Origin of the sequence: Massilia sp. Mn16-1_5 (assembly GCF_004798585.1) — a bacterium.
In the GTDB taxonomy this organism is placed as follows: Bacteria; Pseudomonadota; Gammaproteobacteria; order Burkholderiales; family Burkholderiaceae_D; genus Telluria.
Window position 1 is genome coordinate 57,672 of sequence record NZ_PPXQ01000017.1, and the last position, 57,671, is coordinate 115,342.

The 57,671-nt window shown below is 64.7% G+C and carries 46 protein-coding genes (2 of these 46 cut by a window edge); 24 read left to right on the forward strand and 22 right to left on the reverse strand.

Features of this window, described 5'->3' with window-relative positions:
- The 4 genes from C2862_RS19525 to C2862_RS19540 form a co-directional block, all read left to right on the forward strand.
- Positions 1 to 3,151 carry the 3' portion of an NAD-glutamate dehydrogenase domain-containing protein gene (locus tag C2862_RS19525; RefSeq protein WP_136221813.1) on the forward strand. It extends 1,562 nt beyond the left edge of the window, so only the last 3,151 of its 4,713 coding nucleotides appear in the window; the start codon falls outside the window, past its left edge; it ends in the stop codon at positions 3,149 to 3,151.
- A 3-nt stretch (positions 3,152 to 3,154) separates the two neighbouring features.
- A complete protein-coding gene (locus C2862_RS19530) occupies positions 3,155 to 4,150 on the forward strand; it encodes a succinylglutamate desuccinylase (protein ID WP_136221814.1) in 996 nt (331 codons plus the stop codon).
- A 205-nt stretch (positions 4,151 to 4,355) separates the two neighbouring features.
- Positions 4,356 to 5,468 (forward strand): NADH:flavin oxidoreductase/NADH oxidase, encoded by a 1,113-nt coding sequence (locus C2862_RS19535; protein WP_136221815.1) that lies wholly within the window; start codon positions 4,356 to 4,358, stop codon positions 5,466 to 5,468.
- Between the two features lie 122 nt (positions 5,469 to 5,590).
- The gene (locus C2862_RS19540; RefSeq protein WP_136221816.1) at positions 5,591 to 6,454 is read left to right on the forward strand and encodes a head GIN domain-containing protein; all 864 of its coding nucleotides are present in this window, start codon (positions 5,591 to 5,593) and stop codon (positions 6,452 to 6,454) included.
- Positions 6,455 to 6,507: 53 nt separating this feature from the next.
- Here the strand turns inward: C2862_RS19540 and C2862_RS19545 are convergent, their stop codons facing one another.
- Positions 6,508 to 7,704, reverse strand: a complete 1,197-nt coding sequence (locus tag C2862_RS19545; protein WP_136221817.1) for a globin domain-containing protein — start codon at positions 7,702 to 7,704, stop codon at positions 6,508 to 6,510.
- Positions 7,705 to 7,787: 83 nt separating this feature from the next.
- The gene (locus C2862_RS19550; protein ID WP_136221818.1) at positions 7,788 to 8,252 is read right to left on the reverse strand and encodes an Rrf2 family transcriptional regulator; all 465 of its coding nucleotides are present in this window, start codon (positions 8,250 to 8,252) and stop codon (positions 7,788 to 7,790) included.
- 168 nt (positions 8,253 to 8,420) lie between these two features.
- Here C2862_RS19550 and C2862_RS19555 point away from each other — a divergent pair, with 168 nt between their 5' ends.
- Positions 8,421 to 9,890 (forward strand): APC family permease, encoded by a 1,470-nt coding sequence (locus C2862_RS19555; protein WP_136221819.1) that lies wholly within the window; start codon positions 8,421 to 8,423, stop codon positions 9,888 to 9,890.
- A 96-nt stretch (positions 9,891 to 9,986) separates the two neighbouring features.
- On the opposite strand, the gene C2862_RS25805 is transcribed toward C2862_RS19555, so the two are convergent.
- From C2862_RS25805 to C2862_RS19575, 4 genes are all read right to left on the reverse strand, one after another.
- Complete coding sequence (locus C2862_RS25805) at positions 9,987 to 10,826, reverse strand: PEP-CTERM sorting domain-containing protein (RefSeq protein ID WP_229467517.1); 840 nt, start codon at positions 10,824 to 10,826, stop codon at positions 9,987 to 9,989.
- 446 nt (positions 10,827 to 11,272) lie between these two features.
- A complete protein-coding gene (locus tag C2862_RS19565; RefSeq protein ID WP_136221820.1) occupies positions 11,273 to 13,432 on the reverse strand; it encodes a S46 family peptidase in 2,160 nt (719 codons plus the stop codon).
- A 125-nt stretch (positions 13,433 to 13,557) separates the two neighbouring features.
- The gene (locus tag C2862_RS19570) at positions 13,558 to 14,835 is read right to left on the reverse strand and encodes a phosphatidylserine/phosphatidylglycerophosphate/cardiolipin synthase family protein (RefSeq protein ID WP_373888265.1); all 1,278 of its coding nucleotides are present in this window, start codon (positions 14,833 to 14,835) and stop codon (positions 13,558 to 13,560) included.
- Between the two features lie 74 nt (positions 14,836 to 14,909).
- A complete protein-coding gene (locus tag C2862_RS19575; RefSeq protein WP_056336677.1) occupies positions 14,910 to 15,179 on the reverse strand; it encodes a GlsB/YeaQ/YmgE family stress response membrane protein in 270 nt (89 codons plus the stop codon).
- 297 nt (positions 15,180 to 15,476) lie between these two features.
- Between C2862_RS19575 and C2862_RS19580 the strand changes: the two genes are divergently transcribed.
- Positions 15,477 to 16,970, forward strand: a complete 1,494-nt coding sequence (locus tag C2862_RS19580) for a hypothetical protein (protein ID WP_229467518.1) — start codon at positions 15,477 to 15,479, stop codon at positions 16,968 to 16,970.
- A gap of 79 nt (positions 16,971 to 17,049) precedes the next feature.
- Here C2862_RS19580 and C2862_RS19585 read toward each other — a convergent pair whose 3' ends face one another.
- Genes C2862_RS19585 through C2862_RS19595 form a run of 3 tightly spaced genes read right to left on the reverse strand, consistent with a single transcriptional unit; the run spans position 17,050 to position 18,743 of the window.
- Entirely contained in the window at positions 17,050 to 17,619 is a 570-nt protein-coding gene (locus C2862_RS19585; protein ID WP_136221821.1) for a YceI family protein, read from the reverse strand.
- A gap of 24 nt (positions 17,620 to 17,643) precedes the next feature.
- Positions 17,644 to 18,195 carry a YceI family protein gene (locus C2862_RS19590; RefSeq protein ID WP_136221822.1) on the reverse strand — a complete coding sequence of 184 codons (552 nt, stop codon included), beginning with the start codon at positions 18,193 to 18,195 and terminating at the stop codon, positions 17,644 to 17,646.
- Positions 18,192 to 18,743, reverse strand: a complete 552-nt coding sequence (locus tag C2862_RS19595; RefSeq protein ID WP_136221823.1) for a cytochrome b — start codon at positions 18,741 to 18,743, stop codon at positions 18,192 to 18,194. Before C2862_RS19595 ends, C2862_RS19590 begins: the two co-directional genes overlap by 4 nt.
- 180 nt (positions 18,744 to 18,923) lie before the next feature.
- Between C2862_RS19595 and C2862_RS19600 the strand changes: the two genes are divergently transcribed.
- Positions 18,924 to 20,873 (forward strand): TonB-dependent siderophore receptor, encoded by a 1,950-nt coding sequence (locus C2862_RS19600; RefSeq protein WP_136221824.1) that lies wholly within the window; start codon positions 18,924 to 18,926, stop codon positions 20,871 to 20,873.
- A gap of 243 nt (positions 20,874 to 21,116) precedes the next feature.
- Here C2862_RS19600 and purB read toward each other — a convergent pair whose 3' ends face one another.
- Positions 21,117 to 22,496 carry an adenylosuccinate lyase gene (purB, locus tag C2862_RS19605; protein WP_136221825.1) on the reverse strand — a complete coding sequence of 460 codons (1,380 nt, stop codon included), beginning with the start codon at positions 22,494 to 22,496 and terminating at the stop codon, positions 21,117 to 21,119.
- A 146-nt stretch (positions 22,497 to 22,642) separates the two neighbouring features.
- On the opposite strand from purB, the gene C2862_RS19610 reads away from it, so the two are divergent.
- Together C2862_RS19610 and C2862_RS19615 are read left to right on the forward strand one after the other, a co-directional pair.
- On the forward strand, positions 22,643 to 23,263 hold the full coding sequence (locus C2862_RS19610; RefSeq protein WP_136221826.1) for a glutathione S-transferase C-terminal domain-containing protein: 621 nt from the start codon (positions 22,643 to 22,645) through the stop codon (positions 23,261 to 23,263).
- Complete coding sequence (locus C2862_RS19615) at positions 23,260 to 24,198, forward strand: PfkB family carbohydrate kinase (RefSeq protein ID WP_136221827.1); 939 nt, start codon at positions 23,260 to 23,262, stop codon at positions 24,196 to 24,198. Before C2862_RS19610 ends, C2862_RS19615 begins: the two co-directional genes overlap by 4 nt.
- Before the next feature lie 49 nt (positions 24,199 to 24,247).
- On the opposite strand, the gene C2862_RS19620 is transcribed toward C2862_RS19615, so the two are convergent.
- The gene (locus C2862_RS19620; RefSeq protein WP_136221828.1) at positions 24,248 to 24,823 is read right to left on the reverse strand and encodes a TMEM165/GDT1 family protein; all 576 of its coding nucleotides are present in this window, start codon (positions 24,821 to 24,823) and stop codon (positions 24,248 to 24,250) included.
- A gap of 163 nt (positions 24,824 to 24,986) precedes the next feature.
- Between C2862_RS19620 and C2862_RS19625 the strand changes: the two genes are divergently transcribed.
- Entirely contained in the window at positions 24,987 to 26,843 is a 1,857-nt protein-coding gene (locus C2862_RS19625) for a M1 family metallopeptidase (protein WP_136221829.1), read from the forward strand.
- A gap of 21 nt (positions 26,844 to 26,864) precedes the next feature.
- The gene (locus C2862_RS19630) at positions 26,865 to 28,487 is read left to right on the forward strand and encodes a serine hydrolase (protein WP_136221830.1); all 1,623 of its coding nucleotides are present in this window, start codon (positions 26,865 to 26,867) and stop codon (positions 28,485 to 28,487) included.
- Positions 28,488 to 28,604: 117 nt separating this feature from the next.
- Here C2862_RS19630 and C2862_RS19635 read toward each other — a convergent pair whose 3' ends face one another.
- On the reverse strand, positions 28,605 to 29,387 hold the full coding sequence (locus C2862_RS19635) for a class I SAM-dependent methyltransferase (RefSeq protein ID WP_136221831.1): 783 nt from the start codon (positions 29,385 to 29,387) through the stop codon (positions 28,605 to 28,607).
- A gap of 348 nt (positions 29,388 to 29,735) precedes the next feature.
- Between C2862_RS19635 and C2862_RS19640 the strand changes: the two genes are divergently transcribed.
- From C2862_RS19640 to C2862_RS19685, 10 genes are all read left to right on the forward strand, one after another.
- On the forward strand, positions 29,736 to 31,373 hold the full coding sequence (locus C2862_RS19640; RefSeq protein WP_136221832.1) for a TldD/PmbA family protein: 1,638 nt from the start codon (positions 29,736 to 29,738) through the stop codon (positions 31,371 to 31,373).
- Between the two features lie 8 nt (positions 31,374 to 31,381).
- Entirely contained in the window at positions 31,382 to 32,716 is a 1,335-nt protein-coding gene (locus tag C2862_RS19645) for a TldD/PmbA family protein (RefSeq protein ID WP_136221833.1), read from the forward strand.
- An 81-nt stretch (positions 32,717 to 32,797) separates the two neighbouring features.
- Positions 32,798 to 34,435: a TldD/PmbA family protein gene (locus tag C2862_RS19650; RefSeq protein ID WP_136221834.1), complete on the forward strand. Its 1,638-nt coding sequence runs from the start codon at positions 32,798 to 32,800 to the stop codon at positions 34,433 to 34,435.
- 20 nt (positions 34,436 to 34,455) lie between these two features.
- On the forward strand, positions 34,456 to 35,793 hold the full coding sequence (locus tag C2862_RS19655) for a TldD/PmbA family protein (RefSeq protein WP_136221835.1): 1,338 nt from the start codon (positions 34,456 to 34,458) through the stop codon (positions 35,791 to 35,793).
- A 12-nt stretch (positions 35,794 to 35,805) separates the two neighbouring features.
- Positions 35,806 to 36,426, forward strand: coding sequence for a DUF4159 domain-containing protein (locus C2862_RS19660; protein WP_136221836.1), 621 nt, complete (start codon positions 35,806 to 35,808; stop codon positions 36,424 to 36,426).
- A 1-nt stretch (position 36,427) separates the two neighbouring features.
- Positions 36,428 to 37,432 carry a MoxR family ATPase gene (locus tag C2862_RS19665; RefSeq protein ID WP_229467519.1) on the forward strand — a complete coding sequence of 335 codons (1,005 nt, stop codon included), beginning with the start codon at positions 36,428 to 36,430 and terminating at the stop codon, positions 37,430 to 37,432.
- Between the two features lies 1 nt (position 37,433).
- Complete coding sequence (locus tag C2862_RS19670) at positions 37,434 to 38,321, forward strand: DUF58 domain-containing protein (RefSeq protein ID WP_136221838.1); 888 nt, start codon at positions 37,434 to 37,436, stop codon at positions 38,319 to 38,321.
- Complete coding sequence (locus tag C2862_RS19675) at positions 38,318 to 39,301, forward strand: BatA domain-containing protein (protein ID WP_136221839.1); 984 nt, start codon at positions 38,318 to 38,320, stop codon at positions 39,299 to 39,301. The genes C2862_RS19670 and C2862_RS19675 overlap by 4 nt, the downstream gene beginning before the upstream one ends.
- Positions 39,285 to 41,255 (forward strand): DUF4175 family protein, encoded by a 1,971-nt coding sequence (locus C2862_RS19680; RefSeq protein WP_136221840.1) that lies wholly within the window; start codon positions 39,285 to 39,287, stop codon positions 41,253 to 41,255. The genes C2862_RS19675 and C2862_RS19680 overlap by 17 nt, the downstream gene beginning before the upstream one ends.
- Complete coding sequence (locus C2862_RS19685) at positions 41,252 to 42,775, forward strand: hypothetical protein (protein WP_136221841.1); 1,524 nt, start codon at positions 41,252 to 41,254, stop codon at positions 42,773 to 42,775. Before C2862_RS19680 ends, C2862_RS19685 begins: the two co-directional genes overlap by 4 nt.
- 11 nt (positions 42,776 to 42,786) lie before the next feature.
- Here the strand turns inward: C2862_RS19685 and C2862_RS19690 are convergent, their stop codons facing one another.
- The 4 genes from C2862_RS19690 to C2862_RS19705 form a co-directional block, all read right to left on the reverse strand.
- Complete coding sequence (locus C2862_RS19690; protein ID WP_136221842.1) at positions 42,787 to 43,104, reverse strand: H-NS family nucleoid-associated regulatory protein; 318 nt, start codon at positions 43,102 to 43,104, stop codon at positions 42,787 to 42,789.
- A gap of 69 nt (positions 43,105 to 43,173) precedes the next feature.
- Positions 43,174 to 45,072, reverse strand: a complete 1,899-nt coding sequence (locus C2862_RS19695) for a hypothetical protein (RefSeq protein ID WP_136221843.1) — start codon at positions 45,070 to 45,072, stop codon at positions 43,174 to 43,176.
- 274 nt (positions 45,073 to 45,346) lie between these two features.
- Entirely contained in the window at positions 45,347 to 45,946 is a 600-nt protein-coding gene (locus C2862_RS19700; RefSeq protein WP_229467520.1) for an SCO family protein, read from the reverse strand.
- Positions 45,947 to 45,968: 22 nt separating this feature from the next.
- Complete coding sequence (locus C2862_RS19705; protein WP_136221844.1) at positions 45,969 to 47,684, reverse strand: multicopper oxidase family protein; 1,716 nt, start codon at positions 47,682 to 47,684, stop codon at positions 45,969 to 45,971.
- Between the two features lie 745 nt (positions 47,685 to 48,429).
- On the opposite strand from C2862_RS19705, the gene C2862_RS19710 reads away from it, so the two are divergent.
- Positions 48,430 to 49,545 (forward strand): diguanylate cyclase, encoded by a 1,116-nt coding sequence (locus tag C2862_RS19710; RefSeq protein ID WP_136221845.1) that lies wholly within the window; start codon positions 48,430 to 48,432, stop codon positions 49,543 to 49,545.
- On the opposite strand, the gene C2862_RS19715 is transcribed toward C2862_RS19710, so the two are convergent.
- The gene (locus tag C2862_RS19715) at positions 49,542 to 51,998 is read right to left on the reverse strand and encodes a TonB-dependent siderophore receptor (protein WP_136221846.1); all 2,457 of its coding nucleotides are present in this window, start codon (positions 51,996 to 51,998) and stop codon (positions 49,542 to 49,544) included. The two genes, C2862_RS19710 and C2862_RS19715, sit on opposite strands and share 4 nt — an antisense overlap.
- Before the next feature lie 200 nt (positions 51,999 to 52,198).
- On the opposite strand from C2862_RS19715, the gene C2862_RS19720 reads away from it, so the two are divergent.
- Together C2862_RS19720 and C2862_RS19725 are read left to right on the forward strand one after the other, a co-directional pair.
- On the forward strand, positions 52,199 to 53,404 hold the full coding sequence (locus C2862_RS19720) for a M48 family metallopeptidase (RefSeq protein ID WP_136221847.1): 1,206 nt from the start codon (positions 52,199 to 52,201) through the stop codon (positions 53,402 to 53,404).
- Between the two features lie 78 nt (positions 53,405 to 53,482).
- Positions 53,483 to 53,812 carry a hypothetical protein gene (locus C2862_RS19725; protein WP_136221848.1) on the forward strand — a complete coding sequence of 110 codons (330 nt, stop codon included), beginning with the start codon at positions 53,483 to 53,485 and terminating at the stop codon, positions 53,810 to 53,812.
- 18 nt (positions 53,813 to 53,830) lie between these two features.
- Here C2862_RS19725 and C2862_RS19730 read toward each other — a convergent pair whose 3' ends face one another.
- From C2862_RS19730 to C2862_RS19750, 5 genes are all read right to left on the reverse strand, one after another.
- Complete coding sequence (locus tag C2862_RS19730) at positions 53,831 to 54,031, reverse strand: hypothetical protein (protein ID WP_136221849.1); 201 nt, start codon at positions 54,029 to 54,031, stop codon at positions 53,831 to 53,833.
- 208 nt (positions 54,032 to 54,239) lie between these two features.
- Complete coding sequence (locus tag C2862_RS19735) at positions 54,240 to 55,007, reverse strand: spermidine synthase (RefSeq protein WP_136221850.1); 768 nt, start codon at positions 55,005 to 55,007, stop codon at positions 54,240 to 54,242.
- Positions 55,008 to 55,054: 47 nt separating this feature from the next.
- Positions 55,055 to 55,654 carry a glutathione S-transferase family protein gene (locus C2862_RS19740; RefSeq protein ID WP_136221851.1) on the reverse strand — a complete coding sequence of 200 codons (600 nt, stop codon included), beginning with the start codon at positions 55,652 to 55,654 and terminating at the stop codon, positions 55,055 to 55,057.
- A 10-nt stretch (positions 55,655 to 55,664) separates the two neighbouring features.
- A complete protein-coding gene (locus C2862_RS19745) occupies positions 55,665 to 56,996 on the reverse strand; it encodes a sensor histidine kinase (RefSeq protein WP_210736075.1) in 1,332 nt (443 codons plus the stop codon).
- Positions 56,996 to 57,671 carry the 3' portion of a sigma-54 dependent transcriptional regulator gene (locus C2862_RS19750; protein WP_136221853.1) on the reverse strand. 665 nt of this gene lie beyond the right edge of the window, so 676 of the gene's 1,341 nt are visible here — the last part of the coding sequence; its start codon lies beyond the right edge, outside the window — the gene reads right to left on this strand; it ends in the stop codon at positions 56,996 to 56,998. The genes C2862_RS19745 and C2862_RS19750 overlap by 1 nt, the downstream gene beginning before the upstream one ends.

The window sequence follows — 57,671 nt, forward strand, 5'->3', positions numbered from 1 at the left end:
GGCAATGCTGGGCCTCGGCCAGCAGGACCGCGTCGCCGTGCGCATCGAACCGGGCAGCGGCGAGGGTAACGCCGCACGTGACGCCTCGATCCGCCTGTACTCGGGCGAGAACGTGCCTTCGCTGTCGCGCATCCTGCCGGCGCTGCAAAATGCCGGCATCGCGGTCGACCGCGAGCAGACCTGGTCGATCACGACCACCGACGGCGTGCGCCACCATGTCACCGCGCTGGCCGTCGACGACGAGAGCGGCGCCAAGCTGGTGAAAGCCGGCATCGCACCGGTGGCCGAAGAGCTGTTCACCGCGCTGTTCAACAACGAAGCCGAAGACGGCCGCCTGAACGGCCTCACCATCGAAGGCGGCCTGTCGGTGCGCGAAGTGCAGCTGGTCCGTGGCTACATCAGCTACTGGCGCCAGCTCGGCTCGAAGTTCTCGGTGCGCTACATGGCCGAGACTCTGCGCGCACAGCCGGCCCTGGTGAAGGAATTCGTCACCGCCTTCCTGCAGCGCTTCAACCCGGCCGCATCAAACGCCGAGCGCGAAGCCGGTACCGCGAAACTGGTGTCGCTGAAGGCCGGCCTGTCGAGCGTGAACCACGCCGACACCGAGGAAATCATGGCTGCCCTGGTCGAGCTGGCGCTGGCGACCGTGCGTACCAACTACTTCCAGAACACGGGCGAGAAGATCATCTTCAAGTTCGACACCAGCAACCTGTCGCTGGCGCCGGAACCGCGTCCGTACCGCGAGATTTACGTGTTCTCGCGCCGCTTCGAAGGCGTGCACCTGCGCGGCGGCCCGGTCGCCCGCGGCGGCCTGCGCTGGTCGGACCGCATGGAAGACTACCGCACCGAAGTGCTGGGCCTGGTGAAGGCGCAGATGGTCAAGAATGCCGTCATCGTGCCGGCCGGCTCGAAGGGCGGTTTCGTGTGCAAGCAGATGCCGAAGGACGCCGTGCGCGAGACCATCGCGCAAGAAGGTGAAAGCGTCTACCGCCTGTTCATCTCCAGCCTGCTGGAAGTGACCGACAACCGCGTGCGCGGCGCCATCGTCGCGCCGGAGAACACCGTGCGCTACGACCAGGACGACCCGTACCTGGTGGTCGCCGCCGACAAGGGCACCGCGACCTTCTCCGACATCGCCAACAGCATCGCCGTCCAGCGCGGCTTCTGGCTGGGCGACGCCTTCGCATCGGGCGGCTCGAACGGCTACGACCACAAGAAGATGGGCATCACCGCGAAGGGCGCCTTCGAAGCCGTCAAGCGCCACTTCTACGAGATCGGCCACGACATGAGCACGACCCCGATCACCATGGTCGGCGTGGGCGACATGTCGGGCGACGTGTTCGGTAACGGTGTGCTGCTGTCGCGTCAGCTGAAAGTGCTGGCCGCGTTCGACCACCGCCACATCTTCCTGGATCCGACCCCGGACGTCGCCGTCTCCTTCGCCGAGCGCCAGCGCATGTTCGCGCTGCCGCGTTCGTCGTGGGAGGACTACAACAAGGACCTGATCTCGGCGGGCGGCGGCGTGTTCCCGCGCTCGGCCCGTTCGATCGAGCTGTCGCCGCAAGTGCGCGCGGCCCTCGACATCGAAGAGACCTCGCTGGCACCGGAAGAACTGATGCACCGCATCCTGCTGGCGCCGGTCGACCTGTTCTACAACGGCGGCATCGGTACCTACATCAAGTCGTCGAGCGAAACCCATGCGCAGGTGAAGGACCGCGCCAATGACCGTATCCGCGTCAACGGCAACGAACTGCGCTGCAAGGTGGTGGCCGAAGGCGGCAACCTGGGCGCGACCCAGGCCGGCCGTATCGAGTTCGCCTTGAGTGGCGGCCGCATCTTCACCGATGCGATCGACAACTCGGCCGGCGTGGATTGCTCGGACCACGAAGTCAACATCAAGATCTGGCTGGACACCGAAGTCAGCGCCGGCAAGCTGCCGGAAGCCGACCGTAACCGCATCCTGAACGAGATGACCGGCGCCGTCGAGAAGCTGGTCCTGCGCGACAACGAGCAGCAGACCCACCTGCTGACCCGCGAAGTGCAGGCACAGCAGAACGGCTCCGTGGTCGACAGCTACGCCGCCCTGATCACCAGCCTGGAAGCCGAAGGCGCCGTCTCGCGCGAGCTGGAACAGCTGCCGACGGACACCGAACTGCAGCGCCGTAAAGCGCTCGGCGTCGGCCTGACCGCACCGGAACTGGCTGTCGTCGTCGCCAACGTCAAGAACCGCTTCAAGCGCATCCTGGCCGCGCTGCCGCTGACCGAGGAACCATGGGCGGAAACGGTGCTGCGTCCGTACTTCCCGGCGCAGCTGGTCGCGACCCGCGATCCGCTGGATCACCCGCTCGCCAACGCCATCCTGGCCACCGTGCTGGCCAACGAGGCGGTCAACCGCTGCGGTCCGCTGATGATCCGCGACCTGGCTGCCGAGCACCGCGTCGACGAAGCGGAAGTCGTGAAAGCGTGGGGCCGCGCCTGGTCGGCGCTGAACCTGGCGCCGACCTTCGACGCGCTCGACGCCGATGCCCTGAGCGTGCCGCGTGACGTCTCGGTCGCCGTCGACCAGCGCACCCGTGCGCTGCTGCGCGCGGTGATCGAAGGCGTGCTGTCGCTGCCGCAGGGCGCCGACGGCATGCAGGAACTGGCTAACCTGTTCGCGAATAACGATCAGCTGCGCCAGCTGATGCCGGCCAAGTCGGAAGCCGACGGCCACGCCGGCCTGAACGCCGGTTTCGTGCAGGCCTGGAAGCTGGTCGAGACCATCGAGTCGCTGGCGACCTTCCTGTTCGCTGCGGTATCCGTGCAGCGTCCGGCGGGCATGTCGCTGGCGCAGTTCCTGCAAGTTGGCATGGCGCTGCGCGAGAAGGCCGGCATCGATACGCTGGAGCGCGGCCTGAAGCTGCCGCCGCAAAGCAAGTCGCAGGAACAGCTGCGCAACTACGCGATGCAGGCACTGCGCCGCACCCAGCAGCGCCTGCTGCTGCAGGTGATCGAGCGTGCCGGCCGCAGCGGCAACGCGCTGGCGGCAGTCGATTCCGTCACTTCGGAAATGGGCCTGACCGGCTACGCGCCGGCCACCGATCTCGAACAGGCAATGCTGGACGTCTGGTCGCTGTCGGAAGGCTCGAATCCGGAACGCCTGGCTGCCTGAGCGATGAGCGCGCCCTCGACTTCCGTGGTGCCTGAAGCGGTGCGCGCGCTGGCCGAAGCCGATTTTGGCACGGTCGCGCAGCGCTTTACCGAGGCCGGCTTCGTCGTCTCGATGCCGGCGCACGGCATCCTGACGGTCAAGGGCGTGCAGCCGGCGCCGCGTCCGGCGGTGCTGCTGTCGGTTGGTGTGCATGGCGACGAGACCGGGCCGATCGAAATGGTCGCGCACGTGATCGAAGCCCTGTCGCGCACGCCGCAGGAGCTGAAGGTGGACCTGATGCTCTGCGTCGGGAACGTCGAGGCGATCGCCGCCGGCAAGCGTTTCATCGACGCCGACTTGAACCGCATGTTCAAGCCGGACCGGGGGCTGCTTTCCGGCACCGCGGAGGCCGCGCGTGCCGACGCCATGATCGCCGCCACCGACGCCTTCTTCGCCGGTGCGGGCCCGGTGCGCTGGCACCTCGACCTGCACACGGCGATCCGCGCCTCGCACTACCCGATGTTCGCGATCGTGCCTGACCTAATCGCGGACGAGGGCAAGGCGATGCTGATCGACTGGCTGGGCCAGGCGGCGATCGGCGCCATCGTCATGAATCCGAAATCGGCCGGCACCTATAGCTATTACTCGGCCGAGCATCACCGCGCCGCAGGCAGCACCGTGGAGCTGGGCCGTGTCGGCACGCTGGGCCGGAATAACATGGACCAGTTTGCCGAGTCCTCGGCTGCATTGGACGCGCTGCTGCGCGGGTCGCAGGTAGCCGCGAAGAGCGAACCGCACGTGTTCAAGGTGGCGCAGGAGATCGTCAAGCTGTCCGACGGCTTCCAGATGGGTTTCAGCCGCGAGACGCCGAACTTTGCCGCCCTCAAGCGGGGAGAAGTCATCGCCACCGACGGGGAGACCGTGTATTCGGTGTTCCATGAGGAGGAGATGGTGGTGTTCCCGAATCCGGATGTGCGAGTCGGGTTGCGCGCCGGGTTGATGGTGGTGCGTGTGAATTGATCAAAACGCCGCGAAGTCCGCGGCGTTTTTTTGTTCCACGATCCGTAGGGGTGGGCGAGGCCAATGGCCTCGCCCACGGTTTCGCCGGGCGCCCCGTGCCCACCAACCGCATGCGTCCCGTGTGCGCATCCATGGTGGGCACGGGGCGCCCACCCTACACGGTTGCGCGGTAGACTGGCCCATTCAACAAGAATGGAGCCCTCCCATGAGCATGCTGTTCAGCCCTTATAAACTCGGGCCACTGGAACTCACCAACCGCATCGCAATCGCCCCCATGTGCCAGTACTCGGCCGACGAGGGCCTGGCCACCGACTGGCACATGATCCACCTCGGCCAGCTGGCCTTGTCCGGTGCCGCCCTCCTGATCATCGAAGCGACCGCCGTGACGGAAGAGGGCCGCATCACGCCCGGCGACCTGGGCCTGTGGTCCGACGCGCACCTGGAAGCCTTGAAACCGGTCATCGCCGCGATGCGCCGCCATGCGCCTATTAAAATCGGCATCCAGCTGGCCCATGCCGGCCGCAAGGCCTCGAGCGAGGCGCCATGGGAGGGAGGAGCGAGTATCCCTCCCGATCAGCCGCGCGGCTGGCAGACCGTCGCTCCCTCCGCCCTGCCGCATGCGGAAGGCGAGAGCGTGCCGCTGGCGCTGGACCAGCAAGGCCTGGCGCGCATCAAGCAGGGTTTCGTCGACGCCGCCCTGCGCGCGCAGCAGCTTGGCCTCGACGCCATCGAACTGCACGGCGCCCACGGCTACCTGCTGCACCAGTTCCTTTCTCCACTGGCGAACCAGCGCGAAGACGACTACGGCGGCTCGCTGGAAAACCGCATGCGTTTCCCCTTGGAGGTGTGCGCCGCCGTGCGCGCGGCGGTGCCGGACATGTGCGTCGGCATGCGCATCTCGGCCACCGACTGGGTCGAAGGCGGCTGGGATCTGGAACAAAGTGTCCGCTTCGCACAGGAACTCGAAAAGCTCGGCTGCCATTTCATTCACGTGTCGAGCGGCGGGGTATCTCCCCTGCAAAAGATCCCGGTCGGCGCCGGCTACCAGATCGCCTTCGCCGAGCGTATCAAGCGCGAAACGAATCTGCCGACCATCGGCGTCGGCCTGATCACCGAGCCGCAGCAGGCCGAACACATCCTGCAGTCCGGCCAGGCCGACATGGTGGCGCTGGCGCGCGCGATGCTGTACGACCCGCGCTGGCCCTGGCATGCGGCGGCCGAACTGGGCGCCCAGGTGGCCGCGCCGCCGCAGTACTGGCGTTCGCAGCCGCGCCAATATAAAACCCTGTTCGGGGAGACGCGCCTGGGCCAGCGCTGATCGGCACTTTTTTGCGCTTCAGGCCGTGAAATGCGCAGTTCGTCGCACCTGGCGTGACCACGAGGGGGACTCGCTCTAGAGTGAATGCATTGATAACGCAACCACTACTGGAAAGGTTCTCCATGCGCACCCTGATCGCCCTTGCCTGCGTCGCCGCCCTGAGCGGCTGCATCGTCATCGCCACCCCGTCGGACAACGGCCGCGACTACCAGGTCCACACGCCCTTCAGCGGCCAGAGCGTCGACGGCAACGGCGTCCCTGCACGCGATACGCGCGCCGTGGCGGCGCTGACCGGGCTGGACGTGGGGGGATCGATGATCGTCGATGTACGCGTCGGCGGTGCGCCCTCGCTGGTGGTGGAGGGCGACAGCAACGTCCTGCCTTATGTGAAGACCGAGACGCGCGGTTCCACCCTCCATATCGAGACCGAGCGCCGCCTGCGCAGCACGACGCCTTTGAAGGTGATCTATACGGTACCGCGCCTGACGGACCTGCACTCCGGCGGCTCGGGCCACGTGACGGTGCGCGATCTGAAAGGCGAGCCGCTGTCGGTCCGCCTGGGCGGTTCGGGTGTGGCGCGCCTCTCGGGCAACGTGGCCGAGCTGGATGCCAGGGTGTCGGGTTCGGGCAAGATCGAAGCCGGGGACCTGCGTGCGCGCAGTGCCGACGTCGTCGTCAGCGGCTCGGGCGGTGTGGTGATCGGCGAGGTGCGCGGCGATAATGCGCGCATCCAGATCAGCGGTTCGGGCACGGTCCAGACCAGCGGCGCCGTGCGCAGCCTGAACGTGCGCGTCAGCGGTTCAGGCAGCGCCGACCTGGCGAACCTCAGCAGCGAACAGGGCGACCTGTCCAGCAGCGGCTCGGGCGGCATCTCGGCCACCGTGCGCCAGTCGGTATTCGCGTCGACCAGCGGTTCCGGCCCGATCCGGGTATATGGCCAGCCAACCCAGCGCAATACCAGCGGACGCAACGTCCAGATGTTGTAATCGTATGGTGGGTGGGCGCGGGGCGCCCACCCACCATCCTGCACTAAACTGGATTACAGCAGGTGGTCCAGCAGATCCGGACCGAACACCTCGCGGTGCAGGCGCGGCGCCGGCACACCGGCGTTCAGCAGCGCCAGCCACTGCGCCTGCATGAATTTCAATGGACCGCACAGCCACACGTCGGTCGTCTCCAGGTCCCACTGCGGTAGGCGCGCGATGTCCATGCGGCCGGCCATCACGCCGTCGGCGGCATTGCCGATATGTTCATAGAAGGTCGCGACGTGCAGGCCCGGCATGACGGCCTTGGCAGCGGCAACGTCGTCCTGCAGCGGATGGTGCGCCGCATCGCGCGCGGCGTAGCCGAAGATGACGCGGCGCTGCGGATTCACGAGCGCGATGCGGTTCAGGCTTGACACCATGGGCGTGATGCCGACGCCGGCCGACAGAAGCACGATCGGCGCATCGGACTCGGTATCCGGCGTGAATTCGCCGAACGGGTGCGTCACCTGCAGCACGCTGCCTTCCTTCACGTTCGCGTGGATCCAGTTCGACACTTCGCCGGCCGGCGCTGCTTCCAGCGCATCCTCGCGCTTGACCGAGATGCGCAGGCTGTCCTTGCCCGCCGCATCCGACAGGCTGTACTGGCGCAATTGATGACGTCCGCCCGGCAGGTCGACGGCGACGCTGACGTACTGGCCGGCTTTGAAAGGCGGCAGCGGCTTGTCGTCCGCTGGAACGAAACGGATCGACAGCACGTTCTCGCTCTCACGCTTCACCTCAAGCACGCGCATCGGGCGCGTTTCGCCCGGCTCGATGCCTGCGGTGCTGTACATCTCGGCTTCCGCCTGGATCAGCAGATTGGCCAGCGAACCATAGGCTTCGGCCCAGGCGTCGAGCAGGGGCTGCGTTGCCGCGTCGCCCAGGGTTTCCGCAATCGCTGCCAGCAGGTGGCGGCCGACGATCGGGTAGTGCTCGGCGCGGATGCCGATCGAGACGTGCTTGTGGACGATGCGCTGCACCACCGGTCCCAGCGCCTCCGGCGTGCCGATGTTGGCGGCATACGCGAACACGGCTGAGGCGAGCGACTGCTGCTGCGCGCCGCTGGCCTGGTTGCCCATGTTGAACAGGCGCGTCAGTTCCGGATGCTCGGCCAGCATGTTCTTGTAGAACAGGCGGGTAATCGTCAGGCCGTGTTCGCGCAGGACGGGAACGCTGGCATCGATATAGGGACGGGAGGCGGCGGAGATCATCGTGGTTTCCTCATTCATGCATTTTAAATGCAACTTTAAAGTTCAAAAAAACGCCCGCAAGCCGGGCGTGTGCGCTGGCGGGCTCAGGCCGTGCCGGCGGTGCTTCCACTCCAGAACATCTTGTGCATCCGGACGATCTGCTCGCCGGTGCTGCCTTCCGTGACCTGGGCCAGGGTGTAGCGGTCCATCTCGGCATAGAAGGCGCGCATGCCGGCTTTTAATATGCCGCGCAGCTGGCAGTCCAGGCTCAGGGCGCAGCGCATCGTTTCGCAATCGACCAGGTCGTCGTCGCCTTCGAGTTCGCGCAGCACCATGCCCACCGTTAGCTGGTGCGCATCGGCGGCCAGGCGCAGGCCGCCGTTGCGGCCGCGCAGGGCGCGCACCCAGCCGGCACGCGCCAGATGGCCGACCACTTTTACCAGGTGGTTTTGCGGGATCGCGAACTGCTTGGCGATCTCGGCAACGGTCACCGGGTGCGGGCGTTCGCCGGCGCGCTCGAGGTAAATCAGCACGCGCAAGCCAATGTCGGAAAAGCGGGTCAGGCGCATAAGATGTCTTCAGGAAAGAACGTCTGTATTCTAGCGCCATAAAATACGCATGGCAAATGCATCTTTAAGAAAACTATTTTCTCAACAACAGCGGAACAGCCCTATAATCGCGAACTTTGGCGGCATTGAGTGCTCAGCCATTTCCCTATCGAGTGACAAAGGATTACCGTGAACCTGACACTGGGCCAGAAGCTGTTTCGCACCAAACCGGCCGAACGCGCGCACGAAGACAGCCAGGCCGTCCATGGCGGCGGTCTGAACCGTACCCTGGGCCTGTTTCCGCTGACGATGATTGGCGTCGGCGCCACCGTCGGCACCGGCATCTTCTTCACGATGGTCGAAGCGGTGCCGAAAGCGGGACCCGCCGTCATCCTGTCCTTCCTGATCGCCGCGATTACCGCCGGCCTGACCGCCCTGTGCTACGCCGAGCTGGCCGGGCGCGTGCCGGCCTCGGGCTCCTCGTATTCCTTCGCCTACGCGACCGTCGGTGAGTTCGCCGCCTTCATCGTCGCGGCCTGCCTCCTGCTCGAGTACGGCCTGGCCGGCAGCGCGGTGGCGATCGGCTGGTCCGACTACCTGAACAACTTCCTGCAGAACGCGTTTGGCTGGGAGATCCCGGCTTCCCTGCGCTCGCCCATGTTTGTCTCGGACCACAGCAACCTGACGGTCCACTCAGGTAATTTCAATTTGCCGCCGGTGCTGCTGGTCGCCATGTGCTGCGTCCTGCTGGTGCGCGGCACGAAGGAATCGGCGACGACCAACGCCATCATGGTGGTCGTGAAACTGGCCATCCTCGCCTTCTTCGCGGCGATCGCCTTCACCGGCTTCGACGCCAACAACTTCACGCCCTTCTTCAATACGGACAACAGCAAGGGCTTTGCCGGCATGGCCGGCGTGACCGCCGCCGCCGGCACCGTGTTCTTCTCCTTCATCGGCCTGGACACGATCGCCACCGCCGGCGAAGAGGTCAAGGATCCGCGCCGCAACGTCCCGATCGGCATCCTGGCGGCGCTGGTCATCGTTACCGCCTTCTACATGCTGGTCGCGCTGGCCGCGATGGGCGCGCAGCCGGCGCACATGTTCGAGGGCCAGCAGGCCGGCCTGTCGGTGATCCTGCAGAACGTCACGGGTAAAGCCTGGCCGGCGCTGGTGCTCTCGGCCGGCGCCGTCGTGTCCGTGTTCTCGGTGACCCTGGTGACGATCTACGGCCAGACCCGCATCCTGTACGCGATCAGCCGCGACGGCCTGATCCCGAAGACCTTCCAGAAAGTGAACCCGAAGAGCGGCGCGCCGGTGAGCAATACCCTGATCGTCTGCCTGGTGGTAGGCCTGGTGGCCGGCCTGGTCGACTCGACCTTCTTGTGGGACATGGTCAGCATGGGCACGCTGACGGCATTCATCGTCGTCTCGATCGCGGTTCCGGTGATCCGCGCCAAGCAGGGACCGGATGCCGAGCACGGTTTCCGCGTGCCTTTCGGTCCGTACGTGGTGCCGGGCCTGTCGATCGCGGCCTGCCTGTACATCATGAAGGACTTGCCGCATGCGACCTTCCGCGTGTTCTTCATCTGGATGGCGGCGGCGGTAGCCACGTATTTCCTGTACAGCGTGCGGCATAGCCGGCTGAACAAGAAGGGCTGATCGGACAAGCACGCCGCATTCGACGCGGCGGGTCCGGATGGGACAAAAAAAGCCACGCGCCTTGGGGCAGCGTGGCTTTTTCTTTGGCCGGCGGTTTTAAGCGCGGCGGGCGCGGCGCACGCCGGCTGCGCCCAGCAGGGCGACGCCGAACAGGGCCAGCGAGCCTGGTTCCGGAACGTCATTGGCCGGCGGGGCGATTTCGACCGGCGTGTAATCGATGGTCAGCGAACCGCCCAGGAAGTTCAGGTCGCCGGTCGCGTTGATGCCGAAGCCCAGTTGCTTGCTTGCGAGCAGGTCAGCCAGCAGGGAGCCCGTCGGCACGAAATCACCGATCAGCGAGAAGCTGCCAGTGTAAGTATCGGTGTGCGTGCTGCTCTCGGTGTTCGTGATCGTGTAGTGAGCAATACGCTTGCAGGAACTATTTTTCTTTTCGTAATCGGATTTAGTGCACTCAGTTTTCCCTTGCATATAGCTGTAATGCGAGAACACCTCATCACCCTTCGTCGACTTGCCAGGAACGTCGCTGGTCGTCAGCGAGGTCGAGCCGCTGAGAAGCAAGCCGCCGATCGACAGCGATGCCGATTCCATTGGGTTGGTCACGGTGTACTTGGTCGTGCTGGTGATCGTCACCGTGCTTTTGCCGTCTTTGTTGCCAGTTGGATCGATGACAACCGGATCGGAGGACTTCGTGGTCGTCACACCTGGCGGGGACAGCAGGGTATCCGCGTTGTCCGCGAACTGGAACGAGAAGCCGATATTCTGAACAGTGAAATTGGCCGGCAGCGAGCTGAAGTCGAAGCTGCTGGTGTAGCCAGAGCCGTTCAGATAGATGGGCGTGCTGTCGAGGTTCAGGGTGATTTGCGCGGCGGATGCCTGGGATGCGGCGGCGAATGCGAGTACGGTGAGTGCCGATTTGATGTGGTGCTGGATTTTCATGATATCCCTGTATTTATAAGTAAGTTCTAGTAGAAAAAACGATCGTATTCAAATGCGTGCTGCTGAAGAATGCGGTGACACGTATTGCGAACCAACGAGCTGCGAGCCGATCAACGATGCAGTCCAGCCAGGTTCTGCAAGCGCTACTCCAAATGTAACGTGCGCTTTTTGAGGTGTGACAGTTTGACATCGTTATTTTATATATAGCAACTTTGATGCCAGCTGGAATTTATTCTATAAATCAAGGGCTTGTATGTACGGTGAGTAAGGTGGTGTAAAGTTTACCGACAGTCGAATCTGAGATTTTGCTTATAGGTAACAAGATGCGTGCAAATGCAATCAATATCCCAGAAGTTACTTGAAAATAGGAAATAAAAAAGCCACGCGCCTTTCGGGAGCGTGGCTTCGTCGGAGGCGCAAGGCGCCTCGTCTTATGAAGAACTGGATTACAGCGCGTTCATTTCCTTCAGCAGGTTGTCCGCCTTGTCCACATGCTTCATGTTCCACAGCATGTAACGCACATCGACCTGGATGTCGCGGGTATTGGCCGCATTGAAGTCCCAGTCCGAGATGATCGAGTCCAGGGTGCCGTCGAAGGCCAGGCCGATCAGCTCGCCACGCTTGTTCAGCGCTGCCGAACCCGAGTTGCCGCCGGTGATGTCCAGCGTCGCCAGGTAGTTCACCGGCACCGTCTTCAGGACCGGGTCGACGTACTTGCCGAAGTCCTTGTTCTTGATCGCAGCCAGCTGGGCGGTCGGGGCGTTGAACTCGCCTTCGCCGGTGTGCTTGGCGACCACACCCTTGACGGTGGTGAACGCGGTCCACGAACCGGTGCCGTCGGCGCCATGGTCACGGCCGGCGATCTTGCCGAAGGTCACGCGCAGGGTGCCGTTGGCGTCCGGGTAGACGGCCTGGCCCTTGCTGTTCATGTAGGCGATCTTCGCTTTCATGTAGCCCGAATAGGCCTTCTGGATCTTGCCGCCGAGTTCTTCGGACTTGGCTTCGTCCTTCAGGTCGGCGTCATACATGGCCACGGCTGCCTTGATGAAGCTGTCGTCGCTGGCCTTGAAGTCGGCAGGCGACTTTTTGAGCCACGCGGTGCGCTCTTCCTTGTTGGCCAGCTTCGAACCGGCGTAGACCTTGTCGATCGCGGCCTTGAGTTCGTCCTGGCTCATGCCCGAACGGATGCCGAGGGCGGCGTTGAAGGCGGTGTCCTGTTCCTTGGCCGGCTGGGCCAGGTACTTGGTCAGGAAGTGCATGACCAGCGCCTTGTCGACCTTTTCGTCGTAGGTGCGGTCCTGGCCGGTGATGACCGAGGTCATGCGTGCCATGTCGCGTTCCTGGTAGCCCGATTTACGCGCGGCGTCCGGTTTCGTGCGTTCGTTGGCCAGGCGGTACAGGGTACGTGCCGAGCTCAGGAAACGCGGCTGGGCGTAACCCAGGTAGAAGCCTTCCTTGGTGTGGCTGTCGCGCTCGGCGATCAGCTTCTCGACGGTCTCGATGTCGCCGGCGAACTGTTTTTTACGGGCGCTGTCGGCGTTGACCCAGGCCTTCATCGCATTGTGCTCGGCGGTCTTGCGCTGCAGGAAATCGCTGTTCTCGTAGGAGGTCAGCATGCCCTTGCGGTTCTTGTAGTAGTTGTTCACGCCCGCGATCTGGCCGGCGTACTTCAGCTTGGCAGCCGGATCGTTCTTGGTTTCGCGCTCGATGATGGCGAGCACGTCACCCGAGGCTTGCACGAAGGCCGGGTAGTTCCAGTCGAAGGTGTACTGCACTTCCGACGGCAGGCGGTGACGGTTGGTGCGGCCAGGGTAGCCGAGGACCATGATGAAATCGCCTTCCTTCGAACCTTCGGTGGCGACTTTCAGGAAGTGCTTCGGCACGTACGGCACGTTGTCGGCCGAGTAGTCGGCAGCCTTGCCGTCTTTCGACACGTAGGCGCGGTAGAAGCCGTAGTCGCCGGTGTGGCGCGGCCACATCCAGTTATCGGTGTCGCCGCCGAACTTGCCGACGCCGGCCGGTGGCGCGTGGACCAGGCGCACGTCGCGGATTTCCAGCTGCTTCAGGCGGTAGAACTCGAGGCCGCCGTAGTAGCTGGCCACGGTGCAGCGGTAGCCCGGGGTCTTCTCGCAAGCGGCCACCATTTCTTTCTGGTTCTTTTCGATCGCGTCGATGCGTGCCTTGCCGGTCAGCTTGGCGACTTTCTTGTCGATGATCTGGTCGGTGACATTGGTCACTTCTTCGGTCACGAACACGCGGCTGCCCGGCGACGCAGGCACTTCCTCGGCCAGGGTTTTAGCAAGGAAACCGTTGGCCAGCAGGTCTTTCTGCGGGGTCGAGTTGACGGCCACGCTGTTGTAGACGCAGTGGTGGTTGGTGACGACCAGGCCTTGCGGCGAGACGAACGAGGCCGAGCAGCCGCCCAGGCTCACGACCGCGCCCATCGGGAATTCGGTCAGTTTGGTCAGCGTGGCCGGGTCGAGTTCGAGGCCGGCGGCTTTCAGTTGCTGGGCTACTTGTGGCAGCTGCTGCGGCATCCACATGCCTTCGTCCGCTTGTGCGGCGAAGCTGGTCAGGATGGCCAGCGAGAGGAGGGTCTTTTTCATTCGCGATCGATCAGGAAGGGTTGAAGATACATATGGCTCCGCGGAGCAGCCCAGAGTATCCGTAATCCCTGCCTGGCTCGTCAACCGATATTTCCGGTGTTTACGTCCCTGAATGCAAACGATATTTACAGTTGCGAGCCGAACAGCGAAGCAAATTCACCGCTCAGTTTTTCGGCCCACGAACGGTTCTGCCAGGCCGCGTAGGTGATGCGCCGGGCGCGCTGCCAGTCCTGGTCGAAAATGGCGTCCTGCGCCTTCGCGAACTCGGCGTCGAGCACGTTCAGGTTGGCCTCGTCGTTGATGCTGAACGAGCGGTTGTCAAAGTTGGTCGAGCCGACCGAGACCATCAGGGAATCCACGATCAAGGCTTTTACGTGGTACATGGTCGGCTGGTATTCGGCGATCTCGATGCCGGCTTTCAGTAAATCGCCCCAGCGTTCGCGCGAGGCCAGGCGCACCACGTCCGAATCGATTTCCTTGCCCGGCGTGATGATGCGCACTTTGACCCCGCGTTTCGCGGCGGCGATCAGGGCGCGGATGGTGAGTTCGTCCGGCACGAAATACGAGGCCGACATGTTGATCGACGTGCGCGCGGCCGTGATCGCCATCAGGTACATCAGGTGCATGCTTTCGCTGCCGCCGGTGGGCGAACTGGAAAACATCTGGGCCGGCATGCTGCCTACCGCCTGCAGGGGCGGGAAATACATGGGGCCGTCGAGCACGACACCCGTGGCCTTGGTCCAGTTATCGGTAAACACGGCCTGCATCTGGCCGACGACCGGACCCTGCACGCGGAAATGAGTATCGCGCCAGTGATCCTCGTCCTGGGCGTTGCCGCGCCACTGGTCGGCAATGCCGACGCCGCCCGTGAAGCCGACGACGCCGTCGACGATCAACAGCTTGCGGTGCGTGCGGTTGTTCAGGCGCGCCAGCTTCCACCAGGCCGGCTTGTGATAGCGCTGCAGCTGCACGCCGGCGTCGCGCATCTTCTGCATGGCGTCTTCGCTCATCTTGATGCTGCCGATGAAGTCGAGCATCACGTGCACCTTCACGCCGGCGCGGGCGCGCTCGGCCAGGGCCGCGGAGAATTCTTCGCCGATCGTTTCCGACCAGTAGATATAGGTTTCGAAGGTGATCGTTTTCCTGGCGCCGCGGATCGCCGCCAGCATCGCAGGGAAAATCTGGTCCCCGTTGAGCAGGGTCTCGACGTGGTTGCCTTCGATGATGGGCGGTCCCAGCAGCACGCCCATGGAGCGCCGGAACTGGGCGTCGTGGATGTCGTACTGGCGTGTCAGCTGGGTCTCGATCTGCTTTTCCGACGGCATGAAATTGAGCGCCAGAAAGCCGACGAGCAGCGTCAGGATGCAGGTGGTAATCGAAATCGTGACTTTACTGGCGCGCATAGGAGAGCTGTAGAACGTTCAGGCAAAAAAAAACCAACGCGTGGAAGCGTTGGTTATGTGGGGCCAAACACTGATTAACGAACCCGACCGCGACGCAGCAGGTTGACGATAGCCAGCAGGATGACGGCACCCAGGAACGAAACCAGCAGCGACGACACGCTGAAGTCATCCGAATTGATAGTGCCAGTACCGAACAGTGGGGAGAGCAACCAGCCGCCCAGGAAGGCGCCGATGATACCAACCACGACGTTCAGAATCATGCCTTGCTCTGCATCGGTCTTCATGACCATGCTTGCAAGCCAGCCCAGGATACCACCGACGACGATCCAGATGATGAATAGCATTTTAGTTCCTCCTCATAGTAAAAAAAACCTACCCGAGGCCAATTGATTGCGGTGGCCATGTGAAAAAGTCTACGGACTCACGGTACAGCGGGTCGGTGCGGCAACGAACGTTAGACGACGAATCTGCAAATCGCGTTCCGCTTGTTTTTAGCGGCATTTTCCTTGCCATTTGGAATGTCCTGAAGTGGGTGCGTCATCGAACAGAAGGGCAATAGGACGGGGCATATTGTTCGGCTACTGGCAACCGATTTGTTGCAAGACTTGACCGCACCACGACAACTTTGAAAGGGATACATCATGAGCTACGACACCAATAAGCAGAATTCGCGCATGGTCACCGGCCTGTTCCCCGACCGCGCCAGCGCAGAACGCGCTTATGGCACGGTTTCCGACCGTGGATACACCCGCGACGACGTCAACCTGATGATGTCGGATTCGACCCGCACCACCCATTTCGCCGACACCGATACTGAACTCGGCAGCAAGGCTGCGGAAGGCGCCGGCATCGGCGCCGGCATCGGCGGCACCATCGGCGCCGTGCTGGCAGGCATTGCCGCCGTCGGCACCACCCTCGTCCTGCCTGGCTTCGGCCTGGTCGTGGCCGGCCCGCTGGCCGCCGCCCTGGCCGGCGCCGGCGCCGGCGGCATCACCGGTGGCCTGATCGGCGCCCTGATCGGCGCAGGCATTCCGGAAGAGCGCGCAGCGCACTATGAAGAAGGCATCAAGAACGGCGGCATCGTGATGGGCGTGAATGCCCGCACCGACGAAGACGCCGCCCACTTCGAGCGTTCGTTCAATGAACACGGCGCTTCGCACGTGATCGGCACCGGTGTCGGCGCCGTCGGCGGCGCACTGGCCGGTGCCGCCATCGGTTCCGCAGCCGGTCCGGTCGGTACCGTCGCAGGTGCCGCCATCGGCGGTATCACCGGCGGCATGGCCGGCAAGGGCGTGGGCGAAGTCGTCAATCCGAAGTCCGGTGACGACCTGAACGAACACCACCTGGCCAAGGGCGTCGGCGCCAGCGCCGGTGCAGCCACCGGTGCCGCCATCGGCGCCGTCGGCGGCCCGATCGGCATGGCGGCGGGCGCCGTCGTTGGCGGACTGGCAGGCGGTGCAGCCGGCCGTGGCGCGGGCGAAGTCGTGAATCCGAAAGGCGACGACCGCCTGGACGAACATAACCTGGCGCAGGGTGTCGGCGGTGCTGGCGGCGCAGTCGCTGGCGCAACGGTCGGCGCGGCTGCCGGCCCGGTCGGCATGGCAGCGGGCGCCGTGATCGGTGGCCTGGCCGGCGGTGCCGCAGGCAAGGGCGCCGGCGAAGTCGTCAACTCGAAGCCGGGCGACGACCTGCACGACCATAACCTGGCCAAGGGCGTGGGCGCGGGCGGCGGTGCCGCGGCAGGCGCTTCGATCGGTGCCGTCGGCGGTCCGGTCGGCGCCGTGGTCGGTGCCGGTGTCGGCGCCGTGGTCGGCGGCATGGCCGGCAAGGGCGTTGGCGGCATGGTCAACCCAGCGGCGGAAGACGCCCACTGGCGCGACAACTACCAGACCCAGCCGTACTACACCCCGGGCTACACCTACGACGACTACGCGCCTGCGTATGCGCTGGGCTACAACGGCAAGGGCCGCTACACCGGCAGCTACGAGCAGAACGAGTCCTACTTGGCCGATGACTGGAACACCAGCCGCGGCAACTCGCGCCTGTCGTGGGACCAGGCCAAGGCAGCCAGCCGCGCTGCATGGCACAAGGTCGAGCGCGCCATTCCGGGCGACGCCGACCGCGACGGCCGTTAATCGACGCCTGACCGGGTTTTAAAAAGTAAAAGCCCCGCTGCCTTACGGTAGCGGGGCTTTTTTGATGTCAGCGTGGTGCTTATTGCTTGACGGCTTCGACCTGGATCGCCAGGCGCACTTCCGGCGAGAAGTTCGGCAGGCCGAAGTTCACGCCATAGTCGCTGCGCAGGAAGAAGCCGTGGGCGTCGGCGCCGCAGACTTCGCGTTTCAGCATCGGGTGCTGGATGCACTTGAACTTGGCGATGTTCAGGGTCAGCGGTTTCGTGACGCCGTGCAGGGTGAAGTCGCCTTCGACGGCCACCAGGTTTTCGCCTTCGAAGCGCAGCTTGTTGCCTTTGAAGGTGGCGGTCGGGTACTTGGCGACGTCGAAGATGTCCGGCTTCTTCGCATGTTCATTCATCTTCTGATGGCCGAAATCGACGCTGTTCATGTCGACCGTGATGTCGAAGCTGCCGGTTTTGGCGGCGCGGTCGAGCGTGATGGTGCCGTCGGTCTTGGTGAACTTGCCGCGCCAGACCGAGATGCCCATGTGGTCGGCTTCGAAGCTCGGGTAGGTGTGGTTCGGTTCGATTTTATAGGTGTCGGCGGCGGCGCAGGCGAGGCTGGCGCTGGTGGCGAGGGTGGCGGCAATCAGAAGCTTGAGTTTCATGTATGTCCCTTGGTGTATGAATGTTTAATTTCCCGCAGTGACGCGGAATTTGATCACAACTTCGTCGGCGACCATGCTGGTGTCTTTCCACTCGCCTTCGCCGATATTAAAAGCCAGCCGTTTGATCGGCAACTGTCCTTCAAAAACTTGTTTACCGGCTTCGGTTTTCACCGTCAGCGGGAAGGCGACGTCGGCGGTCTTGCCCTTGATCGTCAGCTTGCCGGCCACGTTCAGTTTGCCCGCGCCGGCCGGCTTGATCGAGGTCGAGACAAAGCTCGCTTTCGGGAACTGCGCCGTGTTGAACCACTCCTTCTTGGCAACCTCGCGATTGTATTCGGCGTCGCCCAGGTCCATGCTGGCGGTCTGGATATCGACGCTGGCCTTGGACGCTTCGGGGCGTGCGGCGTCATAATCGATCGCGGCGGTGAAGGTCTTGAATTTGGCTTCGACCGGCACGTTCATCTGTTTGAAGACGGCGGCGACGCTGCTTTTTGCCGGGTCGGTTTTCAGGACAGCGGCGCCGGCGACAGCGGAAGCGAACAGCGAGGCAAGCGCAAGGGCGCGCAGAGGTTTCATTTGGTGACTCCTTGTTTGGTCGAAAAAGGCAGCATGCGCCCCATGATGCCGTCGCGGTCGATCAGCACATGTTTCATTGCAGCCAGTACGTGCACCGCGACCAGCGCGGCCAGGCCCATGTTCAGCCAGTAGTGCAGGGCGCCAAGCACGGGTTTCAGGGCGGGGTTGGCCTCGATCAGGACCGGCAGCGGGAACAGGCCGAAATACACGACCGGCACGCCGGCCGCCAGGCTGTAGAAATAACCGGACAGCGGCACGGCGAACATCAGCACATACAGCAAGCCGTGCAAGCCATGCGCGGCGCGGCCCTGCCAGGCAGGCATGGTGGCCGGATAGGCGGGCGGCGTGCTGCGCAGGCGCCACAGCAGGCGCAGCGCGGCAAGCAGCAGCACCGTCACGCCGGCCCACTTGTGCCAGGAAAAGTAGCGTAGCTTGGTCGGCGTCAGCCCGGGGATGTCGGTCATCACCAGCCCCAAGGTGAAGGTGCCGATGATCAGGAGGGCGATCAACCAGTGCAGGACGATCGCGGGAAGGGAATAGCGCTGCATGGTGAGGTCGTTGTTCGTACTTACTAGAACAAAACTATAGCAAAAAAGCATAATCACCGCTCGCCATGGTGTGTTTCTTTTCGTACACTAACATGGATTGTTAAACGTGCACAGCAGAGTGGCAGTCAAATGTAAAATCGGCACCAGCGCGTAGCTCGCATCTTCCAGTCGAGGAGTCGTATGTACAATTGTTCCCCCAGCCGTCCAGGCCCGCGCGCACTGGTCCTGCTGCTTGCCACCGCGCTGGCAAGCCTGGCCCATGCCGCCGATCCGCAAGGGGCCGACTTCGCCGACCTGTCGATCGAGGAGCTGGCGAACATCCAGGTGACCTCGGTATCGAAAAAGCCGGAACGCCTGCTCGACGCGCCGGCCTCCGTCTACGTCATCACGGCCGACGACATCCGCCGCTCCGGCGCCGCCACCCTGCCCGAAGCGCTGCGCCTGGCGCCCAACCTGCAGGTAGCGCAAGTCAACGGAGCGAATTATGCGATCACGGCGCGCGGCCTGAATGGCGGCGGCAACAGTGCTCCGAACAAATTGCTGGTGCTGATAGATGGTCGTTCCGTGTACACGCCGCTGTTTTCGGGCGTGTTCTGGGACGTGCAGGACGTGCTGCTCGAAGACATCGAACGGATCGAGGTGGTCAGCGGTCCGGGCGGCACCCTGTGGGGTGTGAACGCGGTGAACGGCGTGATCAACATCACCACGCGCTCGGCGCAGGAGACCCAGGGCAGCCTGGCCGTGCTGCGCGGCGCCAACAACGGCGGCGACATCGCCTTTCGCCAGGGCGGACGCATGCAGGATGGCAGCTGGCGTGCCTACGGCAAGGCCCAGGGACGCTCGCATACCGAGCTGGCCAGCGGCGCACCGGTCGACGACGCCTGGCATTCCGGACAGGTCGGCTTTCGCGCCGACTGGGAGCGCGGGGCCGACCGTTTCAGCCTGAACGGCAACGTGAACCGCGGCAGGTTCGAGCAGGCGCGGCCCGGCACGATCGCCGTCTCCGGCACCGATCCCGGGCTCGACACGGTCGAGACCGAGGGCGTCAACCTGACCGGCGGCTGGCAGCACGCACTGCAGGGCGGCGGCAGCGTCGACGTCCAGTTCTATTACGACTATACGCGGAGGGTCGTGCCGCCGACCTTTACCGAATCGCTCGACATCGTCGACCTGCAGGTCCAGCACACCCTGCCGGCCATCGGCAGGCACAGCCTGGCCTGGGGCGCGAATGCCCGCCACAGCTGGGACCGGGTGCAGGGCAGCGACTATGTCGCCTTCCTGCCGGAACGCCTCAGCCAGACCTGGCTCAGCCTGTTTGCCCAGGACGAGATCGCGCTCACGCCGACGCTGCGCGCGACCCTGGGCGCCCGCGTCGAGCGCAACGATTACACGGGCAGCGAATTCCTGCCCAGCGCGCGCCTGTCGTGGAGCGCGGCGCCCGGGCACGCGTTCTGGACCGCCGTCTCGCGTACCGTGCGCGCACCTTCGCGCATCGACGCCGATACCTATATTCCCGGCCGTCCGCCCTATATCCTCGCGGGCGGCGACAGCGTGCGCTCCGAGGTGGCCAAGGTATTCGAACTGGGCTACCGCGGCCAGCCCCTGCCGCGGCTGTCGTATTCGGCTACATTGTTCTACAGCGATTACGACCACCTGCGCACCCAGGAACTGGCGCCGAGCCGCACCGCGGTGAGTTTCGCCAATCTATCCGAAGGCCATGTGTTCGGCCTCGAGATGTGGGGCAGTTTCCAGGCAACGAAGTCCTGGCGCCTGTCGGGAGGGCTGACGACCATGCGCGAACGCTACTCCCTGAAAGAGGGCAGCAACGACGCGGGCAGCCTGCTGCGGGCCGGCTTCGATCCCGCCCACAGCCTGCAACTGCGTTCGACCTGGAGCATCGATGCGGCGCGCGAACTGGAAGTGGCCGTGCGCAAGGTCGCGGCGCTCGATATCGGTGAAGTGCCCTCGTACACCGCGCTCGACGCGCGCTTCGGCTGGCGCCTGCGGCCAAATCTCGAACTGTCGGTGGCGGGCATGAACCTGAACGGCAGCCATGCCGAATACGGCGGCATCGCGACGCGCTCGGAAGTGCCGCGCACGGTGGCGGTCAAGCTGGTCTGGCAGAATTAATCTGAGGCAGGTGCGTACCGCAGTATCGTAGGGTGGACTCCCGAGTCCACGCGGTGCAAAGCGTGCGTACTACGTACGGCGTTTCGACGCGGAGCCGTGCGTAACGCGTGGACTCAGGAGTCCGGTGAAGCCGTCATGGAGGCCATTGGCCTCCATGACCCCGTACGTTACACGGCCGCCGCGTGAATAAAAAAAGCCCGCGCCATTTCTGGTGCGGGCTTTTTGTTTGGCGTGCGGACTGTATTAAATCGCCTTCGCCAACTCCGCCGCCAGGCCAACATAATTCGCCGGCGTCATCTGCAGCATCAGGTCCTTGGCTTCCTGCGGCACGGCCAGGGTGCCGATGAACTCGCGCAGCGCCTCTTTCGTGATGCCCTTGCCGCGGGTCAGTTCCTTCAGCTGCTCGTAGGGGTTTTCGATGCCGTAGCGGCGCATCACGGTCTGCACCGGCTCGGCCAGCACTTCCCAGCTCGCGTCCAGGTCCGCTTCGAGGCGGGCGGCGTTGACTTCCAGCTTGTTCAGGCCGCGCAGGCAGCTGTCGTAGGCGAGCAGAGCGTAGCCGAAGCCGACGCCGATGTTGCGCAGCACGGTCGAATCGGTCAGGTCGCGCTGCATGCGCGAGACCGGCAGCTTTTCCGCCATGTGGCGCAGTACGGCGTTCGCCAGGCCCAGGTTGCCTTCCGAATTCTCGAAGTCGATCGGGTTGACCTTATGCGGCATGGTCGACGAACCGATCTCGCCCGCCTTCAGCTTCTGCTTGAAGTAACCCAGCGAGACATAGGTCCAGATGTCGCGGTTCAGGTCGAGCAAAATCGTGTTGGCGCGGGCGATGGCGTCGAACATTTCCGCCATGTAGTCGTGCGGTTCGATCTGGATCGTGTACGGGTTGAAGGTCAAGCCCAGGCGCGACTCGATCACGTCTTTCGAGAAAGCCGGCCAGTCGAAGCCCGGATACGCGGACAGGTGGGCGTTGTAGTTGCCGACCGCGCCGTTCATCTTGCCGAGGATCTCGACGTCGGCGATGCGTTTGACGGCGCGCTGCAGGCGGGCCACGACGTTGGCGAATTCTTTACCGAGCGTGGTCGGGCTGGCCGTCTGGCCGTGGGTGCGCGAGAGCATCGGCAGCGCCGCGTTGGTGTGGGCAATTTCCGTCAGCTTGGCGATGATGCCGTTCAGTGCCGGCAGCATCACCGTGTCGCGTGCGGCCTTCAGCATCATGCCGTGGCTGGTGTTGTTGATGTCTTCCGAGGTGCAGCCGAAGTGGATGAACTCGCTAGCCGCGACCAGCTCCGGCACGTCCTTCACTTGCTCCTTGAGCCAGTACTCGACCGCCTTGACGTCGTGGTTGGTGACCGCTTCGATTTCCTTGATGCGGGCCGCGTCGCGTTCGCCGAAGTTCGCCGCCATGGCGTCGAGGTGAGCGCTCGCTTCTTTCGAGAAGGGCTTGATCTCGTCGAAGCCTGCCTGCGCCAGGGCCTGCAGCCAGGCGATCTCGACCTTCACACGGTGGTGCATGAAGCCGGCTTCGGACAGGATCGGGCGCAGCTTGTCGGTCTTCGCTGCGTAGCGGCCGTCGAGCGGCGACAGGGCCGACAGGGAGGAAAGTGGGGCGGTAGCGGTCATGGCGGGCGGTCCGTGCAAAAACGCGGATTTTACCACCGGAGCGTTCATGGGGCCTTGTTGCAGGCACAGCGAAACGGGCCTGCGCAGCCGTTTTTGCCAAGCAGCCCGATGTTATACTGCTACCAAATCCCCTCTTCCGAGCATCTATGAAACTCATCGGTTCGAACACCAGTCCCTATGTGCGCAAGGTCCGCGTCGTGATGGCGGAAAAAAAGCTCGACTATTCCTTCGAGCTCGACAACGTATGGGCCGCCGAGACCCAGGTGCACCTGTCCAACCCGCTGGGCAAGGTGCCCTGCCTGGTCATGGAAGACGGCAGCGCCCTCTACGATTCGCGCGTGATCGCCGAATACCTCGATACCCTGACGCCCGTCTGCAAGCTGTTGCCGGCCAATGGCAACGGACGCGACCGTGCGGATGTGAAAGTCTGGGAAGCGCTGGCCGACGGTGTGCTCGATGCCGCCGTGCTGGTGCGCCTGGAAAAGACGCTGCGTCCACAAGAACAGCAGAGCCCGCAGTGGATCGCGCGCCAGCTGGGCAAGGTGCGGGCGGGGCTGGCCGTGATGGCGGAAAAACTCGGCGAGCAGCCTTTCTGCATGGGTAAATCGTATACCCTGGCGGATGTGGCCGTCGGCTGCGCGCTCGGCTGGCTCAGCTTCCGTTTCCCCGACATCGACTGGCGCACCGACCACCCGAACCTGGCGAAACTGCACGACAAGCTGGCTGAACGTCCTTCGTTCCGCGACACCGTGCCGTTCGAAGGATGAGCGCCGCAAACAAAGCCGTCGCCACGGTCGTCTTTGGCGAAGCCCTGGTCGACGACTTCGCCACCGAGCAGATCGTCGGCGGCGCGCCTTTCAACGTCGCGCGCCACCTGGCCGCCTTCATGGCGCCGCAACTGATGATCACGCGCGTCGGCGCCGACCACAATGGCGAGACCATCCGCGCCGAATTCGAGCGCTTCGCCATGTCGCAGGCCGGCCTGCAGCGCGACGCCATCGAGGAAACCGGACGCGTCATCGTCGAACGCAATCCGAAGGGACACCGCTTCGTCATCGTCCCGAACCAGGCCTACGACTACATCGCGCGCGAGGAAGCGCTGGAGGCCTTGAAATCGGTCGAGGCCGGCGCTTTCTATTTCGGCACCCTGGCCCAGCGCGGCGAACGTTCGCGCGGCACCCTGAAGGCGCTGCTGTCCGCCACGAATGCCACGCGCTTCCTGGATTTGAATTTGCGCGACGGCCAGGTCGACGAGCGCATCATCGCCGACGCCCTGCACGCGGCCGACATCGTCAAGCTGAACGAAGACGAATTGCAGGCCCTATTCGTCCGCTACTTCCAGCTCGGCCCGAACGATCCGCCGATGGCGGCCGACGAAACGCGTTCCGCCTGCGCCGCGCTGCTGCAGATGTTCGGCCTGCAGGCGCTGATCGTCACGCTGGGGCACCGCGGTTCGGTGTACTTCGGCGCCGGCGGCGTCACCATCGACACCCGCGACATACCCTCTCCGCCCTTCGTCATCGATACGGTCGGGGCAGGGGATGCCTTCTCGTCCATCTTCCTGCTCGGCCGCGCACGCGGCTGGCCGCTCGAGACGACGCTGGCGCGCGCCAACGAATTCGCCGGCGCGATCTGCGCGATTCCCGGCGCCGTGCCGCGCGACCTGGGTTTCTACGACCAGTGGATGACGCGCTGGCGTTGAATGGTTACACAGGCACCGGTAGGGTGGGCATGCCCACCCTACGTACGAATTAAAATCCGTAGTTCGCCCCGGCGCCCATCAAGGTCGCCATGCCAAGCCCCATAAAAATCACCGCCGCGATCCCGTGCACCAGCGCCACCGGAATCTTGTTGGCGATCCGCTCCCCGAACAGCACCGCCGGCACGTTCGCGATCATCATGCCCAGCGTGGTGCCCGCCACCACCGCCGCGATCTCGGTATAGCGCGCGGCCAGGGCCACGGTCGCGACCTGCGTCTTGTCGCCCATCTCGGCCAGGAAAAAGGCGAGCAGGGTCGTGGCGAACACGCCGAATTTCGGCAGCGCCGCTTCGGTCTCGTCGATATGGTCCGGAATCAGCGCCCAGATCGCCATCGCCAGGAAGGACAGGCCCAGTACCCAGCGCATTACGGTCGGGCCGAGCAGTTCGCTCACCAGGGCGCCGACGGCGGCGGCGAAAGCGTGGTTCAACAGGGTGGCGATGAAGATGCCGAGGATGATCGGCAGCGGCCGGCGAAAGCGGGCGGCCAGCAGGAAGGCGAGGAGCTGCGTCTTGTCGCCGATTTCAGCGAGGGCGACGATGCCGGTTGCAACGAGAAAGGCATCCATGGAGTAGCGAGGTAAAAGCGGCGGCAAAGGCGCGGATCATAGCAGAGTCGGCAATCAGGGAGCGCGTCAATACGCCGCGGGGCGCGGCCGGCCGGCGCTTTCCCCCTCACCGCCAGCGTGCTATTCTGCTCGCGCTTTCCCGCTCAGCCATTCGTCAATCACCATGAACACCCGCTCCCTCCTGCGCGCTACCGCCTGCGCCATCCTCGGCCTGCATGGCGCCAGCGCTTATGCACTCGACCCGCTGAGCTATGCCAACTACGACCAGGTCAAGACGCGTGCCCTGCACCTCGACCTGAAAGCCGATTTTACGAAGAAGACCCTGGCCGGCCACGCCGAACTGACGCTCGACTGGCTCGACCAGAACGCGCGCCGCCTCGACCTCGACACGCGCGAACTGCGCATCTCGAAGATCGAAGCGCTCGATGCGCGCGGCCGCTGGACGCCGGTCAAGTACAGTCTCGACAAGTTCGATGCGGAGAAGGGCCAGGCCCTGCACATCGACCTGCCGCAGCAGGCGCCCAAGGTACGCATCCACTACCGCACCGCGCCCACCGCCAGCGCGCTGCAGTGGCTCACCCCGGCGCAGACCCTGTCCGGCAAGCGCCCCTTCATGTTCAGCCAGTCGCAATCGATCAACGCGCGCTCCTGGGCGCCGGTTCAGGACACGCCCTCGGTGCGCTTCACCTATACGGCGCGCATCCAGGCACCCGAAGGCCTGCGCGTGGTCATGAGCGCCGATAACGATCCGAAGGCGACGGGCAAAGGCGGCTGGACCTTCACCATGCCGCAGCCGATTCCTTCGTACCTGCTGGCGATCGGCATCGGCGAACTCGAAGCGCGTACCCTGGGCGGACGCACCGGCGTCTACGCCGAGCCGAAGCGCATCGAAGCGGCCGCCTACGAACTGGCCGACACCGAGAAGATGGTCGCCGCCGCCGAATCGCTCTACGGTCCGTATCGCTGGGGGCGTTACGACATGCTGGTGCTGCCGCCTTCGTTCCCGATCGGCGGCATGGAAAATCCGCGCCTGACTTTCCTGACCCCGACCATGATCGCGGGCGACCGAAGCCTGGTCGACCTGATCGCGCACGAACTGGCGCACAGCTGGTCGGGCAACCTGGTCACCAACGCCTCGTGGAAGCACTGGTGGCTGAACGAAGGCTTTACGACCTACGTGACGACGCGCATCCTGGAAGTGCTGTACGGCGAAGAAGTCGCGACCATGAACCTGCAGCTCGAGCAGGAAGAGGCGATCGAGTCGCTCAAGGAGATCGCGCCTGAAAAACAGGCGCTGCTCACGCGCGACCTTGACACCGGCTCGAGCACCTATACCGACGAAGGCCTGGCCTATCCGAAGGGCGCCTGGCTGCTGCGCACGCTGGAGCAGCGCGCCGGCCGCGCCGTGTTCGATCCTTTCCTGCGCGGCTGGTTCGACGGCCACGCTTTCCAGAGCGTCACCACCGAGCAGTTCGTGGCCTACTTGCGCACCAACCTGCTGGCCAAGTATCCGCAGGTGATGAGCGAGGCGGAACTCGACGAATGGCTGCACGGCCCCGGCATCCCGGCCAGCGCGCAGTACGCGAAGTCGCAGCGCCTGGTGGCGCTGGATGCGAGCACCGCCGCCTGGCTGAAGGGCGAGCTGCCGACGTCGAAACTGGATACGAAAAACTGGACGGCACTCGAATGGATGAAGTTCTTGAACGACATCGACAACAAGGCCGATGCCGCGCGCCTGAAAGAGCTCGACGCCGCCTTCGGCCTGGCCAAGACCGGCAACGACGAAGTCGCCTTCCGCTTCTACCGCGCGGCGGTGCACGCCGGCTACCGCGAGGTGCGCCCGCAGATGCAGGCCTTCCTGCTGCGTGTCGGACGCCAGAAGTTCGTGGTGCCGCTGTACGCGGCGCTGCGCGCGAACCCTGAAGACCGAGCGTTCGCGGAATCCGTGTACAAGTCGGCGCGCGAGCGCTATCACCCCGAGACGCAAGGCAGCGTCGACAAGCAGATGGTCAAACAATAAAGGAACCGAAGAGTGCAACAGATGAAACGCATTGCAGCCGCGATCCTGATCGCGTTTTCCGCCAGCGGCGCTTACGCCGAGACGCCGGCAGCCGTCACCACCGCTCCTGCCGCAGCCCAGGCTTTCGACCTGGAGCAGGACGTCACCCGCACCATGAAGGCCTTCGACGTGCCGGGCATCGCCATCGCCGTCGTCAAGGACGGCAAGGTCATTGCCGCGCGCGGCTTCGGCGTGCGCAAGCTCGGCGAGCCGGCCAAGGTCGACGGCCAGACCCTGTTCGAGATCGCCTCGAACTCGAAAGCGTTTACGGCCGCCGCGCTGGCGATGCTGGTCGACGAAGGCAAGCTGAAATGGGATGACCCGGTGGTGAAACACCTGCCGGACTTCCAGATGTACGACGCGTACGTGACGCGCGAGATGACCGTGCGCGACCTGCTGACTCACCGCAGCGGCCTGGGTCTTGGCGCGGGTGACCTGCTGTGGTGGCCGACGACGAATTTCAGCACCGACGAGATCATCGAGCGCCTGCGCTACGTGAAGCCGGCGACGAGCTTCCGCAGCGCCTACGCCTACGACAACCTGCTGTACATCGTGGCCGGCAAGATCATCGCCCAGAAGTCCGGCAAATCCTGGGGCGACACGGTGCGCGAGCGCATCCTGAAACCGGTCGGCATGAACACGACCACCACCAGCCTGGCCGAGAATGAAGGTAATCCGAACGCCTCGAACGCGCACAGCAAGATCAACGACAAGATCGCCGCGGTGAAGTCGATGCCGGTGAATAACGCGGTCGGTGCAGTGGGCATCAACACCAACGCCGAGGACATCGCCAAGTGGATGAAGGTGCTGCTCGACGGCGGCCGCGTCGAAGGCGCCAAGGGCGCGGACGGCAAGGAGCTGCGCCTGTGGAGCGAAGCGCAGTCGCGCGAGATGTGGACCGCGCAGACGCCGATGAAGGTCAGCATTCCGAAGCCGCCGCTGGCCGCCACCAAGGCCAATTTCGCCGCCTACGGCCTGGGCTTCCAGCTGCGCGACTACAAGGGACAATTGGTGGCCATGCACGGCGGCGCGCTGCAGGGCTTTTATTCGCGCGTGCTCCTGGTGCCGGAATCGAAGCTGGGCATCGCCATCCTGACGAATGCCGAAAGCGGCGGCGCACTGAGCGCCCTGCAATACCGCCTGCTCGACCAGTACATGACCGGCAGCGCGCCGACCGACTGGATCAAGGCGATCGCCGACATCGAAGACGAAGCCCACGCCAAGGAACTGGCGCGCCTGAAGGGTGCATCGGCGACGCGCGTCGCCGCATCGAAACCCTCGCTTGACCTGTCCGCCTACGAAGGCCAGTACACCGACCCGTGGTACGGTGCCATGAACATTAAGCGCAACGGCAAGAAGCTGGTGCTCTCCTTTGCCCGCACGCCTGATTTGACGGGCGAGATGGAGCACTTCCAGCACGACACCTTCATCGTGCGCTGGAAGGAGCGTAACTTCAACGCCGACTCCTACGTCACCTTCGCGCTCGACCACGACGGCAGCATCGAGCACGTCAAGATGAAGGCGGTGTCCACCGAGACCGACTTCAGCTACGACTTCCACGATTTGCTGTTCACGCCGGTGAAGCCGGCGAAGGCGAAGCTGTAAAAAACGACGGGCCGCTGCATGCGGCCCGTTTTCCATTCGATCGCAATGCGTGGGCACGGGGCGCCCACCCTACCGGTTAAAACGTAGGGTGGGCGCCCCGTGCCCACCGCTCGCCGATCACTGCTTCACGAACTTGAGCGTCATCCGGTCGCTTTCTCCGATTGCCAGGTTCTTCTCGCGGTCCTTGTCCTTGTTCGCCAGGACCGGCGGCAGCGTCCACACGCCTTTTTCGTGATCCGCCTTATCCTTCGGATTGGCATTCACCTCCGACTTGCCGGCCAATTTAAAACCGGCGCTTTCGACCGTCTTGATGACCCAGGCTTCGTGCACATAGCCGCTCGAGGCCTCCTTGTCCTGCTTCATCGAGGCAGGCAAGCGGTGGTCCACCACGCCGAGCACGCCGCCCGGTTTCAGCACCTTGTGGATCTCTTTAAAAGTCGCCTTCAGCGACTCCTCGCCGTTGCCGACCCAGTTGTGCAGGTTGCGGAAGGTGAGCACCATGTCGACGCTGTTCGCCGGGGCGATCTCGTAACGGCTGGGCGGCTCGAACACGGCGGTGACCGCCTTGCCGTACAGGCCGGGATTGGCATCGAGCTTGGCGCGCAAGGCCATGCCGCCTTTCTTGTCGGGCGCGGCGCCGGCGCCGATGTACTTGCCCTTGTCGCGCAGGTAGGGGGCAAGGATCTCGGTGTACCAGCCGCCGCCCGGTACCAGTTCGACCACCGTCATGGTCGGCTTGATGCCGAAGAAGGTCAATGTCTCGTAGGGGTGGCGGTAGACGTCGCGCTTGGCGTTGTCGGCGCGGTGTTCGGAGGCGATGGCGGCCTTCAGGGCGTCGTCGGCCTGGACGGCATTAATAAAACCTGCGGCCAGGACTGCGGCCAGGATCAGTCGTTTCATGGAGTCTCCCTTGTCGGTTGTGGTCGCGCCGATGATCGAACAAGCCATCCGGACAGTCAAGCGAATCCGGGTGTGCGCCGCGGCACATGCATTGTCCGCGCACTGTCCGGAGCGGACAGCCGGACACCCTCCGGACAGCATCAGGACGCCCGGAAACCGCATGCCCGTGCCACGGTGCGGATGCGCTGCCGATGGTATGAAGATTGCCTATCCAAACGCCTGAGTTACTGATAATGTTTAACGGTTTGCCAGGCGTTTTACGCAGGGCAGGTCCGAGAATGCATATACATACGCGGCAGTGCCGGTGTGCGCGCCGCCCTAAGACGCAGGTTGAATTCAGGAGACACAATGGAACGTCGTACCTTTCTCAACATTAGCACCCTGGCCTTCGGCTCGATGCTCATTCCCGTCGCCGGCCGCGCGATCGCGGCCGAGGAGCTGCTCAGCCCCATGGCCGTCGCGGCGAAGAAGGCGCTGGCCGACACCGCGCTGAACGCCGCTACCAAGGCCGGCGCTTCCTACTGCGACGTGCGCATCGGCCGCTACCTGAACCAGTTCGTGACCACGCGCGACCTGAACGTGGAAAACGTCGTGAATACCGAATCGGCCGGCGTCGGCGTGCGCGTGATCTGCAACGGCGCCTACGGCTTCGCCGCCACCTCCGACATGACCCCGGACGGCATCGCCAACGCGGCGCGCCAAGCCGTCGCCATAGCGAAGGCGAATGCGAAACTTCAGACCGAGCCGGTGCAGCTCGCACCAGTCAAGGGCGTGGGCGAGGTGAGCTGGGCGACGCCGTACAAGAAGGACTGGAGGGCGGTGCCGATCAAGGACAAGGCCGACCTGCTGATCGCGGCAAACAAGGCCGGCATGGACAGCGGCGCCAACTTCATGCAGTCGATGCTGTTCCAGGTGAACCAGCAGAAGTATTTCGCCTCGACCGATGGGTCCTACATCGACCAGGACCTGCACCGCCTGTGGGCGCCGTTCAGCGCCACCGCGGTTGACAAGGCGACCGGCAAGTTCCGTTCGAGGCAAGGCTTGGGAGCTCCGGTCGGCATGGGCTACGAATATCTGGATGCGCGTCCGGAGCACAAGATCAAGGCCGCCGGCGGCGTCGCCACGCTCTACACCAACTCCTACGACATGATCGAGGACGCGCGCGCCGCCGGCCGCGACGCCAAGCGTAAACTCACCGCGAAGTCGGTCACCCCGGGCAAGTACGACCTGATGCTCTCGCCGGAACACCTGTTCCTGACCATCCACGAATCGGTCGGCCACCCGACGGAGCTGGACCGCGTGCTCGGCTACGAAGCCAACTACGCCGGCACCAGCTTCGCCACGCTCGACAAGTGGCAGTCGAAGAATTTCAAGTACGGCTCGCCGCTGGTGAACATCGTCGCCGACAAGACCACCCCGGGCTCGCTGGGCGCGGTCGGCTACGACGACGAAGGCGTGCGCTGCAAGCAGTGGGACATCATCAAGGACGGCGTGCTGGTCAACTACCAGGCCACGCGCGACCAGGCCCACATCATCGGCGAGAAGGAATCGCACGGCTGCTCGTATGCGGACTCGTGGAGCAATGTGCAGTTCCAGCGCATGCCGAACGTCTCGCTCAAGGCGGGCACGAAGAAAATGAGCCCGGACGACATGGTCAAGGGCATCAAGAAGGGCATCTATATCGTCGGCGACGGCTCGTTCTCGATCGACCAGCAGCGCTACAACTTCCAGTTCGGCGGCCAGCTGTTCTACGAGATCAAGGACGGCAAGATCGGACAAATGCTGGAAGACGTCGCCTACCAGGCCAACACCCAGGAATTCTGGAGCGCCTGTGCCGGCATCTGCGACGAGAAGGACTGGCGCATGGGCGGTTCCTTCTTCGACGGCAAAGGACAGCCGCCGCAGATCAGCATCGTCTCGCACGGTTCCTCGACCGCGCGCTTCAACGGCATCAACGTGATCAACACCGCCCGCAAGATCGGCTAAGGACGAACATGACCCTCCTGACCCAGGACCAAACGAAACGCATCTGCGACCGTGTGCTGTCGCTCTCGAAGGCCGACGAGTGCATCGTCAGCATCAACGGCAAACGCAACGGCAATATCCGCTTCGCACGCAACGCCGTCTCTACCGCCGGCCTGATCGACGACACCAGCATCACCGTGCGCGTCGCCTACGGCAAGCGCCAGGGCACGGCCACCATCAACGAATTCGACGACAAGTCGCTGGAAAAAGTCGTGCGCCGCGCCGAAGACCTGGCGCGCCTGGCGCCGGAAAACCCGGAGTTCATGCCGGCCGTGGCCAAGGCCCCGTTCAAGGCCTCGAATACCTTCGTCCAGAAGACCGCCGACATCGACCCCGAGATCCGCGCCCAGGCCGCCGCCTACAGCATCGAGGCCTGCCGCAAGAAGGGCCTGGTCGCCGCCGGCTTCCTGCTTGATACGACCTCGTTCGAGACGATCGCGAATTCGAACGGCGTGTTCGGCCACCAGGCCTCGACCTCGCTCGACTTTACCTGCACCATCCGCACCGAAGACGGCCGCGGTTCGGGCTGGGTCAAGCGCTCGGCGCGCGACCTGGCGCGCTTCGATCCGCGCGAAGCGGCCGACGTGGCCATCGAAAAGGCGCTGCGCTCGGTCGATGCGAAAGCGCTGGAGCCGGGCCGCTATACCGTCATCCTGGAGCCGGCCGCCACCAGCGACCTGCTCAACTACATGATGAACGGCTTCGATGCGCGCCGCGCCGACGAAGGCCGCAGCTTCCTCTCGAAAGCCGGCGGCAAGAATCGCCTGGGCGATAAACTGTTCGACCAGCAGGTGAATATCTGGGCCGACCCCTGGGATCCGAACGTGCCGGTGCTGCCCTGGGACGACAACATGCTGCCGCGCGAACGCCAGGAGCTGATCAAGGACGGCCGCATCAACGCGCTCGACTATTCCCTGTTCTGGGCCAAACAGAAGGGCCAGCGCGCCGTCGGCAGCCCGGGCAACGTGATCATGGGCGGCACCAACAAGAGCACGGCAGAGCTGATCGCCAACACCAAGAAGGGAGTACTCGTGACGCGCACCTGGTACATCCGCATGGTCGATCCGCAATCGGTCCTGCTGACCGGCCTGACGCGCGACGGCACCTTCTACATCGAGAACGGCAAGATCAAGCACCCGATCAAGAACTTCCGCTTCAACGAAAGCCCGGTCACGATGCTCAACAATATCGAGGAGATCGGCATGCCGGTGGTGCTCGGTGGCGACGAAGGGCCGAACCCGATGGTGATCCCGTCGATGAAAGTCAGGGATTTCAATTTCACCTCATTGTCCGACGCAGTGTAAGACCGGTAAGGTGGGCGGGTTCCCCGCCCACGCGTTCATCCGGCAGTGACGTGGCCGCAACGGCCATGATATGGAGAACAGATGGAACGACGTAGCTTCTTAAAAATCGGCGCCGGCACGGCGGGCGCCATGCTGGTCCCGGTGTTCGGCAACGCGATCGCGGCCGAAGACCTGCTCAACCCGATGGCAGTCAGCTTCAAGAAGCAGCTTGCCGACGCCGCCCTGAACGCGGCGACCAAAGCCGGCGCCTCCTACTGCGACGTGCGCATCGGCCGCTACCTGAACCAGTTCATCACGACGCGCGACCTGAACGTCGAGAACATCACGAACACCGAATCGACCGGCGTGGGCGTGCGCGTGATCGCCGGCGGCGCCTACGGCTTTGCCGCCACCAACAGCATGAACCCGGACGCCGTGGCCGCCGCGGCGCGCCAGGCCGTGGCGATCGCCAAGGCCAATGCCAAGCTGCAGACCGAGCCGGTTCAGCTGGCGCCGGTGAAGGGCGTGGGCGAAGTCGCCTGGGCCACGCCTTTTAAAAAGGACTGGCGCGCCGTGCCGGTGAAGGACAAGGCCGAGATGCTGATCGCCGCCAACAAGGCTGGCCTGGAAGCGGGCGCCAGCTTCATGACGGCGAACCTCTTCCAGATCAACCAGCAAAAGTATTTTGCGTCGACCGACGGCTCCTACATCGACCAGGACATCCACCGCCTGTGGGCGCCGATCAATGCCACGGCCGTGGACAAGGCGACGGGTAAATTCCGCTCGCGCGCCGGCCTTGGCGCCCCGGTCAGCATGGGCTACGAATACTTCGACGTCCAGCCTCAGCACAAGGTCAAGGCCGCCGGCGGCGTGACCACGCTCTATACCAAGTCCTATGACGTGATCGAAGACGCACGCCTGGCCGGCAAGCAGGCGCGCGAAAAGTTATCCGCCAAATCGGTCGAGCCGGGGAAGTACGACCTGGTGCTGGCACCGGAACACCTATTTTTGACCATCCACGAAGCCGTCGGCCACCCGACGGAACTGGACCGCGTGCTCGGCTACGAAGCCAACTACGCCGGCACCAGTTTTGCGACGCTCGACAAATGGCAGTCGAAGAACTTCAAGTTCGGCTCCGAGCGCGTGAATTTTATCGCCGACCGCACCAATCCTGGGTCGCTGGGCCTGATCGGCTACGACGACGAGGGCGTGCGCGCGAAAGAGTGGAACATCATCAAGGACGGCGTGCTGGTCAACTACCAGGCCACGCGCGACCAGGCCCACATCATCGGCGAAAAGGAATCGCACGGCTGCTCGTATGCGGATTCGTGGAGCAACGTGCAGTTCCAGCGCATGCCGAACGTGTCGCTGGCCGCCGGCAAGGCACGATTGAGCCCGGACGAGATGGTCAAGGATGTGAAAAAGGGTATCTACATCATCGGCCGCGGTTCCTATTCGATCGACCAGCAACGCTACAACTTCCAGTTCGGCGGCACGCTGTTCTACGAAATCAGGAACGGCAAGATCACCAATCCGCTGGAAGACGTGGCCTACCAGTCGAACACCCAGGAATTCTGGAACGCCTGCAGCGCCATCTGCGACGAGCGCGACTGGCGCATGGGCGGCTCCTTCTTCGACGGCAAGGGACAGCCGAGCCAGGTCAGTGCGGTCTCGCACGGCTCGAGCACCACGCGCTTCAACGGCATCAACGTGATCAACACCGCACGCAAGATCGCTTAAGGGATAAACGGGAAAAGACGATGAAACAGCTCAACAAGGAAGAAGCACAACGCATCTGCGAACGCGTCATCAAGTTCTCGAAGGCGGACGAGTGCAGCGTCGACATCACCGGCAAGCGCGAGGGCAACGTGCGCTTCGCGCGCAACAGCATCTCGACTGCTGGCCTGAACGAGAACATGGAGCTGACCGTGCAGGTCGCCTTCGGTAAAAAATCCGGCATCGCCCAGCTCAACGAATTCGACGACAAGTCGCTGGAAAAGGCGGTGCGCCGCGCCGAGGAACTGGCGCGCCTGGCGCCTGAAAATCCGGAATTCATGCCGGCCGTCGGCAAGCAAGACTACAAGACCTCGCCGACCTTTGCGCGCGCCACCGCCGAGATCGATCCAGAGTACCGCGCCCAGGTCGCCGCATACAGCATCGAAGCGGCGAAGAAGGCGGGCCTGGTCTGTGCCGGTTTCTTCAACGACGGCAAGCGCTTCAATGCAACCGCGAATTCGAACGGCGTGTTCGGCTTCCAGGAAATGACGGATCTCGCCTATACCTGCACCGTGCGCACCGAAGACGGGCGCGGCTCGGGCTGGGTCACGCGCTCGGCCACCGATGCGACACGCTTCGATGCACGCGAGGCGGCGGCCGTTGCCATCGAAAAGGCGCTGCGTTCGGTCGATGCGAAAGCGCTGGAGCCGGGCCGCTATACGGTGATCCTGGAACCGGCGGCGACCTCTGAAGTGCTGGGCAATATGTTCAGCTCCTTCAGCGCGCGCGATGCCGACGAGGGCCGCAGCTTCCTGACGAAAGCGGGAGGCAAGAACCGCCTGGGCGACAAACTGTTCGACGAGCAGATCAACGTCTGGGCCGACCCCTGGAATACGGACGTGCCGGTGCTGCCCTGGGACGGCCAATCCGGCCTGGCGCGCCAGCGCACCGACATCATCAAGAACGGCCGCATCGCCTCGCTCGACTATTCGCGCTACTGGGCGCAAAAGAAGGGCAAGGTCGCGACTGCGGGCCACGGCAACATGATCATGGCGGGCGGCTCGAAATCGCTGGAAGAACTGATCGCCTCGACCAAGAAGGGCGTGGTCGTGACCCGCACCTGGTACATCCGCATGGTCGATCCGCAGTCGCTGCTGCTGACGGGCCTGACGCGCGACGGCACCTTCTATGTCGAGAACGGCAAGATCAAGTACCCCATTAAAAACTTCCGCTTCAACGAGAGCCCGGTCACGATCCTGAACAACGTCGAGGAGCTGGGCAAGCCGGTGGTGATCGGCGGCGACGAAGTGCCTTACCAGATGGTGCTGCCGCCGATGAAGGTCCGCGATTTCAATTTCACCTCGTTGTCCGACGCGGTGTAAAGCCTTTGTAAGATGGCCCGTTTCGATTTTTACTTCACGCGCCTGCTGTACGAGTCGGGCGACTGGGATGTGGACGTGCGCATGCCCAGCAACGTGCTCAATTCGCTGGTCGAGTACACCACGCTGAAGGTGGACCCGGCCGAGCGGATGATCGCCTTGTCCGACCCGAAGGTGCTGGAGGCCCCGTTCTGCTACCTGGCGGGGCACAAGCTGGTGCAGTTCACGCCGCTGGAGCGCAAGAACTTCGAGCGTTACGTGCGCGGCGGCGGTTTTGTCTTCGTGGACGACTGCAACCACGACATCGACGGCCTGTTCGCCAAATCCTTCGAGGCCGAGATGGCGAAGATCTTCGGCGCCTCGGCGCTGCGCAAGATCCCGAACAACCATCCGATCTATTCGAGCTTCTTCAAGTTCGACGGCCCGCCGAATACCTCGGTGGAACTGAACGGCTGGGGCGACGACCTGGTGCACGAGTACCTGAAGGCGATCGAGGTCAAAGGCCGCGTGCGGGTGCTGTACTCGAACAAGGACTACGGCTGCGAGTGGGATTACGACTTCCGCAATAAGCGTTTTCTCGCGGTCGACAATACCCGCTTTGCGGTGAACATCATTCAATATGCGTTGGGAGCATGAAGTGGCGGAACGTGACACGGTAGCCTGGAGCGAGTCGGAAGTGGCCGACCTGGTGGCAAAGGTAGGGGCGCTGAAACAGAGCATGGCGCGCGTGATCATCGGCCAGGAGCAGGTGGTCGATTTGCTGGTTACGTGTCTGCTGGCCGGCGGCCACGCGCTGGTCGAGGGCGTGCCAGGACTCGGTAAAACGCTGCTCGTCAAATCGCTGGCCCAGGCCACCGACATGCAGTTCCGCCGCGTGCAGTTCACGCCCGACCTGATGCCCTCGGATATCGTCGGCACCGAGATCCTGGAAGAAGACCAGGCCACACGCCAGCGCTCCTTCCGTTTCCAGCCCGGCCCCGTGTTCACCCAGGTGCTGCTGGCCGACGAGATCAACCGCGCGCCGCCGAAGACCCAGTCGGCGCTGTTGGAAGCGATGCAGGAACGCGCCGTCACCTTCGCCGGCCAGACGCATGCGCTGCCGCGACCCTTCTTCGTGCTGGCCACGCAAAACCCGATCGAGCAGGCCGGCACCTATCCGCTGCCCGAAGCCCAGCTCGACCGCTTCCTGCTGCGCATCGACGTCGTCTATCCGAGCGAGGACGAGGAAGTCACGATGGTGGCGATGACGACCCAGTCGAGCCTGCAGGATGCCGAACCGGCGATGGATGTGAACACCCTGCTGCGCCTGCAGCAGCTGGTGCGCGACATCGCCATCGGTGAACACCTGGTGCGCTACGCGACGCGCCTGGTGCGCGCGACGCGTCCGCAAGAGACAACGGTCGCGGCCGTGAAGAAGCACGTCGGCTGGGGCGCCGGTCCCCGTGCCGGCCAGGCGCTGGTGCTGGCGGCCAAGGCGCGCGCCCTGATGGCGGGACGCCTGGCGGTCACGCGCGAGGACATCGGCGCGATGCTACTGCCGGTACTGGCGCACCGGGTACTGCGCAATTTCGAAGCCGAGGCGGATGGCGTGGCGATGGCCGACATCCTGCAGGCGATCCGCGCCGAGATCCGGGTCGATTGAATTGGCTTTAACCAGTTCCGCGCTGCTCGCGCATACGACCGACCTCGAACTCGTCATCCGGCACGTGCTGGCGGGCCTGGGGCAGGGCGTGCACGCCGGCCGCGAGCGCGGCGCCGGCGTCGAGTTCTCCGAATACCGCGCCTATGCGCCGGGCGACGAATGGCGGCGCGTCGACTGGAAGCTGCTCGCACGCGCCGACCGCTATTATGTGCGCGAGGCCGAGCGCGACAGCCACGTCGCCGTCTGGCTGCTGCTGGACGCGAGCGCCTCGATGGCGGAGCCGAGCCGCGCTATCCGCGGACTCGACAAGCTGGCCTATGCGCGCACGCTGCTGGCCTGTATTGCCGCGATCGCGCAGCGCCAGGGTGACGCCTTTGGCCTCGCGGTGCTTTCGAATGGCCGCTTGCAGTTCGTGCCCGCCGCGCGCGGGCCGCGCCAGCTGCAGCGGATCCTGGCAAAGCTGCAGGCCGTGCAGGCCGAAGGCGCGCTGCCCGATGCGGAAACACTGAAGAGCGGCTTGCGCTTTGCCGGCTCGCCTTCTCTCATCTTCGCCGCCACCGATTTCCTCGACTGGCCATCGAGCCTGTCGGAAGCCCTGGTACGCCTGCGCCACATGCGCCACGACGTGCGCGCCGCCTGCCTGCAGACCGAAGCCGAGATCACCGGCGGTTTCGACAGCGGCCCGGCCTACCGCGACCCGGAACAGGAAACTGCCGTCTTCCGCTTCGGTGCCGACCTGCGCGAAGACTATTTACGCAATCGTGCCCGGCATTTCGATACCGTGAGCGGCACGCTGCGCGCGCATGACGTGCCGCTCGTGAACGCGCAGATCGAACAGCCACCGGGCGAGGTGCTACGCGCCTGGCTGCGCCAGGGAGACCGTCGATGACCAGCCTCTGGTGGTTCGCCTTGCCCGTCCTGCTCCTGCCCATCTGGTGGCACCGCAAGAAGCGGGTGCAAGTAAAAGCCGAGCCGCTCGCCAGCGCACGTTTCCTGCCGCGCACCGAGCCACGCCAGATGCGGGTGTGGCGCTGGTCGGACGTACTCTTGCTGGTCGTGCGCTGCCTGCTGCTGGCCTGCGCGATCGCCTGGCTGGCCGATCCCGTCTTCCCCTGGCGCGGCGATACGGTGGTCGTCGCCGAAGGCAGCGATGCGCGCTGGGTCGAGCGTGAAGTGCAAGCGGCCGGCTACGGCGCCGCCGCGCGCATGCCGCTGCCGGCGCAGGAGGCGCTGGGCTGGATCCGTACTCACGAGCGCGAGCTCAGGCCGGATGCGCGCCTGCTGGTGCTGGGAGATATCCCGATGCCGGCCACGCTGCCGCAGTTCCGCCGCCCTGTCATGCTGCGCACGCAGGCGGAACCAATACGCCCCGTCGAGACGCACGTTGCGATCTTCAGCACGCGCACCCCCGAATGGCGGCGCCTTTTCTCCGCGCTCGACGGACCGCTGCGCGTCGTGGTCGACGCCAGGCCGGGCCCAAAGACGGAACTGATCGTCTGGGACCTGCCGGAGGCACCGCCGGCCGGGCTGCGCGCGCCGCTGTGGTGGACTACCGACACCGGCGCCTTCACCGAGCTGGCCCAATCGAAAGCCGTCGCCGGCATCCGTTACGCCGACGGCGCCCGTGGCCGCGTCTGGGCCTCGACCGCCTGGCCGCCGGGCGATCCCGCCGCCGCCCGCGCGCTGCTCGACACCTGGCGCGAACTGCACTACGGTCCCGCGCCTTATACGGCGCCGCCGCTGGACCTTGCCGCCACCAATGCACCCGCACGCGGCTACGCCAGCGGCGCGTTGCGCGCCTTCCTGCTGTGGGGACTGGTGGCCCTGTTTGCTTTAGAGAGGATGTTGACCCATGCCCGGCGCCGCTGACATCGCAAGCCGCCTGTGGCGCGCGGCCCTGTTGCGGCGCCTGCCGCTGTGGGTGCTGGGTACGCTGCCCTGGCTGAGCCTGCGCCTGCTGCCCGGCCTGCTGGCCTGGGTCGCCTGGTGCATGTGGGATGGTGCGCGCCTGCGCCAGAAGGTGGTCAATGGCTGGACCGGCTGGCTGGACGCGGGCGTGCCGAGCCTGGAAGACAGCAGCGCCTTGCTGGTCGAGGCCGACACGCCTTTGGCCCAGCTGCAGCGTCAGCGCCTGCTGGCCCGGCTCGACGCCCTCGATGCGCCGGCCGTCCGCCGCGTCGTGCGTCCCCACATCGGCACCGGTTTTACCTGGCTGCTGCCCTGGCTGGCGCTGGCGGCCATTGCCTGGTTCCTCGGACAGAAACCGCCTGCCGGTGCGCAAGCGGTCGTGCCGGCCGCGCCAAAGGCAGCCGTGCCGGTCGTGCCGCAACTGAACGTGAGCGCCACGCCGCCGGCCTACACGGGCGCGGCCGCCAGCAGCGGCGCGCCGCGCGACCTGGCCCTGCCGGCAGGCGGCGTCGTCGCCTGGTGCCTGAAGAACCCGGAAGCAGGGGAGACGACACTGGAGCTGAGCGACGGCCGCAAGCTCGCGGTGGGCAAGCAGTGCGCCACGTTGAACGCCACCGAATCCCTGTTCTGGCGCTGGCGCGGCGCGCGCTACACCATCAAGGTCACGCCGGACGCGCCACCGACGATCACGATCACCCAGCCGTCCCAGATGGTGCAGGAACTGAAAACCGGCGCCACTGCGGCCGCGATGGCTTTATCGGTGCAGGACGACTACCGCGTGCAGCGCGCCACCCTGCACCTGACGCTGGCGCGCGGCAGCGGAGAAAACATCAAGTTCACCGACCGCGAAATGCCGCTGCCGGCCTCGAGCAATCCGCGCCTGCGCAACTGGGCCAAGACCTGGACCTTGACGGAGCTGGGCATGGAACCGGGCGACGAGCTGTATTTCTTTGTGCGCGCGGTCGACAACGCGGCGCGCCCGCACACGGTGCAATCGCCGACCTACACGCTGCGCCTGCCGGCGCCCGAGGTCGAGGACCAGGAAGAGACCGCGGCCATGCCGGTGCTGGTCAAGCCGCAAAGCCTGCGCAGCCAGCGCCAGATCATCATCGACACCGAACAGCTGATCGCCGACATGAAGTCCACGCGCATGAGTGCGGAGGAAGTGCGCGAGCGCAGCGAGGCGATCGCCGCCGACCAGGGCCAGCTGCGCCGCCGCTACGGCCAGTTCCTGGGCGAGGAGTCGAGCCTGTTCGGCGGCGAGGAGGAACACGAGGAGCACGAGGCCGAGGGCGGCGAGATGGACGTGCTGCACCAGTTCGGCCACGCCCACGACGAGGCGGAGAACGCGACCCTGTACGACGAGGGCACGAAAAAAATCCTGCGCCGCGCGCTGGTGGCGATGTGGGACGCCGAAAAGGCCCTGCGCGCGATCACCCCGAAGACGGCGCTCGCGCCCGAATACAAGGCGCTGGATGCGATCAAGGAGCTGCAGCAGGCCGACCGCATCTACCTGCATAAAACCGCCTTCGTGCCGCCGCCGATCAAGGAAGCGATCCGCATGACGGGCGACGTGGTCGGCGCGGCCAGCTATGCGCGCGAGCAGGGCGGCAGCGAGGAAGGCATTCCCGCCCGCCTGCGCGAACTGGTCACGGCCCTGTCGGGGGACGGCGCGCTGCCCGCCCTGTGGACGCGCACCGCCCACGACTGGGTAAGTGAACGCCTGCAGGACGACGAACAGCGCCTGGCCGCCCAGCGCGCGATCCAGGACGTGCTCGACGGCTGCCTGCGCTGCCGTCCCGCGCTGCGCGCCTGGCTGCGCGCCGGGATCAGGGAGGCGCCGGTGCTGCTGCAGGCGCAACCGGTCACGCGTACGCCGTTTACCCGCGCCTGGACTGAAGGAGGCGCCAAATGATCCTGGCAATTGGACTGATCGGCGTGGCCAGCGTGCTGCTGTACCTGTGGCGGCGGCGTTTCCTTGATGCGCTGCTGGCGCTGGTCGCCAGCGCGGCACTGGCGCTGCTCGCCGTCGAACTGACCCTGCCGGGCGAATCGGGCGGTACGCTCGCGATCGACCCGCGCAATCCTCCGGTCTCGCTGGCAGGCGTACGCAGCCTGAGCCTGACTGGCGACGGCCTGCGCGCCGCGCAGTGGGCGGATTTGCCGGCGCGGCCGCTGGCCTGGAACGCACCAAGTACGGCGGCGCTGCGCCTGGACTTCCCGCGCCGGCTGGCGCTGGGCCGCCTGTTCACGCTGACGCTCGACCCCGGAACCGAAGCAGAGCGGCGCCTGCAGCTGCTGGCCGAGAATGGCCAGTTACTGGCCGAGACGCGCGGCAGCGGCAAGCTGGCGCTGTCCTGGCTGCCGCCCTTGGCCGAAACCCTGGTCCTGAAGGCGCGCCTGCTCGACGAAAAAAACAGCGTGCTGGCCGAGGGACCGGTGCCGCTGGCGGTGAGCGAAGCGCGTCCGCTCGCGGTACGCGGACGCTTCAGCGCTCCCTCCTTCGACCTGCGCGTGCTGAACGACTTGCTGGTGCAGAGCCGCGCGCTGGTCGACTGGCAGGTCGCGCTCGGTAAAACCGTCACCCGCAGCGAGCGTGCACGCGAACACATCGAGAAGCCCGACCTGCTGGTGATCGACGCCGCCTGGTTCGAACGCGCCGCGGCGCCTGCGCGGGCAAGCCTGCTGGAACAGGTCAGCCAGGGCGCCGCGCTGCTGGTATTAGGTGTGAACGCGAACGATGCCGGCGTCTGGTCGCGCAGTATGCAGCTGCCGCTGCAGGCACAGCCTGCCGACAAGCTGACCGCCGGCCCGCTGGCGCTGCCCGTGGCACCACTTGCCCCAGGCACGCGGGTCGCGGGTGCCTGGACCGGCCAGGACAACGCCGTCTGGGCGCGCCAGTGGGGGAAAGGACGCATCGGCTGGCTCGGCGCCGCCGACTGGCATCGCCTGGCGATCGCCGAGCCGCGCGCGCTGGCCCTGTGGTGGCAGGGCGTGCTGGACGCCGTGCGAGTCGAGCGCGCCGAGGAAGTGCAATGGCTGGCGCCGCGCGAGATGCCGCTGCCCGGCCAGCGCCTGGAAGTGTGCGCCCTCGGCGTGCGCGGCAAAGTGCGCTTCCCTGAGCTGAACCTGGTCCGCGACTGGCAGCGCCGCCCGGACCGCGCCGACGCTTCCTGCGTCGCCGTCTATCCGCGCGCGCCGGGCTGGCTGCGGATAGAGACGCAGGGCAGCCAGCCGACGCGCGCCGAGGTGTACGTGTACGCGCCCCAGGATTGGCCGCAATGGCAGGCCACCGAGCGCCGCGACGCCACCGCCCGCTACGCGGCGCGCACCCCGGCGCCTGCGGCCGCGACGCGGCGGGTGCTGCCGCTATGGCCGTTCGCCCTGCTGTTCGGACTGGCCATGCTCGGCCTTTGGTGGCGCGAGCGGCGCTGAAGCCGCCAATGCTAGGCGCGGAAGTCGTCGAGCGTCTTACCGTTTGCCAGCCCGTTGATCATCCACCTGGGCTGGCGGCCGTGCCCGGCCCAGGTCTGCGAGCTGTCGGCGGGGTTGCGATAGCGCGGAACCGATTTCCTTGCCTGTTTGCCGATCGACCCGGCCGCCAGCTCGTCCACCGACAGGCCGACGTTGTTGGCAATCGCGAGAATTCGCCGGCGCGCCTCTTTCATGTCGTCCTGGCGGCGGCGCGTGATCTCCTTGTCGACCTTATGGCGCAGCGTCCTGAGTTCCGCGAGCGTGTAGTGCGAGAGATCTGTCTGCAACATGATTGGCTCTCCTTTCTGCGCTTGACCGCAAGGCGCCACCAGGGAAGGGCGACGCCTTGCGTTTCTCCTTTATGGAGTCGGACGCGCGATCCAGGTGACGCGGCCCGTGCCGACCGCCGCGCCGGCCGTCGCGTCTTCGCCCAGGTACAGGACATTGCTGGTCCCGATGGTGCCGACGCCGACGGCCGTGATGCCGTTCGCACCGCTGCTCAGCGTGGTCGTGCCGAGCGCCGGCTGGGACGGCTGATAGCGGTACACGGCTGCTGAATCGGCCAGGTACAGGTACGGACCGTCCGCCGTCACGAAGACCGGCGTCGTCACGCTCACGCCCTGCAAGGCGCTTGCCCTGCAGCCGCCGGCGCAGGTAGACGCACCGGTAATGCGTGTCATCCCGGTATCCTCGGCCAGGTACAGGGCGTTACCGATGAATGCCATCGCGGGTGGACCGGCGCGGCCGGCGGCGTTACCGACCGTCTCGGCCCGCGCCACACCCGGCTTGATGCGGACGATGGTATTGGTCTTCTTGCTCGACACGTACAGCCAGCCGTTCGGGCCCAGGGCCACCGCCTGCGGCCGGTTGCCGCCCAGTCCGGCGTTCGGCGCGACCACCGAGATCGAGGCGATCCGGCCTTTCCGGTAAACGTACTCGTAGACGCCGCGGCTGCTCGAGGCGATGTCCGGAACATAGAAGGCGCCCGCGTTCGGATCGTCCAGCTGCGGGGCCGGAACGAAGATGGCCTGGGCCGGCGAGACGGCGCCGCCCACGACACAGGTGTTCTGGTCGATTGCGCCCGCCTCGATACGGCACACGCCGAGGGTATGGTCGGATACCCACAGCTCGGTGCCGACCTGCATCAGCGCCGCCGGGTTGGTCGCCCCGGCTGCCAGCAGTGTCGCGCCGGACGGCAGCGGCGCGGGCGGCTCGGCTCCGCCGCCGCCACCGCCGCCACCGGTTCCGGTGCAGGCCGGCGGGGCGGCGCTGTCCCATGTCGTCTTGTAGACCGAGGCGCGCAGGATCTGGTTGCCTGCCGTCGGATCGTCGGCGGTGTAGAGGATACTGCTGGCGCCCTCGGCGGCAGCGCCCAGCGCGCTGATGTTGATGAAGCCGCTCGCCAGCCGCACCGAGCATTGCTCCGCCGGCAGATAGCGGTAGGCGCCGCTCAGGCTGGCCACGTACAGCGAGCTGCCGTCGCTGGTGGCATAGACCGGAGCGGGCACACCCACGCCCTGGGATGCGACCGCGCGGCAACCGGTGGCGCAATTGCGTGCGCTGTTGATGTGGCTGAGGCCGCCCGCTTCCGCCAGGTACAGGGTTTCGCCGACGAAGGCCATGGCCGGCGGACCGCCGCCGATCGCCGCGCCAAAGGTCTCGACCACGCCGGTAGCGGGCCGGATCCGCTTCAGCGTGCCGTTTCTCTTGAACGAAACATACACCTTGTTGTCGGGACCGAATGCCACGGCCAGCGGCCGGTCCGCGCCAAGGTTCGCTGTTGGCGCCAAGACGCTCACGTTGGTGATTTGCCCACCCCGGTAGTTGTACTGGAACACGCCCTGGCTTTTCGACGACAGGTCGGGAACATAGAACACCCCGGCATCGGGAAAGTTGACCGTCGGATTCGGCCTGAACACGGCCTGGCCCGGCGCGACCGCGCCGCCGAGGACACAGCTGTTCTGGTCGATCGCGCCATTGACGAGCTTGCAGAAACCCATGGTGTGGTCGGATATCCACAAACTGGTCCTGGCATCGACAACTGCTGAAGGCATGGTGGCGCCGGTGGCGAACAGGCTGGCGCCGACGGGTTCGGCCGACGCGGGCAGGGCAAGCGCCACTGCCGCCAGTACGGCCGCCCGCGGGACCTGCCGTACCGGTCCGTGCGAACGCGCGGCCTTGGTTGGCCCGCCTTGTGCGGCCGGGCCGGCTACGGTGCCGGCGGTATTGACATCGATTGTCTCGTGATTGGTTTTCATCGCTCTCTCCATCTCGTTCAATGCATCCCTACGCAATCGGTACGTGTCCGCTGCGTGTTTTTCCGGACAGCTCTTGCATACCGGTGTACCGCTAACTGTTTTCCATACGCGCTCCTGATGGCTGGCCGCATGGAAGTCCCCTGCCTTGCGCCGGCGGCCGGCGCAAAGTGGTCCCTCACGCGAGTGGACGTGACAAACCCGCAACAGGACGGCGTCCTGTTCGATGCTTCGATGTGGTGTCGGGCAGACCCTGCGTGGCCGGTGCGCCGGCGGGTCAGGCCATTTCCTCGATCGACCGGACGATCTGGTGGGTCGCGGACAGGGCCGGCATCATGCACCAGCGCTCAATCCGGTCGTTCCCGATGCTGAGCATGCCCGTATGCCGGAACACGTCCGCATCGGCGTCGGGATCGGTGTCGTAGAAACCCAGCTTGCGGCGGACCTTTTCCATGTGGGCGCGGGCCCCGGTCAGGAAGGTCCAGCCCGGACCGATGCCATAGCGTTGCATATAGGCGCGCAAGGCAGCGGGAGGATCGAGTTCTGGTAATAGGCTGAGGGACACAAAATGGATATCCCGGCCGACACGGTCGCCCAGCGCTTTCTGAACTTGCAGCAAGCTCGCCGTATTGGCAGGACAAATGCTGGTGCAAGCGGTGTACATCATGTTGACGACGACGACCTTGTTATGAATGAGGTCCTCGTAGAACCTGACTTTCTTGCCCTCGTGATCGAGGAACATGGTATTTGTGAAGTACCGTTCGCGCGAATCCGTTTGCGCGTGCCGGTTTGCTTCCCATGCCGTGGTCGAAGCGGCCACTGCCGATGTCGCGGCGCTGGCAAGCAAGGTCAGTAATGTCGATCGTTTCGAATTCATGTTGTCTCTCCCCCTGGATCAATCAGGCAACGACATCCCAGCGGACCATCATGGCGTGGTCTTCGTGGATCAGATTATGGCAATGCATCATGTATTTCCCGGTGTAGTCCCTGAAATTCATGAACAGCTGCAGTTCTTCGGACGGTCCGATTACATATACGTCTTTTCGGCCGCGCTCGTGCAATGGCGGTGCCTTGCCATTTCTGGACAGGATGCGTCCCTCTTCGAAATGAATGTGGATCGGATGCGACCAGTTTCCGCTGCTGCGTAAAACCCATACTTCCTGCGTGCCCAGCCGCGGCTTGGCCGATACCGAGCGCACGTCGAACAATTTGCCGTTGACGGTCCAGCCGCCGTTGCTGCGGTCAAAGGACCAGACCCGCCGCGGCAGGCGCTTGAGCTCTTCGGCGGAGGGAATCGGCGGTTGCGGACGCAAGGTCGCGGGGATGCGGCTCGCATCGGCAACCGGCGGATTGGCGGCGACGTCGAAACGCAGGATTTGCGTACCGGGAGACAGGATCTTGCCGCTCGGCCCGCGGCCGCTCGTCTGTTCGAGCTTGTTGACGAGGTAGAGCTTGGTGCCGATCGGGTATTGGGAAAAATCGATCACGATATCCGCCCGTTCGGCCGGGGCGAGCCGGACTTTCCTCATCGACAGCGGCGCCTCGAGCAGGTTGCCGTCGTTGGCGATGTAGGTGAAATCCTGGTTGGCGCCATTCAATACAAGGTAAAACTCGTAGAAGCGCGACAGGCTGCCGTTGAGCATGCGGAAACGGTATTTCCGCGCTTCGACCGGATAAAACGGCTGTATTTTTCCGTTGACGCAGAATTTATCGCCAAGGAATCCGTCCGATTCGAACGGGTCGAATGTCATGATGCCGTTCGCCTTGAATTGCTTGTCCTGGAAAACAAGGGGAATGTCGTATTTACCGACACCGCTGGGCAAGCGCAGCGCTTTTGGATCGGGATCGTTTTCGTTGCCGGAATCGATGTCGTCGAACAGCAAATAAAAGCCGCTCAATCCCCGGTAGACATTCGGCGCCGTAAAATCCATGCGATGGTCGTGATACCAGAGCGTTCCAAGCGCTTCGCGCGGATCGCCATAGGTTTCATGGTACTGGTCGTATCCGGCCAGGCAATTGGCATATAGATGATCCTTGTATTTGCCGGGCGCGGTCATCGTCGGCCCGGCTTTCAGCGGGCTGTAATAATCTCCGGTAAAACCATCGCTTTCGGATGCGTTATGCAGGTTATGCAAATGGGTGCTGATTTCGGGCGAGCCGAACCCGACATGGTTTTGCGGGAGATTGTTATGGATACGGACGATTACCGGTTCGCCATAGCGGGCGACAAAGGTCGGGCCAGGCACGATGCCGTCGTAGCCCCACACCGCCTGCGTCGGCAGGTCCCGGTGGAACGAATGCAATCCCTGCTTTACATCGAGTTCGTAGAATTTGTTGACCGGGAAATCCGCCCAGCGTTGATGATCAAGGCGTCCACATTCGTCACCCATGGCAACCGGTTGCGCGGGGGGATACAGTTGACTGACAGGCGCCTTTGGCGAATACACCGGCAACCGCTCGACAAACGGCGTCGTCCGTGGACTGACGGCATCGGACGCTGATGCCGGGGCCGATACCAGTTTAGTTGCCAACAGGCCGGAACCTGCAGCCATCATACTCCCCTTCAGCATATTGCGGCGGCTGCTGGAAACGCAGGCGAGATTATTGTTAGACATGATGAAGCCTCCAACACGAACAAAATTTTATGAATAAAAATGGAATGTCTTATCGCTTCGAATGCCAAAGCGTGGCCAGGCTTCCAGATGAGTATCCGGTATTGGCCTTGATGTGGTATGCCTGCTGACTTGTCTCTATCCGTACCTAAAAAGATTTCCCTAGTTTATCGAGCAATCCCGTTTGGCGATTCCTTATCGCACTAGTTATTCAGGGAATTGTTGATAATTATTATCTTCGACGTCAGGTGCGTCGATAAGTTCAAGATCTTTCCTTCATTCGCTTACGGGGTCAAGAGGAATGTATCACTTTTTCTCAATTTTTTTTATCTACCAATAAGTCAGTAACAGGCTCGGCTATGTGGCTTGATGAAGTGAGGGAAATTAATGATTAATAAATTTAATTAGTAATGCTAAATCATTTAATGGAAGTTTAATTAAAGTAAATGTTTACTTGTCTATTCATTTTCTGAAAATCATTGTTATGCTATACCGGCACAATGGCGATCCGCTGCCTGATGCGTTGTCGCTTGGCAACATCAACTCTAATTAATTGCTTTACTACAAGTAAATATCTCGACTTCCGGTATCGCCTTCGGTACAGTCTTAGCGCCTGTGCCTGTGCCTGCGATGCACGCAGCACTGCAACTGGCTGGCTCGCCTCCAGTACGACGATGTTCCCGACTTTTAACGATTGGCCCATGCATTCCCGGATCCTGGTCTCGCCGCCCCTTTGGAGAAAGCTGCCGTGAACGCGCTGCGCCGTCTCGCCTCCTTGTTGTACGGGACCGATCCCGGCCTGCGCCGCATGCTCCACTATTGGGCGGCCACCTGCATCCTCTATGTCATCTGCATTACCTTGCTGATGCTGCAGGTCGAGCTGGGCCTGAGCGATCCCGGCGCGGCGCACGGCCTGGTCGTGTTCGGCGCCTGCGGCGCTTTTGCCTTCTATGTGCTGATCCGCGCGAACGCCGTATTCAGGCTCGCGCCTGACCAGCTGGCTGTCTCGCAAGCTGCCTTCTCGCTGGTGTGCGCCGTCTGGGCCTATACGATTTCCGGGCCCCTGCGTGCGGCCATGCTGACGATGGCGGTCGTGGTCATCGTGTTCTGCATGTTCGCGTTGCGGCCGCGCCAGACGCTGATGCTCTCGAGCGCGGCGATTGTCGGCATGGGCGTGACGATGTGGTGGCTGCAGGCCCACGATCCGGTGCGCTTCCCGCCGGCGACTGAGTTCCTGACTTTCGGCTACCTGGCCGGTGCGCTGGTCTCGACCGCGCTCCTGAGCGGCGAGATGAGCAAGCTGCGGGCGCGCACCAAGCGCCAGAAGGCCGAACTGTCCGATGCCCTGGAGACCATCAAGGTGCTGGCGACCGTCGACGAACTGACGTCCCTGATCAACCGGCGCCACATGAACGAGGTGCTCGAAGGCGAGGAGCGCCGCCATGCGCCCGCCGCCGAAGCCTGCATCGCCCTGATCGACATCGATTTCTTCAAGCAGGTCAACGACCAGTTCGGCCACGCCACCGGCGACACCGTGCTGCGCCTGTTCGCCGCCGCCGCGCGCGCCGCGCTGCGCAATAACGACGTGCTGGCGCGCTGGGGCGGCGAGGAATTCCTGTTGCTGCTGCCGGACGCCCCGCTCGAGGACGCGCGCGCGGTGCTGGAGCGGATGGCCGAACGCGTGGCCGCGATGACGGTGCCGGGCCTGGATGGCCGGCGCATCAGCTTCTCCGCCGGCCTGGCGCGGCGCCGCGGCGGCGAGCCCTTCGCCGACGCCATCAACCGTGCCGACAAGGCCTTGTACCAGGCGAAAGAGGCCGGGCGCGACCGCATCGTGCTGGCCGGCCCGCCTGCCTCCTCCTAGAACGCATACTCCGCGCGCGCATACATCGTGCGCCCATTCACCCCGAACGGGCAGGTCTCCCAGCAGTGCGTAAAGCCCATCTGCGGGAAGGGCGCGGCGCGGGTTGTGTCCCAGCGTGTCGGGTAGCGGTCGAAGAAGTTGTCCGCGCCCACCGTCAGGCTCAGGCTGCGCGTGAAGGCGTAGCGCAGCGCCAGGTCGACCAGCCACTTCGCTTCCCAGGTCTGCACGAACGGCGCCGTGAAGCCCTGGCCCTGGACCTGTCCGTAGTAGTTGGCGCGCAGGTTGGCGCCCCAGGCGCCGCGCGTGTAGTCGGCCGCCACCACGTGGTGCTGGCGCGGCTGTCCGCGTTCGATCAGGGTTACCTGGGCGTCGTCGAACAGCTGGGCGCCGGTGAGCACCGGCGACGACGAGCGGCGGTCCTTGACGTGGGTGCGGTTGATGCCCAGCTGGCCGGACAGGACCAGCTTGCCCCCCGCCAGGTTGCGCGTGGTGTGCTCGGCGACGACGTCGAGGCCGACCGTTTCGGTGTCGATGGCATTCGTGAAGAACTGGGCCTGGCCCACCCGCAGCGGATCGAGGATGCCCCGGATCGGGCAGGCGGCTGCGGTTGGACAGGCACCGCTTTCCGGCGCCACCGTGCTGGAGAAGACGATGCGATCGTCAATGTCGGTGCGGTAGACGTCCGCCGTCACCGAAAAGTTCGAGACCGGACGCAGCACCATGCCTATGCTGGCGCTGCGCGAAGTCTCATCCTTGAGCGGGGCGATGCCGAAAGCCCGGGTGACGGCGCTGCCTTCGCGCGCCGTCAGGGTTTCGGTCAGCACACCCGCATTGTTCAGGTTTGTCGATACCGAGCTGTAGAACTTCTGCTGCACCGAGGGCGCCCGGAAGCCCGTCGAGGCGCTGGCGCGGATGCCGACGGCGCGGCTCGGGTCGAAGCGGGCGATCAGCTTGCCGGTGGTCGTATTCCCGAAGTCGGAATAGCGCTCGCGGCGCAGGGCCGAACCCAGGGTCAGCTGCTCGCTCCATTTGTGCTCGAGGTCGACGTAGAAGGCCGTGTTGTGGCGGCCGGCATAGACCTGCGTGGCCGGCGTATAGCCGGGGAAGCCCTGGATGCCGGCCTGCGCGATGCCGCCATGCTGGTCGCGGATGACGATCGCCGGGTTGTTGGTGCGGCCGTACTGGTAAGAGACCGGTTCGCCCGCCTCGATCCGATAACTGTCGCGCCGGTACTCGAAGCCGGTGGCGACGGAGATCGGCTGGCCGAGGAAGTGCACCTGGCCCTTGATGTCGACGTTGTAGGTCGACTGCTGGAAGCCCAGCGTACCGGTATAGGCCTCCCGCGGCGATTCGCCCTTGATGTCGCAGGAGCAGTTCGGCTCGTACCAGTAGCTGACATTGATCGAATTGCGCTCGTTGAACACCAGCTCGGAGCGGCCATGGTTGAAGCTGGTGTCGAACTTCCAGCCGCTGCCCAGGTCAATGCGGTAGCCGACCGCGAGGGAAGCGTCGCGCACTTCGGTGCGGATGTTCGGCAGGAAGCCGTCCGGATACACGGCCGGCACGTTGCGCGCATCCTCGCGCGGACGGAAGAAGCCGGCCGCATCGCCGGTGCGGCGCGAGGCGCCGCCGAACCAATACAGCTCGCCGCCATGCCCGACCGGCAGCATCGCATTCGTCCACAGGTAGGCGTCGCGCGCCAGGCTGTCGCCGATGCGCTGGGTGACGCGCGGCGGAGAGACGCGCAGGGAGTCGAGGCCGGCGCGCTTGGTTTCGCCGCGGCGGCGGCCCTCGATGGCCAGGTTGAGATAGCCGCCGGCCTGGCCCAGCGCGAAGCCGTGCCAGGCGCTGGCGCCATAGGTGTCGCCGTCGCCTTCGGCCGTGGTGCCGCCGCTGATGCTGGCGCCGCCCTTGCCGGCGCCTTCTTTCAGGACGATGTTGATGACGCCGGCGATCGCGTCCGATCCGTACTGGGCGGCGGCGCCGTCGCGCAGCACCTCGACATGGTCGATCGCCGACATCGGGATCGCATTGATGTCGGTGCCGGCCGAACCGCGGCCGACCGTCTGCTGCACGTTGACCAGGGCTTGCTGGTGGCGGCGCTTGCCGTTCACCAGCACCAGTACCTGGTCGGGACCGAGGCCGCGCAGGGTGGCGGGGCGGATGATGTCGGTGCCGTCGCTGATGAAGGTCGTGCTGAAGTTGAACGAGGGGTCGAGTTCCTGCAGGGCCTTGCCCAGTTCCAGCGAGCCGGTCGAGGCCAGGTCTTTCGCGCTCACCAGGCCGACCGGCACCGCGGTGTCGAGCGAGGAGCGGGCGGCGCCGCGCGATCCCACTACCACGACTTTCTGCGCCGCGTCTTCCTCAGTCCCCTGCATTTGCGCCTGCGCCTGCGGAAAAGCCGCCAGCAGCGCGGCGGACAGGAAGCTCGGTCGCAATGTCTTGTGCATCATCGTTATTCCCCGTTGAAGAGTGTCAGTGACTGGGGAATCTTGCCCGTGCTTACTCATGCGAACTTGTGTTGCGTCAAGACTCGCCGGATGACGAAGACACATGTATCTAGTCGGCAACACCTAGCTGGACTGTCAGTATGTTTCCTATCGACAATAAGTTATCATGTTGAGATAACAAATAAACTACTGAAAGAGGCAACATGGACTTGGTTTACAAGAACGAGAAGACGCTGTTCGCGTTGATGCTCGTGCTCTCGCTGCTGGCGTGGATCGTGCTGGTGGCGGGAATGGGCTGGATGGTGCTCGGCTATGCCCTGATGTTCTTCCTGTTTTACTGCTTCGCGCAGTCGGCGCTGATTTCCTACATCAAGGGTACGGGCGTGCGCATCACGCACGAGCAGTTCCCCGACCTCGAGCGCCAGATCGCGGCCTGCTGCGCCAAGCTGGGCCTGGAGCGGGAACCGGAAGCCTACCTGCTGCAGATGGGCGGCTCGCTGAACGCCTTCGCCACCCGCTTCCTCGGGCGCGATTTCCTGGTGCTGTATTCGGACGTGGTCGACGGCCTGCACGACAACCCGGACGCGCTGAATTTCTACATCGGCCACGAGATCGGCCACATCAAGCGCAAGCACCTGAACTGGGGCACGGTGCTGCTGCCGGCTTCGCTGCTGCCGCTGGTCGGCGCTGCCTATTCGCGCGCCCGCGAATACACCTGCGACCGCCATGGCCTGGCCGCCTGCGACCAGCCCCTGAACGCCGAATTCGGCCTGGCTGCCCTGGCCGCCGGCGGCCGCCGCTGGCGCACCATGAACAAGACCGCCTTCATCGAGCAGGCGCGCGAAACGGAGGGCTTCTGGATGTCCTTCCACGAACTGGTCGGCGACTACCCGTGGTTAGTAAAACGCATGGCGGCGGTGCGCGCGCTGGCGGCGGGACACGAAGCGCGGCAGCCGCGGCGGCACCTGCTCGCCACGCTCATGGCGCTGTTCGTGCCGCGCCTGGGCGTGGCCGGGGGGGCCGGCGGCGTGGTCGTCACGCTCGCGATCATCGGCATCCTCGCCGCGGTGGCGGTGCCCGCCTACCAGGGCTACACGCAGAAAGCGGCGGTGGCGGGCGCCTATGACGCGGGCCGCGAGGCAAGCGTCAAGGTAGAGCGCTACCTGAGCGAACAGGGCAAGATCCCGACGCTGGCGCAGGCCGGCATCGCCGCCGGCGGCAGCGGCGCCGTGCGCGAGCTGAGCATCGATCCGGACACCGCCGTGCTGCGCGTGGTGACCAGCCTGCAAGGCCAGCAGGGACCGGCCGTGCTGGTGTTCGAGCCGTCGATAGATGAACACAAGCGGATCGCCTGGGAGTGCACCGGGGAGGGAATCCTGCCGCAGGCGCTGCCGCAAGGCTGCCATTGAGGAAGGAAGCGCCAAGTAAACCGCGATGGTGACAATGTGCGCATTTATACGGCAAAACGCACGCTAGACTAGTCCCCCATGAATCCGCAAAACAAACTCTGCATCGCCAACAGCCTCATGTTCCTGGGGCTGCTTCCGCTCGTCGTTGGCTGCTATGCCATGGTCTCGACGCTCGCCAGTACCGACTACCAGCAGCAAAGCCAGATCGGCCTTGCCTTCATTGCGATCGGCAAAGCCGTCATGGCCTGGGTCTTCGCGCTGGTCGTCAGCGGCACGGGCGCCGTGTGGTCGGCGCAGGTCGAGAAGCAGCATGCCGGCGCCCAGGCGCGGTCCGCACGCATGCTGCGCACGCTGGTCTTCGTCATGCTGCTGGTCCCGCTGGCGCTGCTGATCGTGGCGCGGCTCTGACGCGCCCGCGGCCGCTCCCTAACGCCTGAGTCTCGACTTCTGCGAGCGCAGCACGCGCTGCGCGACGCTGCCCTTTATCTTCACTGCGTGCATGAAGAACAGCGCCACACCTTTTCCGAAGAAGGAGCGGATCAGCTGCGCCCTATAGACGCGCTTCGACATCTTCTGGTCGCGGCGAACGTAATCCCGGTCGGGTCCATCTTCCAGGTCTTCCGGCATGGTCCCCATCCTCAGCGACACCGCGACAGCAAGGCGTAGCGCACAGAAGACGAGGTGGTAGGCGCGGGTGAGTTGACGGGAACGAAGCCGAGATTGTTCATTGTTGGAGTCCTGCGTGAGTGAGCAAGCCTCCCATTACAAGGTAAACACGCGACCTGCACCAGTAGCGCGCTTGTAATAAACGTTACAAATTGTCAGCGTCCGTGTCTCAGCCAGCCTGGTCGCGCATCCATTCCTTCAGCCCCTCGACCCACTTCTTCGCCGGCAGGTTCAGGCGCCGCTTGATCTCGCCCGCGCGCTCGAACAGCACCGAGAAGTCGATCTGCGGCGCCTGCTTGAAGGCGATGACGACGATGTTCGCATCGTGCACCTCGGGCAGCCAGACGACGGCATCGAAGACCTCGGTCATCGCTTCCAGGTTTTTGTCGTAGTTGCCGAACTCTCCGAACACGTTGGCGGTCATGATGCCGTTCGGGCGCAGGCAGTCGAAGCAGCCCTGGTAAAACTCGGGACTATCGAGCACCGGGCCGCGCGCTTCCTCGTCGTAGAGATCGACCTGCAGCGCGTCGACCGTGCCGTGGTTTTTCCGGTCCAGCACGAAGTCGAGCGCGTTCATTTCGCGCACCTGCAGGCGCTCGTCGTTCGGCGGGAGTTCGAACAGGGCGCGGCAGATGGCGATCACGTTCGGATTGAGTTCGACGGCGGTGACGCGCGCATCGGGAAAGCGCCGGTAGCAGAATTTGGTCAGCGCCGCGCTGCCGAGACCGAGCTGCACGATGTGCCTGGGCGCCGCCAGAAAAAGGTGCCAGGCCATCATCATCTGCACGTATTCGAGTTCGATCGCGTCCGGGCGCGCCAGGCGCATCGCGCCCTGTTCCCAGGAGGTGCCCAGGTGCAGCGAGCGTACGCCTTCGAATTCGGTGATCGTGGCCGGCGGATGGCCGGGTTGGCTGAAGCGGGGATCGTGTTCGGACATGGCTCGGTACGGAAGTGAAGGGCGATCTTACCAGAGCCTTCTGCACTTCACGGCACGCCGTTGCCGCCCCAGGCCCGATAACCCGGCCGTTCGGCCAGACGCGCCAGGTAGGCCGCCACCTGCGGATAGTCCGGCCGGACCATCGGCGTCATGGCCCAGCGGTTCAGGGACAGGCCGATCACGATGTCGGCCAGCGTGAAGTCGTCGCCCGCGACGTAGGCGCTCGTTGCCGCCAGGCGCGCGTCGAGGATGCCGACGTGGCGGTTCCAGTTGTCGACGCCGGCCGCGACCTGCGCCGGGTCCGTGTGCGCGGGACTCTTGCGCACCAGGGCCATGAAGGCGTAGCGCCAGGCATTGTTCAGTTCCGTCGCCTGCCAGTCCATCCATTGCTCGACGCCGGCACGGGCGCGTGCTTCATGTGGAAGGAGCGTTGTAGCCTGCTGCCGCCCGCACAGGTAGCGGCAAATCGAATTCGATTCCCACAGCACGAAGTCGCCGTCGACCAGCACCGGCACCATGCGGTTCGGATTCAGCGCCGCATGTTCGTCGCGCCAGTCCTCGCGCGTGACAGGCAGGTCGAGTTCCGCGCAGGTCCACAGCACCTTGCGCACGTTGATCGAGGTCGGCTTGCCGATAAGGGTGATCATGCTTCGTCCTTCAATGCGGGGTGAGGGCGGGCAGGATGATGGTGACGGCCAGGCCGCCGCCCTCGCGGTTCGACAGCAGGATGCGTCCGCCGTGCGCTTCGGCGATCTCGCGCGCCAGCGCCAGGCCCAGGCCCGTGCCGCTGCGCTTGGTCGAGTAGAAGGGGACCAGGGCATTGGTCAGCACCGCCTCGTTCATACCGCTGCCGCGGTCGAGCACGTCGATGCGCAATACGTCCTGCGCGCGCCGCACCTGCAGTTCCACGTCTTCCGGGGCAGAGCCCGATTCGTGTGCATTTTTGAGCAGGTTGAGCAAAGCCTGTTCGAGCTGGGCCTGGTCGAGCAGCGCCGGTTCCTGCGGCAGCTCGCCCTCCAGACGGAAGCCGACCTGCGAGGACAGACGCGCAATAAATCCCGGCCAGTCGCAGCGCTCCAGGCGCGGCGTCGGCAGCTTGGCGAAGCGGGCATAGCCGAGAATGAAGCTCTCCAGGTGGCGCGTGCGTTCGCCGATAGTCTCCAGGATTTGCGGCAGCCGTTCGGTCTGGCCGCGCCGTACCAGTTCCGCGCCCGAATGGGCCAGCGAGGCCAGCGGCGCCAGCGAATTGTTCAACTCGTGGCTGATCACGCGGATTACCTTTTTCCAGGTCTGCACTTCCTGGCGCCGCAGTTCGGCCGTCAGGTGGCGCAGCAGCAGTAGTTCGTGTTTTCTCCCGTTCAGGCTGAAACTGCTGCGCGCCAGGTGGTAGACCTGCTCGTCTTCTCCTTCGCCGGCCGTGAACAGGCCGTCGCCACCGCGCGCCAGCGCCTCGCCGAGGGCCGGAGAAGCGTGGGCCAGCAGCTCGGGGAGGGCATGTCCTTCGAGTTTGCGCCCCTCGGCCAGCAGCTGGCGCGCGGCCAGGTTGGCGTAGACGACGGTGTCGGCGCGCTGTGGCGCGTCGGCCACCAGCAGCATCGCCACCGGGGTGTTCTGGACCATGGTGTCGAGCAGCAGCTCGCGCTGCACCAGGTCGCGCCGCTGCTCGCGCAGCACGTTACCGAGTTCGTTGTGGGCGCGGATCAGGTCCGCCAGCTCGTCGTTCTGCGGCCAGTGCAGGCTGAAGGAAAAGTCGCCGTCGCGGTAGCTCGTCACCGTGCCCTCCAGCGCGCGGAACAGGGAGAGGATGGGCTGCACCTGCGAGCGCACCGTGATGATCGCGACCGGGACCACGCAGGCCAGGCACAGGGCGGCGGCCAGCAGCGGCTGGCCGGGCAGCAGGTGGTCGAGCCCGAGGGCGATGAAGATGCCGACCGTGAGCAGGGTCCCGACCAGGGCCGAGAAGCGGGTGACGAGGGATAAGCGCACGATTAGGTACGCCCGATGCCCAGCCGCTCCATGCGTCGGTACAGCGCCTGGCGCGACAGGCCGAGTTCCGCCGCGGCCTGCGAGACGACCCCGCCGGCACGGGCCAGGGCGGCGGCGATGGCTTCGCGGTCCGGCTCGGCTTCGAGCACCACGGGCGCCGGCGTCGGCGCGGCCGGCAGGCCGAGATCAGGCGTGCGGATGACATCGCCCTGGGCCAGCAGGTTGGCGCGTGCCATCACGTTCTTCAGTTCGCGCACGTTGCCGGGCCAGGCGTGCGCCAGCAGGGCGCTTTCCGCGCCCGGATCGAGCCGCTTGCCGGGTGCGAGCAGGCTCGCTGCCAGCGGCAGGATGTCGCCCGGACGGCTGGCCAGCGGCGGCAGGCGCAGCTCGATCACGTTCAGGCGATAGAACAGGTCTTCGCGGAAGCTACCCGCGCGGATCATGGCCGGCAGGTCGGCGTTGGTCGCGCTGATCACCCGCACCTTGACCTGGCGTTCGCGGTTCGAGCCGAGGCGTTCGAAGCGGCCCGTTTCCAGCACCCGCAGCAGCTTCATCTGCCCGGCCGGCGGCAGGTTGCCGATCTCGTCCAGGAACAGGGTGCCGCCGTCGGCCGCCTCGAACTTGCCTTCGCGCGCCCGCGAGGCGCCCGTGTAGGCGCCGGCTTCGGCGCCGAACAGT

What these genes read in the sequence shown, in the direction of transcription:
- C2862_RS19700 (WP_229467520.1), bottom strand. Translation starts at nt 45,946, where the DNA reads ATGAATTCGAAACGATCGACATTACTGACCTTGCTTGCCAGCGCCGCG.
- C2862_RS19615 (WP_136221827.1), top strand. Translation starts at nt 23,260, where the DNA reads ATGAGCGCCGCAAACAAAGCCGTCGCCACGGTCGTCTTTGGCGAAGCC.
- C2862_RS25805 (WP_229467517.1), bottom strand. Translation starts at nt 10,826, where the DNA reads ATGAAAATCCAGCACCACATCAAATCGGCACTCACCGTACTCGCATTC.
- C2862_RS19550 (WP_136221818.1), bottom strand. Translation starts at nt 8,252, where the DNA reads ATGCGCCTGACCCGCTTTTCCGACATTGGCTTGCGCGTGCTGATTTAC.
- C2862_RS19535 (WP_136221815.1), top strand. Translation starts at nt 4,356, where the DNA reads ATGAGCATGCTGTTCAGCCCTTATAAACTCGGGCCACTGGAACTCACC.
- C2862_RS19600 (WP_136221824.1), top strand. Translation starts at nt 18,924, where the DNA reads ATGTACAATTGTTCCCCCAGCCGTCCAGGCCCGCGCGCACTGGTCCTG.
- C2862_RS19690 (WP_136221842.1), bottom strand. Translation starts at nt 43,104, where the DNA reads ATGTTGCAGACAGATCTCTCGCACTACACGCTCGCGGAACTCAGGACG.
- C2862_RS19680 (WP_136221840.1), top strand. Translation starts at nt 39,285, where the DNA reads ATGCCCGGCGCCGCTGACATCGCAAGCCGCCTGTGGCGCGCGGCCCTG.
- C2862_RS19575 (WP_056336677.1), bottom strand. Translation starts at nt 15,179, where the DNA reads ATGCTATTCATCATCTGGATCGTCGTCGGTGGTATCCTGGGCTGGCTT.
- purB (WP_136221825.1), bottom strand. Translation starts at nt 22,496, where the DNA reads ATGACCGCTACCGCCCCACTTTCCTCCCTGTCGGCCCTGTCGCCGCTC.
- C2862_RS19725 (WP_136221848.1), top strand. Translation starts at nt 53,483, where the DNA reads ATGAATCCGCAAAACAAACTCTGCATCGCCAACAGCCTCATGTTCCTG.
- C2862_RS19740 (WP_136221851.1), bottom strand. Translation starts at nt 55,654, where the DNA reads ATGATCACCCTTATCGGCAAGCCGACCTCGATCAACGTGCGCAAGGTG.
- C2862_RS19655 (WP_136221835.1), top strand. Translation starts at nt 34,456, where the DNA reads ATGAAACAGCTCAACAAGGAAGAAGCACAACGCATCTGCGAACGCGTC.
- C2862_RS19570 (WP_373888265.1), bottom strand. Translation starts at nt 14,835, where the DNA reads ATGCGCGCCAGTAAAGTCACGATTTCGATTACCACCTGCATCCTGACG.
- C2862_RS19645 (WP_136221833.1), top strand. Translation starts at nt 31,382, where the DNA reads ATGACCCTCCTGACCCAGGACCAAACGAAACGCATCTGCGACCGTGTG.
- C2862_RS19595 (WP_136221823.1), bottom strand. Translation starts at nt 18,743, where the DNA reads ATGCAGCGCTATTCCCTTCCCGCGATCGTCCTGCACTGGTTGATCGCC.
- C2862_RS19530 (WP_136221814.1), top strand. Translation starts at nt 3,155, where the DNA reads ATGAGCGCGCCCTCGACTTCCGTGGTGCCTGAAGCGGTGCGCGCGCTG.
- C2862_RS19545 (WP_136221817.1), bottom strand. Translation starts at nt 7,704, where the DNA reads ATGATCTCCGCCGCCTCCCGTCCCTATATCGATGCCAGCGTTCCCGTC.
- C2862_RS19540 (WP_136221816.1), top strand. Translation starts at nt 5,591, where the DNA reads ATGCGCACCCTGATCGCCCTTGCCTGCGTCGCCGCCCTGAGCGGCTGC.
- C2862_RS19640 (WP_136221832.1), top strand. Translation starts at nt 29,736, where the DNA reads ATGGAACGTCGTACCTTTCTCAACATTAGCACCCTGGCCTTCGGCTCG.
- C2862_RS19585 (WP_136221821.1), bottom strand. Translation starts at nt 17,619, where the DNA reads ATGAAACTCAAGCTTCTGATTGCCGCCACCCTCGCCACCAGCGCCAGC.
- C2862_RS19660 (WP_136221836.1), top strand. Translation starts at nt 35,806, where the DNA reads ATGGCCCGTTTCGATTTTTACTTCACGCGCCTGCTGTACGAGTCGGGC.
- C2862_RS19715 (WP_136221846.1), bottom strand. Translation starts at nt 51,998, where the DNA reads ATGATGCACAAGACATTGCGACCGAGCTTCCTGTCCGCCGCGCTGCTG.
- C2862_RS19730 (WP_136221849.1), bottom strand. Translation starts at nt 54,031, where the DNA reads ATGCCGGAAGACCTGGAAGATGGACCCGACCGGGATTACGTTCGCCGC.
- C2862_RS19630 (WP_136221830.1), top strand. Translation starts at nt 26,865, where the DNA reads ATGAAACGCATTGCAGCCGCGATCCTGATCGCGTTTTCCGCCAGCGGC.
- C2862_RS19720 (WP_136221847.1), top strand. Translation starts at nt 52,199, where the DNA reads ATGGACTTGGTTTACAAGAACGAGAAGACGCTGTTCGCGTTGATGCTC.
- C2862_RS19675 (WP_136221839.1), top strand. Translation starts at nt 38,318, where the DNA reads ATGACCAGCCTCTGGTGGTTCGCCTTGCCCGTCCTGCTCCTGCCCATC.
- C2862_RS19735 (WP_136221850.1), bottom strand. Translation starts at nt 55,007, where the DNA reads ATGTCCGAACACGATCCCCGCTTCAGCCAACCCGGCCATCCGCCGGCC.
- C2862_RS19625 (WP_136221829.1), top strand. Translation starts at nt 24,987, where the DNA reads ATGAACACCCGCTCCCTCCTGCGCGCTACCGCCTGCGCCATCCTCGGC.
- C2862_RS19590 (WP_136221822.1), bottom strand. Translation starts at nt 18,195, where the DNA reads ATGAAACCTCTGCGCGCCCTTGCGCTTGCCTCGCTGTTCGCTTCCGCT.
- C2862_RS19685 (WP_136221841.1), top strand. Translation starts at nt 41,252, where the DNA reads ATGATCCTGGCAATTGGACTGATCGGCGTGGCCAGCGTGCTGCTGTAC.
- C2862_RS19635 (WP_136221831.1), bottom strand. Translation starts at nt 29,387, where the DNA reads ATGAAACGACTGATCCTGGCCGCAGTCCTGGCCGCAGGTTTTATTAAT.
- C2862_RS19695 (WP_136221843.1), bottom strand. Translation starts at nt 45,072, where the DNA reads ATGAAAACCAATCACGAGACAATCGATGTCAATACCGCCGGCACCGTA.
- C2862_RS19620 (WP_136221828.1), bottom strand. Translation starts at nt 24,823, where the DNA reads ATGGATGCCTTTCTCGTTGCAACCGGCATCGTCGCCCTCGCTGAAATC.
- C2862_RS19610 (WP_136221826.1), top strand. Translation starts at nt 22,643, where the DNA reads ATGAAACTCATCGGTTCGAACACCAGTCCCTATGTGCGCAAGGTCCGC.
- C2862_RS19565 (WP_136221820.1), bottom strand. Translation starts at nt 13,432, where the DNA reads ATGAAAAAGACCCTCCTCTCGCTGGCCATCCTGACCAGCTTCGCCGCA.
- C2862_RS19650 (WP_136221834.1), top strand. Translation starts at nt 32,798, where the DNA reads ATGGAACGACGTAGCTTCTTAAAAATCGGCGCCGGCACGGCGGGCGCC.
- C2862_RS19580 (WP_229467518.1), top strand. Translation starts at nt 15,477, where the DNA reads ATGAGCTACGACACCAATAAGCAGAATTCGCGCATGGTCACCGGCCTG.
- C2862_RS19705 (WP_136221844.1), bottom strand. Translation starts at nt 47,684, where the DNA reads ATGTCTAACAATAATCTCGCCTGCGTTTCCAGCAGCCGCCGCAATATG.